This window comes from Sphaerisporangium perillae (assembly GCF_023276435.1).
In the GTDB taxonomy this organism is placed as follows: Bacteria; Actinomycetota; Actinomycetes; order Streptosporangiales; family Streptosporangiaceae; genus Sphaerisporangium; species Sphaerisporangium perillae.
The window spans coordinates 1-44,931 of record NZ_JALLPO010000060.1; the positions used below are offsets into that span (position 1 = coordinate 1).

Genomic DNA, 44,931 nt, shown 5'->3' on the forward strand with positions numbered 1-44,931 from the left:
CAATCCTGATGGTCCAGAGGAGTATGACCGCTATGTCGTCCTTGACCTGGATGTACCCGATGAGTTCGTAGTACTCAGCTCATATGGGCGATGGAACGACTTCCTGGAAGCGATCTTCATGAGCGACAGTTCGCCGCGCATGGACTGGTCGATCGACCAGGACGAGCTCGATGAACAGACCGATGGGCGCGTCCAGGCATGCCTTCCGCGCGTGGCAGGCCCATGGGTCCTGAGCATCCGCCCATTGAAGCCGTCGTCGTTGGATGAGCCCGAAGAAACCCCGTGCACGGTTGAAACTGGTGAATAGGTGATGCTCCGTCGTCATGCGACTGGGTCGCGGAGCTCTTGGCGTATGCGGTGGCGGAACTGGCGCACGCTGGTTTCTGTGTCCCGGGGGTCAGCGCGTGGAGGAGGTCGTTGACGTAGGTGAGCGACCGGGTGGAGGCGACGTGGGAGAGGATGTCCACGGCGCGGTGTCCGTGTTCCAGTCCTTCGTCGAGACAGCCGCTGCGCGATCCTGTCCTTTTGGCCGATCTTTCGAAGGATGCGCGGACGGCTGAGGAGATGCACCCGGCGTGGGGCGAGGTCGTCGACGTTCCTACCCCTCGTCGCCAAGGGATGATCACAGCGGAACTGCGGGGAAGTCTCGTAGCCGCTCACTCAGCCTGTCACCTCGCGGGCGAAGCTCGGTTCCGCCGCCTCCAGTCGCGGTACCGCGACCCCCAACCGGCGTGCTTCCGCCAGGGTGTCTCGGCAGATCTCACGCGGCTCCTCGGCCTCGGGGTCGGAGTGCGCCTCAAAATTCACGCGCGCCGGCGCGAAATGAGCGAGCAGCCAGGCGAGCGCGGGGGCCGTCAGCCAGGTGGGCGCACGGAACGGTAGCACACCGCCCCGGTGACGTCGCAGGTCAACGCCGCGCGCCTCGAGGAGCGGCAGCAGCTCACGGCTGGCCAGCAGCGCCTCGCGCAGGTCGCCCGTTGCCCCGGCCAGCTTGGACAAGGAACCCAGCCGCAGGCCCTGCGAGAACAGGCCGGCATCCGACACGAAATGGCCCCACAGCCAGCCGCGGAAGTCAGGCTGCTCCTTAAGCCGGAGCCCGGCCTCGCGAAACGCCTGGCGCACGGCCCGCTCACGTTCGGTCGGCGGCTGGCCGAAGGTGCCGAAGATGACCGACGGCAGCAGCGCCCCACGGAGCACGCCGTCCGCGCCGAAACCGCCACCGGCCTGGGGAAAGCCCCAGGCGATCTGGTCGACAGGGAGTGCGCCGATCGCGGCCAGCGGCTCGGTCCAGATGTTGCCGAAGACCAGCACCGTGGCCTGGCCGACACGCGGGGACAGGAAGGCCGTCGCCTCCGCGAGGCGGTGGTGCGGCACGCTCAGCACGATCAGGTCGAAGTCGTGGTCTGGCTCCAGTTCCTCGCGGTAGCGCACCGGCCACTTCTGGACGACGCGCTGCCCCCACACCCGCCGCCGCGCATCGAGCAGATCGAGGTCTATCGCTTCCCCGTACGCCGCCGTGCGGCCCGGCCGGACGTAGAACTCGACGTCATGCCCGGCCCGTTCCAGGGCCCAGCCGTACATGGTGGCGATCACGCCTCGGCCGAACATCAGGATCTTCAAGCTGCACCTCGTGGGATACAATCGAATTGGAGGTCATCTCCACTTCCCAAAAATATGGAGGTAGTTTCCGTTTGTCAACGCGAGGTAGCGCATGAACTCCGCCAAGCCGCTGCGTGCCGACGCCCAGCGCAACCGCGAGGCCTTGCTCGCCAAGGCCCGGGAGGTCTTCGACGCCGGAGGCTTCTTCGACCTGCGCTTCGATGATTTCGCCCGCCTGGCCGGTGTGGGCACCGGCACGCTGTACCGCCACTTCCCCACACGGGAGGCGCTGGCCGAGGCGGTCTATCACGAGGAGGTCGCCACGCTGTGCGACCGCGCCCGCCAGTTGCAGGCCACGCTCCCCCCGGAGGAGGCCTTGGCGACCTTCCTGCGTGGCATGGTCGGCTACATGGATGCCCACCAGGGCCTCGCCCGGACGCTGGCCACGCTCATGGCCACCGGCTCGGGTGCGCTCGCCGAGGGTAGTCGGGCGCTGGAGCAGGCTGTCACCGACCTGGTGGCCGCCGCCGTGAAGGACGGCGCCGTCCGCGACGACGTGGGTGCCGGTGCCGTCATGATGGCACTGCATGGCATCGGTGCGGCCCATGACCGCCCCGGTTGGCGGGCCGAGGCCGACGGTGTCATCACCCTCGTGCTGGACGGGCTGCGCCGGTCGCACTCAGGCGACAGTGGGACGAGCACGAGCGCCGGGTACGGCTGATCGACTGGGAAGACTTCGGCCGCAGCGACCGGGCGTTCGAGCTCGGCGAGGTCTGCGAGCATATCTCCCGCCTCGACGGCGTCCTGGACGCCGAGCAACTCCTGACGCACCTCGATCTGACCCGGCAGAAGCCAAGCGGGTGCGCGATTTCCGCCGCCTGATCGCGTTGGGCTGGTTCCTCCAACTCGGCCCCGACGGGCCGGCGACACCGCACAACCCAGCCGGCACCCTGGAGCGGCAAGCCGAGAAAATTCTGCACCTGCTCGGTCGACCAGCAGCACAACTGCCCGCCGCACTCCTCGAAATCGCCGCCGGTCCCCGAGAGGAGGATCTAGGCGGCGGCTCAGACGCCATCCTCATCCACAGGGGTGGCGGGCCGGTCCTCGGAGAGAGGCAGCGGCACAAGCGGCCGCAGGCCCTTGTCCGGGGCCGAGGAGGCGATCGCATAACGGCCCAGGCAGTTGAGGTGGGCGTGGCCCAGCGGAGACAGGCGCGCCACGTCCTCGTCTGCCTGCTCCGCGCCCACGCCGCCCCGCTCCGCCGTCCCGTCGGCCACGCCGACCGGCCCCGCCACCCTGCCCGCGCCCACCGGCGCCCATCCGGTCGGCACCACCGCCCTGCATATGAAGGACACCTCCCGTTCCGATCCCTGGAACCTCGACGTCGATGCCAGGGAGCTCAAGGTCACCCTGTGGTATCCGACCAAGCAGCGCGACGGGCAGAAGGCGCCGTACATGTCGCCGAAGGAGTCGGAGCTCGTCCTGAGGGGGTGGGGGATCGGCGGCGTGCCGGACGACACGCTGAGCAAGACGCGGACGAACGTCGTCAAAGACGCGAAACCCGCGGGGCGCAAGCTGCCGCTGGTGGTGCTCTCTCCCGGCTTCACCAGGCCGATGAGCATGCTCACGTCCCTGGCCGAGGAGCTGGCCAGCCGCGGGTACGTGGTGGCCGGGATCGACCACACCTATGAAAGCTACGCCACGACCCTGGCTGACGGGCAGGTCGCCGAGTGCCTCGCTTGCGACAGCGACACCGACACGGGTTTCGGCACCGGGGTGGTGACGGGCCGGGCGGCCGACGTCTCCTTCGTGCTCGACCAGTTGACGACGGAGTGGGAGGGTTCCGGCCTGATCGACCGCTCCAAAATCGCGATGGCGGGCCAGTCGATCGGCGGGGCCAGCACCCTGGCGGCCATGATCAAGGACACCCGGATCCGCGCCGGGATCGACATGGACGGCACCACCTACGCCCGGATCCCCAAGAGCGGGTTCTCCCGGCCGTTCATGTTCCTGGGTTCTGCACAGCACGTCCCGGGGAGCCGCGCCCCCACGTGGGACCGCGACTGGAAGTTGTTGACCGGGTGGAAGCGCTGGATCGTGCTGACGGGTGCCGAACACCAGTCCTTCACCGATGGCCCGCTGCTGGCGGAGGCCCTCGGCAGCAAGCCCTCTACGTGGTCCTGTCGGCGGCGCGCGCCATCGAGCTCACCTCATCCGGTACGAACCCCAGCCACGGCAACGTACAGAGCTGAACGGCAAGACCAAGACGGTCGGTCGGGCCACGACCACGACCCGGGTCCACGAAGGCCACGTCCGCCTGCGTCAACGTGAAGTACCGGATCAAATCGTCCCCGCCGATGTCAGGGAACGAACGAAGCTGCTCCAACTGCTCCTCGGAGAACATCCGTGCCGCCACCGCGACCACCCCCACCACGTACGGGCGAAACCGTACGAACGGTAGCGGCGGCGATCAACGCCCGGAGATCATCCGGCTCCGCGAAGCCGCCGCCGCCGCCCCGAACCACCGCCATCGGGACATGCAGTTGGTACCGCATACCCGACAGGGTGCTCGCTCTCGCATGCTGAAAGTAGACCTCACCAGCGATCAGACCGGATCCTCGTCAGTCAGCGAATGCATCGCGCGTGGACGCAGGACCATGAGCGAGCCTTCCAAGGTCGCCACCATGGCAAAGGGAAACCGGTCGACCTCAAGACAGAGCGCAACGTCATCAGGATGGACTCCTTGACGCACACCCTCCGCCAGTTCGGCGGCGGCGCGCGACTCGGCAGCGCGGCGGAGGAACTCAGCAGGATCCGCCTCAGCCTCAGTGGCTCTCCGGGCGATGTATTGAGCGCACGCCAGATCTTCATCGGCCTGTCCATCTTCGCCAGTGACCACGAACGTGACACTGTCACTCTTGCGTGTCCGCAAGAGCCGAGCCGTTGCCTCCGCCACCACGAAGCTGGCGCACAGCACCAGCGGCGCCTCCTTGACCGCAAGGGCGCCGACTGTCCCTGCCGTGGTTTTCTGCACAACGGTCCGTCCGCCAAGGTCAATAGACCGCAGCAGGCCCGGCGAGTTGACGGTGTCGAACCCGGGCGCGGGCGGACCGTCTTTGAGCGCCACCCAATCCGGGTGGCGAGCCTTGAGCGCCAGGGCTTCGTCCAGCGACTCAGCAAGAACGATCTTTTCCGCCCCCTGGGCAAAGGCCCAGGCAGCCACGGTGAAAGCACGCATGACGTCGACTACGACCGCCACGGACGGGGCTTCGACCAGATCGGCGATACCAAGGTAACGAGTGTCCATTCCGGTCATGATCGCGCATGCCCGACCCGAGGCACCAGGCCGAGATGACCTTCACCGAACCGTAGCGACCCCAGGCAGACCAAGGGAACGGGGCTCGCGCCACCAAGATCGTTCTCAGTGCCAACCGCTGTACCGATGTTCCTCAGCCCCGTACTTGGCGCGGTAGACGACATCCAGCCGGTCGTTGAGGACGTCGTCGCCGTCGGCGTCGATGAGGGTGACGTCCCTGGCGACGCCGCCGGCCTCGATCCGGCCTTCGTGGCGGGTGCGGGTGCCTTTGAACCAGTCGGAACCACGCCCGTTGACGGAACGGACGTAGAGGTCGTCACCCTGGCGGACGACCCAGATCGTTCTGGGCCTGCGCAGCGTGCCGTCTGACCGGCGCGAGGCGATCCCCGGTTCCTCCGCGTCGCCGATCCTGGCCAGTTCATCGCTGGTCCATGCGGCCATCAGTGTGTGTCCTTCGTGGCAGGGGCGGTGCGGCGGGCCGGGACGATCAGCACGAGGGCGAGCATGAGCGCGAGGACGAGGGGCCGCGCCCGAGCTCTGGCAGACCGCGCTGTGCCTGGGAACAGCGTTCAGGGGTGCGACAAGGCCCCCATCGGCCCAGCCGTCCAGGCCTGTCTCGTACTTTGGGAGGGTCCGGAGCGGCACGTGCTCTCGTACCATGAGCTGGTGCAAGGCCTCCTTCGTTCCGTGTGGAACGAGCCACCTCCCTCCGCCCCGCCGCCGCGGCTGTGGCGAGATTGGGCGCTCGTGGGAGTGCTCGTGCCGGCCGCGGTGCTCGAAGGGGTTCTGCGGCCGGACCTTCCGTGGCGAGTCTTCTCGGTGATCCTCGCCGCCGGGCTGGTGCCGACGTTGCTGTGGCGCCGGTCCAGACCGCTGCTGATGGTCGCGATCGCCTTCGGCGCCACGAGCCTGGCCCCATTTTTGCTGGGCGGCGACTCGCCGGACATGCACACGATGGCGTACATGCTGCTCTTGCCGTACTCGTTGTTCCGGTGGGGGTCCGGACGCGAGGCCGTGATCGGGCTGCCGATCCTGCTCCTAGCGCTCGCTCCCTCGGTGGCCTCCGACCACACCGTCTTCACCGACGTGGTCGGCGCGTTCGCCATCATCTCCGCGACCGTCGCCCTGGGCGGGGCGTTCCGGTACCGGGCCAGAGCCAGAATGCGCGAGCTCGACCAGGTCAAGCTGCTCGAACGTGAACAACTGGCCCGCGACCTGCACGACACCGTCGCTCATCACGTCTCGGCGATGGCGATCCGCGCGCAGGCGGGCATCGCGACTTCGGCGTCGCGGCCGGCCGCCGCGACCGAGGCACTCCACGTGATCGAGGCCGAGGCGTCGCGTGCCCTCGCCGAGATGCTCGCCATGGTCCGCGTCCTGCGCCGGAACGAGCCGATGGACCTGGCGCCCGGCCGGCACATCTCCGATCTGGAACAGCTCGCGAGCCGGGGCCGGTCCAGTCCGTTCGTCGAGGTGGAGATCTCGGGCGATCTCGACGACCTCCCCCCATCGGTCGGGGCCGCGATCTACCGCATCGCCCAGGAGTCGGTCACCAACGCCCGGCGGCATGCTCGTCACGCCACCCGCATCGAGGTCCGGGTCGCCGCCGACGACACGTCGGTGCACCTGCGCGTGAGCGACGACGGCGACGGCGGCCTCATGCGCCTGACCACGTCGCCGGGATACGGGCTCATCGGCATGATCGAACGCGCCGACCTGCTCGGCGGCACCTGCGTGGCCGGCCCGAATCCCGACGGAGGCTGGACAGTGACCGCCGTGCTGCCTCGAACCGGGTCGGCGGCATGAGCATCCGGGTGATCGTCGCCGACGACCAGGAGATCGTCCGCACCGGGCTCGCGATGATCCTCGACGCCCAGCCGGACATCGACGTCATCGGCGAGGCCGCCGACGGGCGGCGGGCCATCGAGCTCGCGCGGCGCCTACGCCCCGACGTGTGCCTGTTCGACATCCGCATGCCCGGCGTCGACGGCATCGAGGCCACCCGCTCCCTCGCCGGGCCGACCGTCGAGGACCCCCTCGCCGTCGTCGTCATCACCACTTTCGACCTCGACGAGTACGTCTACGCCGCCCTCAGAGCCGGCGCCCGGGGTTTCCTGCTCAAGAACGCCGGCGCCGCCCTGCTCTCCCAGGCCGTCCACGCCGCCGCCAACGGCGACGCGCTCATCGCCCCGAGCATCACTGCGCGGCTGCTCGAGGCCTTCGCCCGCACCGGGCCCGCCTCACCGCCGGTGAAACCCATCGAAGCGCTCACGGACCGGGAAGAACAGATCCTGGCCACGGTGGCACGTGGTCGGACCAACAGCGAGATCGCCGACGAGTTCTACATCTCGCTCAGCACCGTCAAATCCCACATCGCCAGCCTGATGGCCAAGCTCGGCGCCCGCAACCGCGTCGAGATCGCCATGTGGGCCTATGAGACCAACCGCGTCAGGCCCTGAGCCGGGTGCGGTGGCGCTGCCGAGCGGTTACGTCAGCGGCGCCCGGCGAATGTGCGGATCGGTCCGGCCGGCCGCCTGCGGATGAACCATTCGGCCACGGCGAGATTGACCATCCACCCGGCGCCCACGAGCAGCGCTCTGGGCAACTCGCCGGGTGCGCCGACGAGCAGGATCCAGGGCAGCTGGGTCAGCGCCTGCGTGCCCGCGCCCTGCCCGATCGCGTAGCCGCGGATCATCCAGGCGCGGTGCCGGGCGATGTCCCGCCGCCGGATCGCGGCGAGGCCGAGGACGATGGACAGGATCATGGCCGTGCCGAACACGAGCCGGAAGCCGGCGAGGAGATCACCGTCACCCTCAGGGCGGGGATAGAACAGGGTCATCCACAGACCCGTGAGCGCGGCGAGGAGTCCACATGGGATCAGCAGCCGCCCGGCGGCGCGGTGCCAGGCGGGCCTCCGGCGGCGGAACCGGGGAGCGAACTGGAAGGCCCCGAGGGTGGTGTACAGGCTGACGCTGATGATGTGCAGCACCACGGGCAGGGGCGCCGCGAAGAAGCGCGCGTTCTGCGGTGTGATCGCCGCGCCGCCGGCCAGCTCGGTCAGGCGGATGGCGCCGACGATGATCGGAATGGCGCTGAGCATGATCAGCGCGGTGGGTAGCAGCCACCCTGCCCTCACGGAGGAGGCCGGGGCGACGCTCCCTGCTCTGTCCTGCTCATCCGTCGTCCGGCCGCCTCGCGGCGACTGCCGGGCCGGGGGGCGTCCCGTCGTGCTCTGGTCGGTCATGACCCGATCATGACGACTGGGGCGGTGGCGGTTCATCGGCGGAACGGCCGGATCCGAGCCGGCCGATCATCCATCGATCAGGCGTACTTTCGGCTGATGAGCGCTTCGCGCGGCTCTTCTACGCTGACCCTGCGTGGCTCGAGACACGCTCGTCGCCATCCGGCCGGGGACGCGCATGGAGGTGTCGGGACGGGTGCTTGCGCAGCCCGGCTTCGATGTACCCGGCCAGGGGTGCTCGTCTTCGACCAAGAGCACGCGCATCCAGGCAGTATCGCAACGCCCGCATATGGAACGGATATGGTCCGCCGATCGGCCACCAATCGGTGCCGGCCGGTAGATGTGATCACCTTCGAAGTCCCGCCAGGAAAGGGTGATCGACCATGACGAGCACGCACCAAAGAGAGCGGATCTCAGCGGTGAGGCGTGGGAGAACGGCCGGCTTGGCCGTCGGGGTGGCATGCGCGGTGCCGGCGTTGAGCGTCCAAGGACCCGCAGCCGCCGCCGACCAGGTCAAGCTGGGAGACGTCCAGCAGGCCATGGCGAACCTGGCGAGGACCGACGGAGTGGTGGGCGCCATCGGACAGGTGTACGTCGACGGCAAGCGGGCGGGCCAGGGGACGGCGGGTTCACGCCTGCTCACCGGCAAGGGCGGCCGCATCCCCCCCGGATTCCCGCTACCGGATCGGGTCCCAGACCAAGCAGATGACGGCCACCGTGCTGCCGCAACTTGTCACGTCAGCGCCTTCCGGCGCGCCTTTGTGCAAGGCAAGCTGCTGCCCTCCTCGTTGCAACAGGAAGTCGTCCCTCCGCCCTCCGGCGGTGGTTGTGCGGGAGCGAGCCGGCAGTATGGGCATCCGCGGGCAATGGTCCCGGCTTCCTGGCCGTGACCCTACACATCGGATGACGGCCGCCGTCATCGCCGTGTCCACCACACTGAAGATCACAAACGAGCAGGCCATGGCCGTGGGTGAGGCCATCGATCAGGCGGCCAAAGCGGTGCTCTGCCAGGAGAAGTAGCTTTGGCCGGTGTTCTTGGAAACACCGCCTGCCCTGAGGTTCCCGCTGGAAGTTCTGCAGTGGGACCTCGATTGCTGTCATGGTGTGCTGCTTGCGTCGGCATCGCCTTCATGAGTCGGCCAGTTGCGGAGCGCGACGTCGAGTGTGTCGAGCACCCGGCCCCAGGATTCGTCCGCGCCGCGTGGATGATGGTGGAAGCCGCCTGCCTGTTCCAGGCTCACGAACCCGTGAAAGGTGCTGCCCAGCAGCCGGACCGCGTCGGTCTGGTCGGGCTCCGCCAGTGAGTAGCCACGCAGAATGGCCCGCATCATGTCCGAGTGCCGGCGCGCCGCGCTCGCCTTCGCGGTCTCCGGGTCGAGCTCGACCTGCATCGCCGTGTACCTGCCCGGATGTTCCTTGGCGTAGCCGCGATAGGCGTTGGCGAAGGCGACCAGTGCGTCCTTGCCCGCCCGGCCGGCCAGCGCCGCCGCGCCCCGATCGGCGAGCTCGGCCAGCGCCAGCACGGCCACCCGAACCCGTAGCTGGTGCGCGTTTCTGATGTGCGAGTACAGGCTCGCGTCCTTCACGCCGAATCTGCGCGCGAGCTCCGAGACGGTCACCTTCTCCAATCCCACCTCGTCGGCCAGTTCCGCCGCCGCCTCGGCCAGCCGTTCGACGGTCACTCCGGCACGTGCCATGGGCCATCCGCCTTTCCTAGGACTCCTAGGAATATACATAATGATTTGCTGTCACAGCACGCGGGGGATAGCTTTTCAGCTATGAGACCGATTTCCGAGGGCGAGATCCGCGCCTCGTTCGTCAACTGCACCAAGGGCGAGGTCAAACGTCTTGCCATACCCAGGGACCTTGACGCCCGGCCATGGGACGACCTGGACTTCCTCGGCTGGCCAGACCTCTCATCCCCCGGCCGCGCCTACCTGGTCGCCGAGCACGGTGACCGGCTGGTCGGGGTGGCGCTGCGACGGGCCACCCCGCATGCCGGGCACGCACGGCGCAGCATGTGCTCGCTCTGCCTGACCACGCACACCGGCGATGGCGTGTCGCTGATGACCGCCCGCCGTACCGGCGGCGACGGCAACTCCGTGGGCGCCTACATGTGCACCGACCTGGCCTGTTCCCTCTACCTGCGCGGCAAGAAGGACGTCGGGCCCGGCGGGCGGATGCCCGAGTCGCTCACGCTCGAAGAAAAGATCGACAGGACTGCGGTCAACGTGATCGAGTTCCTCCAGAAGGTGACCCAGTGATTGACATCCCCATCACGTCCGGCCTCGTGCGCGGCGCGCTGGAGCTGGAACGCACCGGCCACGGCCTGCTGCCACACCGGTTGCCGGCCCGCGCCCGTGCCCAGTTCCCCGACGCCTACCTGGCCACCGTGGAAGCCCAGCCGTCGGGGGTACGGCTGGCCTTCCGCACCCGGGCCACCGCCGTCGAGCTGGACGTGCTACCGACCAAGGTCGTCCATCCCGGCTTCCCCGAGCCGGAGGACGGCATCTACGACCTGCTCGTCGACGGCCACCTGACCGGCCAGGGCACTGCCACCATCACCGGTCGGCCCATCCGCGAGATGACGGCCCGGTTCACCGGCCTGCCCACTCCCGAGAAGACGGTCCGGTTCACCGGCCTGCCCGATCACGAGAAGGACGTGGAGATCTGGCTGCCACTGCGCGAGATCACCGAACTGGTCGCGCTACGCGCCGACGCCCGGCTCGTGGCCACATCCGGCAGTGGCCGCCGGGTGTGGCTGCACCACGGCAGCTCCATCAGCCACGGCTCGGCCGCCGACAGCCCCAGCACCACCTGGCCGGCGCTGGCCGCCGCCCGAGCCGGGGTAGAGCTGATCAACCTGGGCCTGGGCGGCAACGCCCTGCTCGACCCGTTCACCGCCCGCGCCATGCGCGAAACCCCCGCCGACCTGATCAGCGTCAAGATCGGCATCAACCTGGTCAATCACGACCTGATGCGCCTGCGCGCCTTCGGTCCCGCGGTGCACGGCTTCCTCGACACCATCCGCGAAGGTCACCCCAGCACGCCCCTGCTGGTCGTCTCGCCGATCCTGTGCCCCTTCCTCGAGGACACCCCCGGCCCCATCACGCCGCGCTTCGACGGCGGGCGGCTGACGTTCCGCTCCGTGGCCACCCCGCAGGAAACCAAGGACGGACGCCTCACGCTCACCGTCATCCGCGACGAGCTGACCTGTATCGTCGCGAACCGGAACGACCCGAACCTGCATTACCTGGATGGTCGCACCCTGTACGGCGAAGCCGACTACGCCGAGCTGCCACTGCCCGATGAACTCCACCCGGACTCCGCCGGCCACCGCAGAATCGGCGAGCGCTTCGCCGCCCAGGCCTTCGGGAGCCACGGCCCGTTGAGCCGGCGTTCCGCGAATCGGTGAATGGTTCCGCACAGCGCACGCCAGGGGTCGGGGTCGTCCAGGTCGGCGCATCTCCGCCCCGCAGACGGCTACCTGCTCGGCGAGCACGGCGCCGGTCGGCCGGGGCGAAAATGTGGTGCGAGGCGATCAGGGGCTGTCGTAGGGGGCGGGGTGGGTCTGTGCCGCGACGAGGGCGGCGACGACGATGCGGCGAGCTGCGCGCCCTACTGGAGCCGCTCGGCGACACCACCGGCTGACGCGCCGGCCCCGGCCCCAGCCCTGCTCACGGCCGCCTCGACGCCGTCCAGCAGGACGGCAAGGCCCGCCTGGAAGGTCTGCCTCGCCTCCCGTTCCAGGTAGGGCGTGCTCTGGTCCTCCGGCGGGGAGGCCGGGCCGCTTTCGAGCCAGGCCACCATGGGGAACCGCTCGGCGAAGCCCGGCGCGACCTCCGCCAGCAGGGCCGAACGGGCGAACCACCACTCCTCGTCCGGTACGCCGGTCGCCGCCGCGGCCTGCCGCGACTCCGCGGCCGTCCGCGCCATGCCGCGCATGAAGTGGATGAGCGCCCCGACCAGCCGCCGAAGCGGGCCGGCCTCAAGGCCGGTCCGGCGCAGGATGCCCACCACCGTGTCCAGCATGGCGTACTCGTTGGGCCCGAGCACCGGCCGGGCCTGCGACACCTGCAGCACCCACGGATGGCGAAGGTAGAACGCCCAGATCTCCTCGGCCCAGGCGGTGGCGGCCTCCCGCCAGCCGGCCTCCCGCTCGTGGCCGGCGGGCAGCTCGGCCAGCACGTGGTCGTACATCAGGTCGACCAGCTCGGCCTTGCTGGGCACGTAGGTGTACAGGGCCATGGCGGTACGGCCGAGCCGCTCGCCGACCGCGCGCATGGACAGCGCGGCCATTCCCTCGGCGTCGGCGACGGCGATCGCCGCGTCGACGATCATGTCCACGCTCAGCGCGGGCTTGGGCCCGGGGCCGGTGCGCGTGTCCTGCGCGCCAGGGGTGCGCCACAGCAGCGCCATCGAACGGCGCGCGTCGCCCTGGCCGGCGAAGACGACCACCCGCGACTCCTTACGGCAGGGATCGACGGCACGGCGCCGAGCGGTGCCGCCGAGCCATCTCTATACACCATAAGGATATCAGGGCAGGTGGTACGGATGATCCCCGTTCGCGCCGGCGTAGGGTCGGCCGCCGGAGAGGGCCGCGGGGGCCGGTCCGCCCTCCAGTTCGGCGGTGACCAGGTCGGCGAACTCGGTGGCGAGCGGGCTGAGGGTGTGCCACTGGCGGGTGGCCCAGCCGACGGTGATCGGGGTCAGGAAGGGGATCGGGATGGCGCGGGCGGGGCTGCCGGGCGCGTCCAGGAGCCGGGGGAGCGCGGGCAGCACCGCGTGGCCGATGTCCAGCTCGGCGAGGAGCACCGCGGTGTCCCAGTCGGCCACTCCCACCGGAGCGGGGAAGGTCATGCCATGGCGGGCGCAGTCGTCCTCCAGTCGCTGGCGCGAGGCCGAGTTGTCCGGCTGGGCGATATAGCGGATCGCCGCCAGGTCGGCCGGCAGGATCGCCTCCCGCGCGGCAAGCGGATCGGACGCATGGACGACCAGGACCCAGGGCAGGTCGATGACCGCCCGCAGCTGGACACCGGGCAGCGGCCTGCCGAGCGTGATCCAGGCCAGGTCCACCTGGCCGCCGCGGAGCAGGTCGATGCAACGGCGGGCCGAGTGCGCCGAGTGGAACTCCAGGGTCACCCGCGGGTGCCGCCGCCGGAAGGCGGTGATCGCGTCGGCCATGAAATGGCGCACTGTCACACCGCCCGTCGTGATCTTCACGGTGCCGCCGTGGCCGTCGCGAAGCTCGCCGAGCCCGCGCAGGGCCGCGTCCAGCGAGGCGATGCCGCCCAGCGCCGCCTGGTACAGGGTCCGCCCGGCGGCGGTCGGCACGACGCCGCGGGGGCGGCGCTCGATCAGCGCGATGCCGGTCTCGCGTTCCAGCCGCCTGACGTGCTGGCTCACAGCGGACTGGGTGCAGGACAGGGAACGGGCGACGGCGCTGAGATTGCCCGCCTCGCACACCGCGATGAACACGCGCAGATCGTCCAAGGTCACCGGCCCAAGGTATCCCTTGGATCTTTGCAAGGAAATCCAAGAGTTGACTGGGGTCAGTGCTCGATCCCAGGATGAGGTCCAGGAGAACGGAGACAAGCGATCTCCTGCGTAGGCGGCAACCCGTCCGTGGTTCGGCCGGCGGCGCCGACGGCCCGGGCCGTACGGCATCGACGCCGGTGAGCAAGGCGGACGGGTGCCGACCACCGGCCCCGCGCACGCCGGGACCGGAAGGATACCGGCCACCGGCTCCGCGTACGCGGGCGGTGGGCGGTGGGCGGAACGGACGGGGTACCGGCGGCCGGCCCGCGCGCACGCCGGGAGCGGAAGGGCGGGTGCCGATGGCGGCCGGGCAGCGGGAACCAGAGACGACCTTCTCCCCGGTGGGGTGGGCGGCGGAGACCGCCGTGATCGAACTGCTCACCCGCCAGGGCGCGGGGGAGATCCCCCATCCCGGCGGCACGCTGCTGGCCCACCTGCGACGGGTCCACGCGCTGCTCGTGCGGTGGCGGGCGCGGCCCGCGGTACGGCTGGCCGGGATGGGCCACGCCTTCTACGGCACCGACGGCTTCCCCACCGCGCTCGGCGACCTCGCCCGCCGCGACGAGCTCGCCGAGGTCGCCGGCGAGGAGGCCGAGCGGCTCGTGTACTTCTACGCCAGCTGCGACCGGGGCTTCTCCTACCCCGGCCTGGCGACGGACGGCGCCGGGTTCAGGGACCGGTTCACCGGCACCGTGCTGCGTCCTGACCGGCGATCACGCCAGGACTTCGCCGAGATCACCGTGGCCAACGAGCTGGACGTCCTGCACGCCAACGCAGGCCTTCGCGCCCGGTACGGCGGTGAACTGCTCGAGCTGTTCACCTCGTGGGACGAGCTGCTCAGCGACGCCGCCCGCCTGGCGGTACGGGCGATGCTGCCCTGAAGCCCCGCCAAGCCTCCACGACCCTACGGACCCTCCGGCGCCAGCCGGTCCGCACGGCCGTCGAGGTAGGGGTGCCGGTAAGGCTCATGCCAGGAAGTACAAACGGCGGAGTTCCCGCAGGTCAGCGCGCCCAGAATCATCGGGAGTCGTATGAGGGCGGACGAGGCGCTAAATGGACCCTCCGGTAAGGCTGTTACCACCAGCCGCCACATCTGTGAGCTCCGTCTTGGTGCGGTGCGGTCAGTGGCGGTCGTTGGGGTCCTATTCGGGATGAACAGACCCGGGGCGAGGTGGCCTCGAGTAACTTTTTGACTGCTTCGTGGGCGCGCTGCTCGCGGTGGGCCAGTCAGGATCGGCTGCACCGCGGTGGTGTCCGATTGGCCGGGGTGCCCGGCGCGGCGGCGGGCTATCTGGATCCCGATGACGGCCTGCTCTGCGGGATGCGCGTCATTGACCTTCGTCGGCTGATCGCATCATGCCCCGGCGGGGTGGGTCAGCGCCCGCGAGGGCCATCATGCGGCGACCCCAAGCAGCCGAACAGCGTCAGCACAGCGACGGCTGCGTAGCCGATACGCCTTCGCCAGGCACGCGAGCAATGCGGGTGCCCATCTCATCGACCGTCTGCGGTTGCTAGGCTGCTACGTTAGAGTAATAATGTGCTAGGTAACTAGATGTATGGAGGCAGGCATGGTGATCGAGTTTCACCTGGATGTCGGCTCGGGTGTCTCGCCGTATCTGCAGCTGGTCCGCCAGGTGCGACACGCGCTGCGGCTGGGCCTGCTGGGTGAGGGGGACCAGCTGCCGACGGTTAAGGAGGTGGTGGCGCGGTTGGCGATCAATCCCAACACGGTGCTCAAGGCCTACCGGGAACTCGAGCACGAGGGCCTGGCGGCCGCCCGGCCGGGGGTGGGGACGTTCGTGACGGCGACGCTGACCGACGCCTCGCTGGCCGCGCACGGCCCGCTGCGTCAGGAGCTGCGGCGCTGGCTGGCCAAGGCCCGCCGGGCCGGCCTCGACGATGAGAGCATCGAGGCCCTGTTCATGACGACCTTTCGGACCGCCGCTCAGCAGGACATAGCATGACCGCCGTCCTGCAGGCCCAGGGACTGGGCAAAAGGTACGGGCGGCACTGGGCGTTGTCGGACTGCACCCTTGACATCCCGGCCGGGCATGTCGTGGGACTGGTCGGCCCCAACGGAGCGGGGAAGACCACGCTGCTGAACCTGGCCAGCGGCCAGACGGCACCGAGTTCGGGCAGCATCACCGTGCTCGGCGGCCTGCCCGGGGCCAGCCCCGCACAACTGGCCAAGGTCGGGTTCGTTGCCCAGGACACCCCCACCTACGCCGGGCTGAGCATCGCCGACCATCTGCGGTTGGGCGCCCGGCTCAACCCCGGGTGGGACGATGCGCTGGCACGGGAACGGCTCGGACGGCTCGGTCTCGATCCCGCCCACCGGGCGGGAAAGCTGTCAGGCGGGCAGCGTGCCCAGCTCGCCCTCACCCTGGGCCTGGCCAAGCGGCCCGAGCTGCTGATCCTGGACGAGCCGGTCGCCTCGCTCGACCCGCTGGCCCGCCGCGAGTTCCTGCAGGGCCTGATGGAGGCCGTCGTCGAGCACGAGTTCAGCGTGGTGCTCTCCTCCCACCTGGTGGCCGACCTGGAACGGGTCTGCGACTACCTGATCGTGATCGTCGACTCGCGCGTCCAGGTGGCGGGAGAGGTCGAGGAACTGCTGGCCAGCCATCACCGGCTCACCGGCCCGCGCCGCGACCCTGCCCGGCTCCCCGCCGACCAGCACGTCATCTCCGCCAGCCACACCGACCGGCAGACCACCCTCATCATCCGCACCGGCGCCCCGATTCACGACCCCGCCTGGTCCGTCAGCCAGATCAGCCTGGAAGACCTTGTCCTGGCCTACATGAGCAAGCCCGCCCACATCGACTACCGACCGGCCCTGGAGGTCCAGCGATGATCTGGCTGACCTGGCGTCAGTTCCGCGCCGCGGCCGCGATGATGTCCGCCGCCCTGGCCGCGCTCGTCGCCTTCCTGGGCCTCACCGGCCCTCGCCTGGCCGAGGACTACTCCACCGGGATCGCCGACTGCGCCGCCGCCGGGGGCGGCTGCTCGGAGTTCCTCCAGCAGTTCTTCAACGACTACCAGGACCCCTTCCTCGCTGTCACCGCCGTCGTGCTGGTCCTGCCCGCCCTTATCGGGCTCTTCTGGGGAGCACCGCTGATCACCCGTGAACTGGAGGCCGGCACGCACCGGCTGGTGTGGAACCAGAGCGTCACCCGCGGCCGCTGGCTGGCGGTCAAGCTCGGGCTCACCGGCCTGACCGCCATGACCGCCGCGGGACTGGGCAGCCTCGCGGTGACCTGGTGGGCCAGCCCGATCGACGAAGCCGCTGCCAATGAATTCCCGCGGATGGGGCCCCTGCTGTTCGGCGCACGCGGCATCGTCCCCATCGGCTACGCGGCCTTCGCCTTCGCCCTCGGCGTGACCGTCGGGATGCTGGTCCGCCGCACCCTGGCCGCGATGGCCATCACCCTGGCCGTCTTCGTCGCCGTCCAGATCGCCATGCCGCTGCTGGTCCGGCCCCACCTCCTCCCGCTCACCCGTTCGACCACCGAAATCACCGCCTCGAACGTGGATGGCGTTACCGCGCCTGCCAACGGCACCACCATTGTGAGGGTCACAGCGGCCGACAACACGGGTGGCTGGCTCCTGTCCAGCCACACCGTCGACGCGTCCGGACACGCAGTCGCCGACACCATCCCCGTGTCCACGCCCTCATGCGTACTAGGTGCGCCGGAGCCCGGCGCCGCCTGGTCGCGGGGGCTCTCGGCGTGCTTGGCCGAGATAAAGCGGCTCGGCTACCGGCAACAGGTGACCTACCACCCCTCCAGCCGCTTCTGGCCCTTCCAGTGGTACGAGACCGGGATCTACACCGCCCTGGCCCTTGGCCTTTCAGGGTTCTGCTTCTGGTGGATCCGCCGACGCCTGTCCTGACAAAACCTCTGGCCCGGCCGCACGACGACACACACGGACGAGTCTGGTGCGGCCGGGTCGGCTTCCGCCCGTGCTGTATGCCGCACGGACCAGGAAGAGAACATGAATATGAAGATCATCGAGCTGCTCCGGTGTTTCGGCAGGATCCAGGCCGGGCCGAAACGGCAGGGCCTCGCTGTTGCGGATGGGGTCGACCACAGCCAGGCCCTCACCGCCACTGGACACCCCGCCGGCCAGCCCACGACTTGACCGTCCCGGTCTTTCGTCGGACCCGAGCCGAGACCGACAAGATCAATCTCAGCGGCAAACTGTTCCTGGGTCTTTCAACCGTGCCATCAGGTCGCCCACGGGAGTTCCCCGTGCAGGTGGCCGTCCCCACCGGAAGGACGGACATTCCATGGGTCATGTGATCGAGCCGGACAGCGCGGCAAAACGGTACGACAGCGTCACCGTCGGGCAAGGCCAGGCCGTCGCCGTGACGCGGCCTTCCGGCAGCGGAAAGCCGACGCCGCGGAGCCCACTCCGCCGTGGCGGCTTGACCGCCGTCGCCGGACTGCTCGCCTTGGTGGCGTCCGCCTGCTCCGCGCCTGCCCCTTCCGCGTCCGCTTCCGCCGCGTCGGCACCTGCTTCCGCCGCCGCTTCGGCCTTGCCGAGTAGCACGCCGTATCTGCCCAAGCCGACCGGTCCCCATCCGGTCGGCACCACGTCGCTGTATCTGAAAGATGTCTCTCGCCCCGACCCCTGGAGCCCTACGGCGAAAGCGCGGGAGCTCATGGTCTCCTTGTGGTATCCGGCCAAGTCGCCGGGCCGTCGGCGGGCCCAGTACATGACGCCCAAGGAGTCGGAGCTCCACCTGAAAGGCGGGGAGATAACCGGCGTGCCGTTCGACGTGCTGAGCAGGACGCGGACCAACGCCTTCAGCGACGCCAAACCGGCAGGGCGTAAGCGCGGCCTGCCCCTTGTGGTGCTCTCCCCCGGCTTCACCAAGCCCCGCAGCACGCTCACGGCCCTGGCCGAGGATCTGGCGAGCAGAGGCTATGTGGTGGCCGGAATCGATCACACATATGAGAATTACGCCACGACCTTCCCCGACGGGCGGATCACCACGTGTGTCGCGTGCGACGCCGAAAGCGACCGGGACTTCGGTGAGAAGGTGGTCGAGGGTCGGGCGGCTGACGTCTCCTTCGTGCTTGACGAGCTGACCGGGTCACGCCCGAAGTGGAAGGGCTCTTCCCTGATCGACCCGTCCCGGATCGCGATGGCGGGCCAGTCGATAGGAGGCGCCAGCGCCCTGGCCGCCATGCTGAAGGACTCCCGGGTGCGCGCCGGGATCAACATGGACGGCACCACGTACGCCTCGATCCCCGCGGGCGGGCTGTCGCGGCCGTTCCTGTTCCTGGGCGCGCAGGAAAACCACAGCCCGGGAGGCCGCGACACCACATGGGAGCGCGACTGGAAACAGCTGACCGGATGGAAGCGCTGGCTGGTGGTGGCCGGGGCGCATCATGTGTCCTTCACCGACATTCCGCTGCTGCTGGCGGATCAGCTCGGCATCGCCCCCCCTCCAGGCCTCGACCTGTCCGGGGCGCGCTCCGTGGAGATCACCCGCAGGTACGTCCAAGCCTTCTTCGACCTGCACCTGCGTAACAAGCCACAACCCCTGCTGGACAAGCCGTCGGCGCGCTACCCCGAGGTCAAGCTCTGCTCGGTGGAGGCGAAGACCTGCCAGTAGCAGATCGCCGGTACGGCAGGCAGGTGTGCTCGACGCCTGGGGGGCAGTCAGGCCCACGAGTACAAGCACAAGGGCAGCACCTACCGGCAGCACCGCCAACGGGTGTTCAAAGCGTCCTACACCAACCACTACCGGACCGGCCTCATCAAGACCTTGCTCTACACCGGCGTCCGCGTCGCCGAGCTCGTAGCGACCCGCATCGCCGACGTTGACCTGGACGCCTGCCGTATCCGCATCACCCGGGGCAAAGGCGGCAAGGACCGCTCCGTGTCCTTCCCCGCCGCGTTCAAGGAGACCCTCGCCCTGCACATCGCCGCCGCACGATCAAAGGGCGCGACGTTTCTGTTCGAGTCCTCCTGGAAGAAGCCGTACTCCATCCGCGGCGTCCGCGCCATGCTCGCCCGCTACGCCGCCAAGGCGCCGGCCTGGACCACAACATGCCACCCCACCGGCTGCGGCGCTTCCTGTTCACCTGGCTCAAGACTCAAGGCATCGACGATGCCCTCATCCAGCAGCGCGCTCCCTGCTGTCGCAAATCCGCCCGCATCGCCGGGCACGCGGCGGGGTCGCGGACCGCCCCTGGCCGGACGCCTCTAGCGCCAGCCGGACTCGTCCACGCCTCCGGGGACGGGCGCGGCGGGGTCGTAGGGCTCGCGGGTGAAGATGAAGGTGTTGAGATCGAGGTGGCTGATCGAGCCGTCGGGCCGCCGCACCAGGCGCATGGTCTCTCCGGCGTAGTAGCCGTCCAGGCCGAGCCAGGTGCCGTCGTCCTGCGCGGTGAACCGGGAGGTCCGGCCGGGCCCGCTCACCGGGCTGAGCGACAGGTCGCGCCCGGACCGCAGGCGCAGCAGGTAGGCCGCCGGCCCCCAGTACCAGGGCCCGGTGAGCTCCAGCAGACCGGGGTCCACGGTCGCCGGGGCCCACTCGCGGGGGAGGGCCGGCTCGTGGGCGTCCAGGATGTCCAGCAGGTCGGTGGCGACCGAGGCGCGCAGCCCGGAGGTGGCGTTGGCCATGCACACCACGCCGCTGCGGTCGGCCGGGTCTCCCCAGACCACCGCGAGGAACCCGGGCATCGAGCCGCCGTGCCCGGCCAGGCGCCGCCCGCGGTGGCGCATCAGCTGGATGCCCAGGCCGAAGCCGCCGCTCCAGGCGTCGGCGTCGTCCACGCTCGCCGGTTCGCGCATCTCGGCCAGCGTGGCGGGGTCGAGGACCCCCTCGTCGCCGCCGGCCAGGAACGCCGCCCATCGGGCCAGGTCGTCGGAGGTGGACCACAGCTGCCCCGCCGGGGACATGGCCACCGCGTCGTGCTCGGGCTCGGGCAGCAGCACGTCGGCCCATGGGTGGACGGCGTACCCCCGGGCGTGCGGCTCGCGCGGCCGGGTCGTGGTGTCGCGCATGCCCAGCGGCTGGAGGATCTCCGAGCGGGCCACCTCGACCCAGTCGGCCTTGCGGTGGCGGGAGACCAGCTCGCCGAGCAGGGCGAAGCCGAGGTTGGAGTAGTGGAGACGCCGGCCCGGCCGGTGACGGGAGGTCTGGGTGCCGAGCGCCCCGGTCAGGGCGTCGATCTCCATGCCAGGGACGCGTTCCCACCACGGGCCGGGCGGCTCGGCGGTCAGCCCGGCGGTGTGCGACAGCAACTGGGCGATCGTGACGTCGCCGACCGGGGTGGCGGGCATGTGCTTGGCGAGCGGGTCGTTCAGCTCCAGCAGGCCCTCGTCGCGCAGCCGCATCACCAGCACGGCGACCAGGGTCTTGGTGATCGAGCCGATGCGATATTGGGTGTCGGCGGTGGGGGCGGCGCCCTCGGCGGTGCCGCGGGCGCCGAACCAGACCGGTCGCCCTTCGCGCAGGACCGTGGCGACCAGCGAGGGCATGCGCGCCTCGGCCTGCTCGATCGCCACGCGGCGCAGCAGCGCGCGAGCCGTACCCTCCAGAACCGCCGGCATCGGCCGCCTCCCGCCTCGGTATACCGCTAGGAACAGTGCCACATTAGCGGGGATCTAGGAGGCCGCCGGCTGTACGTGCCTGTAACCTCCTACAGTGGTTACGTGACCCACGGCCTGACGCTGCGCTCCCCCGAGGGGACCACCTACCGGTTCGACCCTGGGGCGCTGTGCCTGGAGTTCCTCCTCACGGGCGGCCCGGGTCCGCCGGCCCGCCACCACACGCTGCACGCGCCCGCCGACCTCGCGGCCTTCGCCGCCGTGTCGCGCCTGGGGCTGGACGCCGAGCAGGTACGCGTCACGCCGGAGGAGCTGGCGGACGCCGTACGGCTGCGCGACGATCTGTGGCGGCTGGCACGCGACCGCGTGCACGGCCGGCCGCTCGAGGATCCCGCCATCCTCAACGCCGCCGCGGCCGTCCCCCCTCTGGCGCCACGCGCCCAGGACGGGGTGCGCCGGTGGGCCGTGCCGGTGTCCGGCGCGCAGCTGCTGTCCCAGATCGCCAGGGACGCCGTCGAGCTGTTCACCGGACCGCTGCGCGAGCGCGTGCGCGAATGCGCCACCGGCGACTGCTTCCTGATCTTCATGGACGCCTCCCGGCCGGGGACGCGCCGCTGGTGCTCGATGGAACGCTGCGGCAACCGCCACAAGGTACGCAGCCACCGCGCCCGCGGCACCGCCTGACGCCACGCCGGGGTGCGAGCTGCGGGACAATACCGGCCATGACCACCTCGGCCGAAGAACGTCCCCCCGGCGCGGTGCTGAACGCCGTCCTCGAGCGCATCACCTACGCCAACGAGGAGACCGGCTACACCATCGCCAGGGTGGCGGTCGAGCGGGGTGGCGCCGATCTGGTGACGGCGGTGGGGCCGCTGCTCGGGGCGCAGGTCGGTGAGAGCCTGCGGCTCACCGGCCGCTGGAGCTCCCATCCCAAGTACGGCAAGCAGTTCGAGGTGTGGTCCTACACCACGGTCCTTCCGGCCACCGTGCAGGGCATCCAGCGCTACCTGGGCTCCGGGCTGGTCAAGGGCATCGGCCCGAAGATGGCCGAACGCATCGTCGGCCACTTCGGGGTGGCGACGCTCGAGGTGATCGAGACCTCGCCCGAGCGGCTGGTGGAGGTCCCCGGGCTCGGCCCGAAGCGGACCAAGATGATCGCCGTGGCCTGGGAGGAGCAGAAGATCATCAAAGAGGTGATGATCTTCCTGCAGGGCGTCGGGGTGTCCACCTCCATCGCCGTGCGCATCTTCAAGCAGTACGGCGACACCTCCATCGAGGTGGTCAAGACCGAGCCCTACCGGCTGGCCGACGACGTGTGGGGCATCGGGTTCAAGACGGCCGACACCATCGCCCAGGCCGTCGGCATCCCGCACGACAGTCCCGAGCGGGTCAAGGCAGGCCTGCGCTACACCCTGTCCCAGGCGGCCGACGCCGGCCACTGCTACCTGCCCGCGCCGAACCTGGCCGGGGACGCGGTGAAGATCCTTGAGGTCCCGGCGGAGCTCGTGACGCGCTGCCTGGACGAGCTGGTCGCCGCCGAGGGCGTGGTCCGCGAGGAGGTCCCCGCCGGAGACCGCGTGGTGCCCGCGGTCTACCTGGTGCCCTTCCACCGCGCCGAGCTGGCGCTGGCCGGCGGCGTGCGGCGCCTGCTGGACTCCGGGCACGACCGGCTGGCCGCCTTCACCGGCGTCGACTGGAGCGCCGCCCTGGCCTGGCTGCGCAAGGAGACCGGCGCCGACCTCGCCCCCGAGCAGGCCGAGGCGGTGCGGCTGGCGCTCACCTCCAAGGTGGCCGTGCTGACCGGCGGGCCCGGCTGCGGCAAGAGCTTCACCGTGCGCTCGATCGTGGCCCTCGCGCGCGCCAAGAAGGCCAAGGTCATCCTCGCCGCTCCCACCGGGCGGGCCGCCAAGCGCCTGGCCGAGCTGACCGGCCACGAGGCCACCACCGTCCACCGCCTGCTGCAGCTGCGGCCGGGGGGCGAGGCGACCTTCGACCGCGACAATCCGCTGGACGCCGACCTGCTGGTGGTCGACGAGGCCTCCATGCTCGACCTGCTGCTGGCCAACAAGCTGGTCAAGGCGGTGGCGAGCGGGGCCCACCTGCTGTTCGTGGGCGACGTCGACCAGCTGCCCTCGGTGGGGGCGGGAGAGGTGCTGCGCGACCTGCTCGCGGCCGACGGCGTCCCCCGGGTGCGGCTGACTCAGATCTTCCGGCAGGCCCAGCAGTCCGGGGTCGTGGTCAACGCCCACCGCATCAACACCGGGCTGCATCCCGCGCTGTCGGGCATGAACGACTTCTTCCTGTTCCCCTGCGAGGAGCCCGAGGAGATCGCCGCGCTGACCGTCGATGTGGTCGCCCGGCGCATCCCGCGCAAGTTCGGGCTCAACCCCCGCCGTGACGTGCAGGTGCTGGCTCCGATGCACCGCGGCGCGGCCGGGGCGGGCAACCTCAACAGCGTGCTGCAGGAGGCGCTGACCCCTTCCCGGGAGGGCATGCCGGAGCGGCGGTTCGGCGGCCGGGTCTTCCGTATCGGCGACAAGGTGACCCAGCTGCGCAACAACTATGACAAAGGCGTGGCCGGGGTGTTCAACGGCACCGTCGGCGTGGTGACCGACCTGCGTCCCGAGGAGAGCAAACTGACCGTCCTCACCGACGAGGACGAGAGCGTTGAATACGCCTTCGACGAACTGGACGAGTTGGCGCACGCCTATGCCGTCTCCATCCACCGTTCACAGGGCAGCGAATATCCCGCCGTGGTGATCCCTCTCGCGACCAGTGCGTGGATGATGTTGCAACGCAATCTTCTGTACACCGCCGTCACGCGTGCGAAGAAACTCGTGGTGCTCGTCGGCTCCCGGCGCGCGCTGGCCCAGGCCGTGCGGACGCGCGGTGCCGGGCGGCGGCACACCAGCCTCACCCACCGGCTACGCCAGGACTGAGCCCTGCGAGGGCCGCCGCGCGGCCCCCGTGGCGGGCCCCGGCGGACGGCTCGGTTTCCCCGCCGGACAGTGGCACGGCGGATCATCAGGATGCCTTTGACCGGCCCCAATCCTGACAATCTCCTGTGACTTCTTGACGGCCCGTAGTGGCTTTCGAGGCCCCATCCCCCCCACAAGGTGACCGAAACGTGATCTAACGCACCCAAAAGGTGTACGTTCAGGTGCCGATCCCTATTAGGGTTTTTTATGAGTACTTTGCCGTCTTGGGGGAGAGGTCGTGCCGGACTTTCGTCAGCGTCTGAGGGCTCCGATCGCCGGGCTAGCCGTCGTGACGGCCGCCCTGCTGGCGGTGTCGTGCTCGAGCGGCACGGGGACCTCCCCGTCCGGTCCCGGCGGTGACAGCGGCACCAGCGCGCCCGCCACGCCCGCGTCCGCGCCCGCGATCAAGATCAGTCCGGCGGAGGGCTCCGGGAAGGTCCGCCCCGACAAGAGCGTCGTGGTCACCGCCAGCAACGGGGAGCTGGACGAGGTCACCGTCCAGGCCGGCGGCAAGACCCTGGAGGGCGATTTCGACGACAGCCACACCAAGTGGGTGTCCAAGGGCCCGCTGAAGCCCTCCGCCACCTACAGCGTGTCCGCCAAGGCGAGCGGTGACGGCGGCCCGTCGACGCTCAACAGCTCCTTCACCACGCTCAAGCCCGAACGGGAACTGCGCGTCGCCGACATCACGCCGAACATCAAGGGCGAGACCGTGGGCGTGGGCATGCCGATCACGGTGAGGTTCAACCAGGCGGTCGGCGACAAGAAGGCCGTGGAGGCGTCGCTAAGGGTCACCGCCGAAAAGCCGGTCGCCGGCGCCTGGCGGTGGATCGACGACAGCCTGGTCATCTACCGGCCCGCCAAGTACTGGCCCGCCCATCAGAAGGTCAGGTTCACCGCCCACCTGGAGGGCGTGCGCGCCGGCAAGAACATGTACGGCGTCAAGAACTACGCCACCACCATGAAGATCGGCGCCGCGTGGATCAGCAGCGTCGACACCCGCAGCCACCAGATGATCGTGCGGCGGGACGGCAAGGTGGTCCAGAAAATGGCGATCAGCGCCGGCAAGGCCACCAGCCGTGAGTACACGACCACCAACGGCATCCACCTGACGATGGAACGGGGCAACCCGGTCACCATGATCTCCCCCGGGAAGAAGAAGGGCGACCCCGGCTACTACAAGGAGATCGTCGACCATGCCGTGCGGATCTCCAACAGCGGCGAGTACGTCCACAGCGCGCCCTGGTCGGTAGGCTCCCAGGGCCGTGCCAACGTCAGCCACGGCTGCGTCAACGCCCGCCCCGACCAGGCCAAGTGGTTCTACAACAACTTCCACCGCGGCGACATCGTCAAGATCGTCGGAACCAGCCGGGCGCTGGAGTGGAACAACGGCTGGGGATACTGGCAGCTGCCCTTCAAGCAGTGGAAGAAGGGCAGCGCGCTCGCCGGATAGCCGGCCCCGCCCTCACCCTCCGGAGGCCGGCCCACCCCACGGCGGGCCGCCGGCTCCAGTGGCGAGTACGCCCCCCGTGCGCGAGCCGTGGCGGTTGGCGCTAGAGCAGGGCGAGCTGACTGTCGGCCGTGCGCCGGGGCTGCCATGGCGGGCGCCTGACCCCGATGCCGTACAGGCGGGCCAGCTCGGCCACCCGCCCCTCGACGCGGTGGCGGTAGTCCTCGGCGGCCAGCGGCCCGGCGCCGTACAGCTCCTGGTAGCGCGGCACCAGCCGGGGATGCTCCTCGGCCAGCCACCGCAGATACCACTCGCGGGAGCCGGACGGCAGGCGTAACACCATCGGGGTGAGGCTGACGGCGCCGGCCTCGGCGACCCGGCGGACCACCGCCCGCAGCTGGTCCTCCGAATCGGTCAGGCAGGGCAGGATGGGGCCCATCAGGACCCCGCAGGGCACCCCCCGCTCGACCAGCTCGGCGCACAGCTCCAGGCGCTTCTGCGCGCTGGGCGCCCCCGGCTCGACGGCGCGGCGCAGCCGGTCGTCGACGAAGCCCACCGACACGCGGGCCTCGACCTCGGCCACCTCGGCGGCTTCCGCGAGCAGCTCGGCGTCGCGCAGGATCAGCGCGCTCTTGGTCATCACCCGGAACGGGTTGCCGGCGTCGCGCAGGGCCGCCAGGATGCCGGGCATCAGCCGGTAGACCCGCTCGGCGTCCTGGTAGCAGTCGCCGCTCAGGCCGATGCCGACCGGCTCCCCGGCCCACCGGGGCGAGGCGAGCTCGGCCCGCAGCCGCCTGGCGGCGTCGGTCTTGACCACGATGGCCGTGCCGAAGTCGCGCTCGCCGTCCAGCCCGAGGTAGCGGTGGGTGCGGCGGGCCCCGCAGTACAGGCAGGAGTGCGCGCACCCGCGGTAGGGGCTGACCGCCCACGCCAGGCCGAGCCCCGCGGACTCCGGCACCCGGTCGATGATCGTGCGCGCCGGCACCTCGTAGAAGGTCGTGTCACCCTCGGCCCGGCGAACGGCTCGCCGCTCTATGCGCGGCCGGGCGTCGGGGGTGTTCTCGACAAGGGGAAGGGCGTCGAAACGCATGACCCACAGTGGAACACGTATTCGATACCTCTGGCAAGCCGTCCGGCGATCGGCGGATGGTGTCCAACGCAGCCGCTAGGGCTCACCCGCTGCATCGCGCCGCCGCGTCGATCTGGAGGAAGTCCTGGTGGGGATGCTTGCGGCCGCCCTGCGGCGGCACGCTGGCGGTGGTGCCCTCCAGGATCTTCAGCAGCGCCTGCTGGACGCCCTCAAAGGTGCCGGCCGCGGCGGAAGCCGTGCTCGGCGAACTTCCGCCCGACGCAGTGCGGACAGCCGTCCATGCGCTCGGGCCTCGGAACGCGTCGTACATCCGACGCTTGGCTGCTTCCCATCCCGACATTGATCCATCATCGGCGATATGGGGCCCTCGGGACGTGGCCTGGTGGCTCCTCGAGATCAACCCGTCGCGATGGAAGTGGTCAGGTAACTGGGGAGGGGTTCGGCGTTCCGCGACTGTGTGAGGCGCGCCACCGCCGCCATGACCCGCATGAGCGGCAGCCGGACGAGGGCGTCGCGCATCCATCGTGCGGCGCGGGTCTTGGGCACCATGAGGTGGACGTTGGGGCCGATCTGCTGCTTCTTGTTCACCAGTTCGCGGTTGCTCCGCTCGTACCTCTGGAAGGCGGTCTCATGGGCGCCGGCGGCGACCGCAAGCTCTCCGGCGAGTCGATAGGCGCCGATCAGAGCGAGCTCCGCCCCGGCGCCCGACGCCGGTGAGGCGCAGTAGGCGGCGTCGCCCACCAGCGCCACCCGGCCCGACGACCACGACGCCATCCGCACCTGGCTCAGCGCGTCGAAGTAGAAGTCGGGGTCGGCGAGCGCTCCAGCCAGCAGGTCGCGTATCCGCCACGACGTCTCGCCCGCGAAAGCCTCGCCGATCAGGCGCTTCTGCTCCTCGATGTCCCGGTGGTCGTACGAGATCCGCCGCTCGCTGCGGAACATGAAGTACGCCTTGGCCTGGGCGTGGTTACCCGAGCGGTAGATCCCGGCCATCTTGCCGGGCAGGTTGTACATCGTCACCCAGCGGTCCTCGCCCAGCGACGCGTCCGCGTTGGCGAAGGCGAAGTAGTGGTCCTGGTGCTCCAGGAACTGCGATTCCGGGCCGAAGGCGAGGTTGCGGACCGTGGAGTGCAGGCCGTCGGCGCCGATGACCAGATCGAACCGGCGGGCGGGGCCGTGCTCGAAGGTGACCGTGACGCCGTCGCCGGTCTGCTCCAGCTTCCGGATGGAATCACTGAAGATGTAGTCGACGTCGTCTCCGGCCGCCTGGTGCAGGATCGCCACCAGGTCGCCCCGCATGATCTCCACCCCGCCGTCGCCTTGGGTCTCGATGCGTGCCACGGTGTGATGCGCGGCGTTCACGAATCTCATTCCCTGAACGTCGGTCGCGGCGGCCAGGACCTGCTCCATGATGCCCATCCGCTCGGCCACCTCGATGGCCTGATCCCGCAGGTCCACTCCGTTGCCGCCGGCACGCAGCCCAGGTGCGCGCTCGATCACGGTGGGCTGGAAGCCGTGCCGGGCCAGCCAGTACGCCAAGGTCAGCCCGGCGATGCTCGCTCCAGAGATCAGGATCTGCTTGTTCGTGGGCATGCTTCCCCTTACACTTAAGTGAAATGCTCGTTCCAGTTGCACCATATGGAAGGCCCATTCCAGATGTCAACCACCAAAGTGGGGCTCCGGGCGGACGCCGTCCGCAACCGGCAGCGCACGCTGGAGGCGACCAAGGCGCTTCTGGCCGACCCGGATGCCACCATCACCGTCGAAGCCATCGCCGCGCAGGCGGGAGTGGGAGCGGCGACCGTGGTCCGTGCCTTCGGCGGCAAGGAAGCGCTCATCGACGCCGCCGTGTCCAGCCTCCTGGCGCCGCTCGTCCAGCGAGCCCGCGACCTGCTCTCCGGCATGGGGCCCGAAGAGGCGCTGCGGACCTTCCTCGTGGAACTGATCGCGTTCCAAGCAGCCCATCACGCCATGAACGCCCAGCTTGGTGAGCTGAACCTGCCGGCCACCGAGGCCGAAGAGGCCGGATTGCGCCAGGTCATCCTCGACATGGTCACCCAGGCGCGCGAGACCGGCACGATCCGCACCGACCTCGACCCGACTGTCACCGTGACGCTGATCGGCGAGTGCACCTACGCGATCGCGAGGTCACGAACGACCTCACCCGAACTACCAGGGAGTTACGTCTCGGTGCTCATGGACGGCCTCCGCCCGCAACCGCGGCGGTCCGGATAGGGAAGATCGCCGCGCTGTCGGCCCGTCTAGACCGAACGCGTCCTATCCGCCGGTGACCAGCAGCAACAGGCCGGAGGCGACCAGGCCCGCTTCGATCAGGGCGACGAAGACCTGCACAGGGAGGCGGTCGACGATCTTTTTGCCCGCCCACGCGCCGGCGGCCGAAGCCGGGGCCAGGGCAAGTCCGGTCAGCGCACTGGTGGCGGTCAGCACGGCGGCGGCCCCGAAGACGACGAGCTTGACCAGGTGCATCACCACCGCGGCGGCGGCCTCGGTGCCGATGTAGGCGCCACGCACCAGGCCGCGGGCGAGGAAGAACGGCGCGACCATCGGGCCGACGGAGCCGACCAGGGCCGAACCGAACCCGGAGGCCGCCCCAACTGCGGCGAAGGCGGGATCGTGCAGCCGTGCCGCACGTGGACGCCGGCGCCGCCAGATGACCATGACCAGCAGGAAGACCCCGATCAGGCGGGTGAGCGCGGGCAGCGGCGCGGTCGCGAACAGCACGGCTCCCGCTGCGGCGGCGGGCACCGCGCCGAGGGCGTAGATGCCGACCAGGCGGCGCCGTACACCAGTGAAATACAGCAACAGCGCTCACAGGTGATCAAGGGGTGCTTCGCCGCTGGCGGCCATGCTCGGGTCGGAACCCGAACACGGCATGACAAGCTAGCGCTGGCCACTCATGAGTTTCTGAATTCCCCCCGAACGATAGAGGCTTCCCGTGTCCTACCTGCAGTTTCCTCCTCGCGCTGCGATCTTCCTCGTTGCCGCCGTACTCGTCCTTGTGGGAACCACAGGCGTTGCCTCGGCCCATGCGAGCTTGAAGTCCAGCAACCCCGCGGACAATGCCAAACTCGACAAGGCCCCCGACCAGGTGAAGCTGGTTTTCAGTGAATCGATCAACGCGGACTTCGTGAAGGTTGTGGTGTCGGGCCCTGACGGCGCAAAAGTGAACGACGGTTCGCCGCGCGTCAAGGGCGCCACGCTCACCCAGCCGCTGACCGGCAAGCTGGCAGGCGGACGCTATTCCATCGCCTTTCGGGTTGTCTCCTCTGACGGCCATCCCATCAGCCAACAGCTCCACTTCACGGTGAAAGCGGCCCCGTCCCCCGCCCCGACTCCTGATCCGACTGAGCAGACCAGTCCGCCGGTGTCAGCGAGCCCGTCGGCGGCTTCCGTCGCTCCCTCGACGCCGGGCGCGGCGGTCGCACAGAAGCAGTCAGGCAGTGGGGTGGGATCGTTGATCGGTGTCGGTGTCGCCTTCCTGGTGATCGCGGCAGGTGCAGTGGTATTCGCGGTGACCAGGCGCAGGGCCGCCTCCCCCAGGTAACGGCAGGCTCGGCCAATGAGCGTCCTGGTCAGCACTACCGCGACACCGTATGCGAGACCCATGACGGTGACTTCCAGGTTGGCCCCGCGACGAACGCAGGCACCCAGGGACCCGGGATCTCCCTGACCTTCGCGTTCGAGGAGCCCTTCTGCGGAATCGACTTCAAACAGGGTGAAAATCGATGACCTCCTCTTCGCTACTCAGGCGGCGAAGAGGAGGAGCAGGCCCACCACCGTGTAGACCACCATCAGCACCAGTAGGGGGATCTGCCCGATCACGGCGGTTCGCCGGGGGAACAGTGCCAGCGCCCGGTCGTGGGCGAGCACGGTGCCGAGCACGTGGCCGATGACGATGACCGTGACCTGGAGCATGGCGATTCCGGCGGGCGTGTTGCCGGCGGTGCTGATGGTCCAGTCAGCCGTGCCGAGCCAGTTGGCGCCGGTGTCCAGCGGGTCGGACAGCAGAGCCAGGGTGTGCTGTCCCTCCAGGAGCAAGAGCGTGTAGTAATGGGCGATCACGTACCCGACGGCGATCGGCACGATGGAGTGGGCCAGCTCACCCGCCGTCGTACCCGGCTCCGTCCCGCCCCATCGGCCGGCCAGCGAGGTCGTACCGAGGTAAGCAGCGAGCACCAAGCCGATGACGGCGACCAGACCCGCGGTCCCCATGACCGGCGCAGGCACTGAGCTTTCCTGGATGAAGCGCACCCAGATCGGGGCGTTAGAGAAGCTGTCGTACATGGTGGACCCAAGGAGCACCACCACGAGCACCGTCAGCCCGGGCGCCCGTTCCAGCCCGGCCATCCCGTCCAGCGAGTTACGCCAGGCAAGGAGGCCGTCGCGACGTCTCACCACCGGGGCGAGCCCTCCCACGAGGATGCTGTAGGACTCGAACGCATCCCCCCGGTCGAACCATCGCGACCCGAAGACGACCGCACCCGCGAGCATGATGACGGCGTACGCCGCGAGCCAGATACCGATGACGCGCAGGGTGGCCCGGTCGGGGGCGACCAGTTCCAGCCACACGAAGGCGAAGATGCCGGCCGCGGCGGGCCAGTAGCCAAGGCCTGCTGGCAGTCGCCGGAGCCCCTGCTCGGGGTCACGTCGGAGAGCCATGCAGGCCAGCAGGTGCAGGGTCCGCAACGGGTTGAGGTTGCGCCACACCGGGCCGAACAGCAGCGACAGCGGCACGAGGCCCACCCAGAACAGGACGTAGAACGCCCCCGCCGTGGGATTCTCCGCCCGGTCGGGGCCGAAGAGCAGGCCGACACACAAGTACGCCGCGATGACAAGCCCCAGGAGCCGCCAGATCCACAGCCACGCCGGCGCGGACACCGCCCCCTGGATCAGTGCCGACAACGGGCGGGTGCGCCCGAGCGCACCGCCCAGCCGAGGCTCGGTCCACAGCGCGCCGAGCACCACGAACGACACCAGCAGCGCGAGGATCGCACCGGTCAGCGCGGCCGAGAACGGGATCGGCAGATCCTGGCGACCGCCGACGCCGTGAGCCAGTAGCACCTAGCGAACCATCAGCTGGCAGAGCTGCAGGTTCGACTCATGGGTCTCCACCTCGAACAGCCCGCTCTGGTCCGCGACGAACTCTATCGTCGCAGGGGTGTTGGGCCGCAGGTTCGCCGCCTTGTCGTAGCCGTGCACGTGCGCCACGTCGGCCACGTCACTGGTCACCGTGATCCGCACCTTCTGCCCCTCGGTGACCTCGACCCGTCCCGGTGGTGGTGTCACCTCGTGACCGGCGATGGTCACCGCGATCTCCTTGACCGCCGTGGTGACGGGGGTCGCCGCGCTCGACGATCCGCAGGCCGACGTGGCCGTCAGCAGGCCCATGCCGAGCATGAGGGCGGCGAGCAACGGGCGGTAGCGGGCAAGGGGGGACGTCATGGCATGTTCTCCCGGGGCGGTGGATCAACGTCGTTTGGTGGCTTTATTGGGCTTACGTGCTGTGGCCGCTCGTGCCGGCGCCCTCCTCGGCCGAGCACCGGTGGCAGGCCGACCGGTCACGCCGCCTGCAGGCGACGGCCGCCGTGCCGCCCGGACCACCATGAAGCCCGCCCCGAGGACGAGGACGGCGGGCAGCAGCCACACCAGCACCCCCGTACCGGAGTCGGCTTGAGGCGCGCCCTGGGCCGCGCCGGTCTTGGACGCCGAAGCAGGGGTACAGCCGGTCTCGGGCACGGTCACCGGGGTGCAGCCGGCCTTCGGCGTAGTAGCGCCCGCCTGGGGGAAAGCGGCCGGGGGACTGGTGGCGTTACCCGTCGCGGCCAGCAGAGCGGCGTCGGGCCCGTTGGTCGGGGACTGCCACCCTGTCGGCCGCGCCGAGGTCTTGCCCTTGTACGTGAACCGGAGCTCTCCTCGAACCTCCTCCCCATCCGAGGCGACCGTCCGGTAGCCGACGGTGTACACACCTTGCTCCGGCCAGTAGGCCACCGGGATCTTCGCCGGGTACCCGACGTGGAACAGGCGTGGCTCCCAGACGCCGTCGATGAGATGGAATTCTTGGATCGGCTCGTCGAGACGCTTGGACTCACCGGGCGACCAGGGCTTGTCGACCCTGAAACCGCTGGGCGCGGTGAGTGTGAAGTACGCGTACGCGACGGGTTGCTCAGTGAAGTAGAGCGCGACCGATTCCATCGGTACGGTGACCGTACTGTCCTTGGCAGGCGTGGACATCGCGAGCTGCCCATGGGCGGACGCGGGCGACGCAATCGCGGTCATCACGGTGCCACTGACGACAGCCAGCAACAACACCCGACCGACCGCTCTCCATACGGTGAGGACCGCCGGCCAGGGAAACCGAGGGAGCTTCAGCCCGGTGACCAAGCTGTTCGTGACGGCTTGATGGCGGCGAATGCCAGCCGCGGCTGCGGTCAGCGCAGCACAGAACCGTGTGCGTCGGAACAAGCGCAGGGCCGATCCTTTCGGGTACCGAACACGTGCGCCGACCACGTCGTATCGGGAAAACCATCAATCACGTTCGCCAGCGTGCAAACCGGCGTTACACAAGAGATCGTGCGCCACATTGTCGCCAGCAAGCCGCTCCAACGTCAACCCTCCACCAAGTTACAACCGAGGGCTCGCGCGGTCCTTGGTCTCGATGAGAAAGCCTTCGTAGATGTCCGTAGGGCCGCCTCCGAACTTGCTAACGCCGGTGCTAACAGCATGCGCGGACGCCTATAGACGCTGATAGAAGACGATCAAGGCAGTGTGCGCTCTGAGCACGCGCTACCGGCGTGGTTAGACGTCGGTAGACAATCCTCGGCCGACTTTTAATTCGTAGGTTCAGGGGTCGCGTCCCCATGCGCGCATCAGGTTGGTTTGGTCATACTCGTCGTGAAAGGGAGGGGCGCCACGCAGCCTGACGGGGCTGCTCTCTTCGAAAGTCGGCTCGACGGCGTTCGCGAGAACGAGAGAAGCAGTCACGAGTTGTCCAGCGGCGGGCGCTGGATTCCGCGGTGCTGGATGATGCGGTGGCCACGCAGGACAGCACGGGATACCATGCCCGACTCGCACCTGGCGCGGCTCACCGCCGAGGTGGGGCGTCGACTGGCGGCGCTACCATGCGAACTCGTCTGGGCCACAACCTGGGAAGACGAAGCGAACGCCGAGATAGCACCCCGGATCGGGCTGCCACAACTGCCAGTCGTGAACTGGCCGGAGTCATCCGACGAGGACGAACGCCAAGACCAATGGTTCGGACTCCACTGGAAGACCCGGACCCTGGTGACCTGGGCGGCCGGACGCCCATTCGCCTGGGTCGACGACGAGATCACCGACGCCGATCGCGACTGGGTCACCGCGCACCGCGCACCGCGCACCATAGCAGCCGAGCTCTCCTCCACCACGTGGAGTCATTCCGAGGACTCGCCGACGAAGACTTCGCAGTCCTCGACCAATGGCTTCGAGCTCTGTAAATCACGCAATCCACAGGATTTGACAATTGCTCGCCCCTGCGGCCTCGCCACGGCTACGCCGTAGTCCTTCGCCGTGGCCTCCCAGTCCAGACTGTCAATACCCGACCGGGAGTTCCCCGCCCGTCATGAGGGGCGGGTGCGCACCGCTGACCAGCCCATATCCACCGGGTTGGAGCTGGCAAGAATTCAAGAGGCGTAAGACGCCGGTTCCTCGCGTATACCTTCCCGTCTCGCTCACCAGGCCCGGCCCATCCGGTAGTGCTGGACCGACCCGACTTTGTCGAGGCTGCTCCCACCCTCCCCGGTGATCCCCGGATCAGGCTGCCTCCTGCTTCACCCCACCGCTACGACGGCAGAGCGACGGTGGCCTTTCACCTCCGTTGTAAGCGGCCACGAGGTGATGATGACGGCCGTCCGCGAAGGCGATTGGTGGACCGCAGGCCACCAGCCCCGCGGCGCAGCAGGCCGATGCCGGCGTCGTCGTTCCGATGGCCAGGCCGGCACGCCCGGCCGTCGCCGGGCCCTTGGAGTCCATCAGCGCGTGTGCTTGCGGCGCGAACCGTCCTCTCAGAGGGCGTTTGATTTGAGTACCTTGCGAACCGTTGGTGGAGCCGGCTGTCCGGGTACGACCTCGCCGCGCCGTGTCCGTCCACCCAGTATTCGGCGGCGCCGGACCGTGAGGCCCGGCGCCGCCGCGGGTGGCCAGGTCAGTAGCGCGCGGAGCCGCCCGTGGCCGATGTGTTCAGCTGCGCGCTCGTCCGGCCGGTGAGCTCCTCGAGGGAGACGCTGTGCCGCGACCCGTCCTGGAGGATTGCCGTGACGCTCTTGACGCCGCCACGAGGTGAGGTGTTCTCGCGCTGCTCCGTCGTCGGCGCGTCCGGCCACCAGGCCGCGAAGTAGCCGCCGGTGACGGTCGCGGTCACGCTGCCTTTCGCCTCCGTGGAGAGCTCCAGACCCACCACGCCGGCACCGACCCTGCCGGTCACGATACGCACGCTCTCCTCACTCGTGCTCATGACCGCGCCGAGGGCGGCCCGCGCCGACCCCGCGGGAACCGGCGGAAGCGGTTGTGCGTCGGGCCCCGGCGTGCTGCCCTGCGAGCCGACGAGGTCGCCATCGCGGAGCAGGCAGGTGATCTCGGCCAGGTGGCTGCTGTCGTCGTTGACGTAGACGAGCGTCCATGGCCCCCGGCCCTCGGTCACCACGGGCCGGAAGCCGAGCTCGCGCCCGGTTGTGCTCTTGGCGGTGTCCTGGGCGCTGTCGAGGCACTTCTCCTGGGCGTCGGCGGCCCGGTCACCGCTCACCGTGTGCGGCGTCGCGGTCCACGCTGCCATCGCCGAGCCGCCGCCGAACACGCCGGGCAGCAGCAGCGCTGCCGCGATGCCGGCGGCCACCCCTGCGCTGACAGCGGTGAGGCGCCTGGTGGTGAGCAGGCGAGGGCTGCTGGTCGTCGGTGCGGGTGCCTCCATCGGGTCGGTGGCCACCACCCGGGACAGCAGGGCCCGAGCCTTGGGGTCGGTGCTGGTGTCCAGGTCGGCGGGGGTGACGGCCGGGTCGAGGTCGCGCAGGGCGTGGTCGAGGGTGTCGTTCATCGCATGCTCCGGGAGTCCACGGTGGCGGTCGCCACGGGCTGGGTTGTAGTGGCGGGGGCCGCGTCGGCGTGGTGGCGCAGGGCACGCCGGGCCCGGGTGAGCCGAAGCCGGAACGCGACGGGGGAAATGCCGAGCACCCGCGCGGCCTGTGGGGCTGTGAGGCCGTCCCACACGGCCAAGGCGAGCGTCTCCTGGTGGCGCGGGCTGAGCCGCCGCCACGCCTGGACGAGGTCGAGCCGGCGTGCCACCAGCTCGGGGTCCAGCCCGGCCGCCGCGGCGCCGGTCAGCTGGCTGTCGGCGATGCGGACGGTGAGCGCCTGCCGCCGCTGGTCGGCCCGCAGCCCGTTGCGGAGAGTGCGGTGCGCCACGCCGAACAGCCAGGCCCGCGCCTCGTCCGCCGCCAGCGGCACGTCGTCCAGGCGCCGCCAGGCGACGAGGAACACGTCGGCGACCACGTCCTCGGCGTGGGAGGGGTGGACGCGACGCTCGACGAACCGCAGCAACGCGGCATACGTCTGCTCGTAGAGGTGGGCGAAGCGCTGGGTGCGCGGCGGCCCGGTGTCGGTGACGTTCATGCCTAGGTCATGTCCGGCAGGCCCACAGGTGTGTCGCGAACCGCCACGACGAGGCGTCGGCCACGGCCTCCTCCGTGCTCTCGCCGGTGACATCGTGCGCCGCCCCGGCCAGCAGCGTCGACCACATCCGGATCGCCATGACGTTCGCAGACGGCCCGCAACGCCGCGTCGTACCGCCCCACGACCGCGTGCCCGTCAGGGACCCCCGGCAGAGGTCACCGTGCATCCAGGCCGCGAGACACTCGCGGTGGCCGCGCACCGTCTCCTCGTCGCTGCGCATCTCCAGCGCGCCGGCGAGATCTCCTGGCACCCCGCCACCACCGGCACGTCCAGCCCGAGCGGCGCCGCGGTGAGCTGGGTGCGGACCAGGCGAGAAGGCGTAGACACCACCGATCCGCTTCTCCCCCCGCTCTGCCGTGACGGGGCGCGCCTGGGCCTGGCCCAGGACGGTGAGTCCGGCACCGGGGAAGGCGGCGTCGAGCTCGCCCGCGACGTAGGACGGGGTCTGGCCATGGCGGATCAACAGCAAGCGCACCCCCGCAGCCTACGCGGGAGGAGCCGCCGTTCTTGGGCGCCGCCCCACTGCGGACGGACTCCTGAACCGCCATGACCAGCGAGTCGCTCTTTCCTGCTTGAGCCCCTGCTCGAGCAGGAAAGCAAGCCCATCCAGTACGTCTGGGGCGAGGTCAACCGACACATTGCCTGGCGCCGCCTCACCGATCGACAAGACCATCGAGATCGAACCCCTTCCAGCCCGTCACCGCGTGAGCAAGGTGGAGTGCTACGCCGCCTCGGACAGGGGGGTGAAGTCGATCTCGGGCAGGTCGGGGTCGAAGTCATCAGGCCGCAGTCGCAGCACGTCGGTGGCATACAGGCCGAACCGGCTGATGTGCGCCGTCAGGTAGGGCGACAGCTGCGCGACGTCCTCAGCGCTGATCTCCCAGCCCTCGGCAAGGAGCCGGCGCATCACCTCCATCATGTCCAGCGCCGTATGGAAGATCACACAGTTCGCCAGCAGGGAGTTAAATTTGATCAATCTTCTCCTGCTCGGCCGGGTCGTTGTCGGTGATGACGCCGTCGTTGCCGAACCGCAGCCAGCCCGAGAACCCGTTAAACCCCTCGACCTTGTTGGTGACCGCGGTGATGCGCCGCCGCAGCGCGGGGGTCGGCCAGGAAACGCAGCAGCGCCACGGTGCGCACGCTGCGCCCAACCTCCCGGAACGCCTTGTAGATCTCGTTCTTGCGCGAATGGGAGCCGAGCCGGCGCAACAAGGTGACCGAGTTGAGCCTGCCCTCACGGATGGAGATCGTCACCCGCATGAGGTCGGGCCACATCTTCTCCACCAACTCCCAGTCGATCACATTGCGGGCACCGCTCTCAGCGCGGAACAAGGGCTTATGTGGGCTGACCCCCGACTACGGCTACCTATCCAGCAAAGCACTTCCGAGATCGCTGAAGCCGTCGCCGAAGAATAGCCACGACCGGTGGAGCAACGGGTGCACTGATGTTCGGGATAGCAGCGGCCCGCGACAAGCTCGGCCCGCTGGTCTCCCGCGCCGTACATGCGCACCGGCCCACCCTCATCAAGCGCTCCGACGATGAGCACGCCGTCCTCGTCTCCGCGGCCGACTACGAGGAACTACTGCGCGCACGCGACGAGGTGTCCTCGACCTCACCGAGGAGCCCGAACCGCTGGGCGCCCGCCCTTATGGGGGCATGCCGGGCGCCTTCCAGCTGCGCACCGACATTTTCCGGGTTATCTACACCCACGGAGCCGACCGTCTGTCGGTGTGGGTCCTCCAGATCAACACCTGAGCAACGAATCGCGCGGAGAGCCTCCAGGAGTTGCCGTCCGTTAAGTTCCCATCACCTTCGACAGTTCAAGTCCTTTCTCGATGACGCTCACCGGCTGGGGTTGCTGCGCCGCCTCGGCGGGATGCTGGTCGAACTCCACGTGGCCGCCGGCGGGCAGCCACTCCTCCAAACGGTGCCACAGCGCGACTTGCACCTCGCCGTCGACGCGGTCGCCTCTTTGATCATCGGTGATCTTCCTCCGGCAACCTCGCAATAGCCATCACCTTGGCACACGACGCACAGCCGCGGTCCGCGTAACACCGAGGTCCCCTGCCTGCCGCGCATCGGCCCTCGGGCTTCGCGCGTTTGCCGCATTCGGTAGATGTTGACTGCCACGCTGTCGGTGGACTACCCCCCGTGAGGAGAGACGACCGATGAGCGCCCTATCCGCGCAGTCCGCCACCGCCGAGCGGCTGAAGATTCTGGATCGGGCACTGGCCCGGTTCTCCAGCGACTCGCTGCTGAGGCTGCTGGGCGCCGCGCTCGACTCGCCCGGCTGCGCGCGTTTCCACGACCACCTGCTGCTGGCATGGACCCGCGTGCTGCGCCGCCCGCGCCGCCCGGGGCCGGCCACCGCGGCCGGTGACCTGTCCGCCCTGCTGGCCGCCGCGCGGCGCGCGGCGCCCGGCCGCGGGGTGATGACCGAGCGGGAGCCGAACGATGCGCGCGCCAGAGTCCGCGTCGGCCTGGAGGGGGAGTGGTGGCTGGTGCATCCGGGTGAGCTCAACCATCCGCTGGTGTTCCTGCGGGCTGTGCAGGCCACCGAGCGCGCCGTCGACGATGAACAGGCGGGTTTCACTCTCACCGACGTCCTGGAACTGGTGCTACGTCACACCCACCACACCGTCGCCGCTCTCGCGCCCGCCTGGCCCGTCTCCACCGGCGACCAGTCCGAGGACGAGATCACGTGCACGCTGACCGACGCCGAGGTCACCGCAGCCGGCGCGCTCGGTCTCGACCACCTCACTCCAACCGGCCCGCATCGCGAACGTGCCGCCAAGGCCCTGGCTTACCTCACAGCCGACGCCTGCGCGCTGCCGCTGCGCTACACCCCGGGCACGCCACTGCTCGGGCCGGTCCTGGTCGTGGCCGCGCACGGAGGGCGCGTGCCGGTACCGGCGTCGGTGGCGCTGGACAGCCTCGCGGCCGCCGCCGCCGATCTGCTGGCCGCCGTAGTGACCGACCCGGACGCCGAGATGCGCCTTCAGCTGCACACCATCGAGCGCGTCGCGCACCTCCTGGATCTCACCCAGGCGCCAGAGCGACCCGAGCCCGTGTGCCGGATCCAGTCGATCTCGCACCGCCTGGAGTTCGCCGTCGTTGCCGCATTCACCCACGACGGCCTGTCCGCCCTCCTCGAGCAGGCGCGCGCCGACCTCGCCGAGAACGCCGCGCCCGGAGCCGGACGGCTGGTCATCTACGGCGGTCCGCGGGTCCTGGGACCCGAGGTGGTCACCGACACGCTGTGCCTGCACGTTGAGGAGTTCGCCGAGATCCTCGCCGACGCCGACGGTGACCTGGCCACCGTGGCCTGGTGGGTCCTGGAGATGACCGAGCATCCCGAAGTCGAGGCGGTCGCCTACTACGACGTGTTCGACGCCTGGGCGGCCTGGCACCGGGAGGGGATGCTGCTGCCGCCCGGCCCACCGGCCGAGGGCGTCGCCCTGGTCTCCCCGTATGGGCGCGACGTGTCCTGGGACCGGGCCACCGCCTGGGCCCGCATCGACGACGTGCTCGCCGACGCCGGGCTGCCGCCGTCCCTGGGCTGGCGAACCGCCCGCCTGCAAGTGCGCAGAAGGGCGCCGGGCAGTGGGCGGAGGTGTTCCTGCCCGGCGACGCCGCCGGCCCGCTGCTCGCCTGCCTCAGCACCGTCCCTCCACTGGTCATCTTGACCACCGCCCTGTCTGATGACCGGGCGCTGCTGGACGCGGCGACGCTCGCCGCGCTCGCTGACGGCATCCGCGCCACCCTGGCCGGTCACCCGGCGCTGGTCGCGCACTTCACCCTCCGCGACCGCGCGGCCTGGCTAGTGCACCTGACCGAGACCTTGGAACCATGCCAGCCCCCGCCGGCCGCCGACGGCGGCGCATCGGAGGAGGTGCTGCCACTGTTCGTCAGCATGGACCCCGACCATGCCCGAATCAGCATTCAGCTGGACCAGGCGTTCCTGGCCCGGTTCACCGGCGACGGCCACCTGAGGCAGCGTTAGGTGGTGCGGTTCCAGCGGGCGCCGAGTTCGGCCTGGGTGGGGGGGCGGCCAGTCAGCTCGCCGTACGAGATCGCCACGGCCCGCAGGCCGGCGAGGTGCACGTCGAGGTAGCGCCGGCGCAGCTCACGGATGTGCTCGGCGTCGCTGTGACGGATCGCGGCGAGCTGCTCGTAGATCATCGGCAGGTCGGTGCTTTCGATGTCGGCGCGGACGGCGCCGACCTGTTGGCCGCGGCGCAGGATCCCGTCCGCGAGTGCACCCGCCTGCATCGCGAGGGCGCGGTGCTCCGGCGTGGGCGTGAACCGACCGGCGAGACAGACGGTGAGGGAGTGGACGTCGGCGTCGACGATGCCGCGCAGGAATTCGACGAAGCCCTCCCACGGGTCGGTCACCTCGCGCGCCGTCTGGGCGATCGCCACGAACTGGCGTAGCCCGTCGAGACAGAGCGTTGCCAGCAGGGCTTCCTTGCTGGGGTAGCGCCGGTACAGCGCGCTGATCCCGACGCCCGCCGCCCGCGCGACCGCGCCGATGGGGGCATCCGGCTCCGCGACGAAGACCTTCCGGGCGGCGGCGAGGATCGCGCCGTCGTTCCGGGCGGCCTGTGCCCGCCGGCCGTTGAGGACGTCCCGTACGTCCTGCTCTGTCATGGTCGCCCTCCGTCTGGTCAGTAGCTTCGGCAACACCACTAGGCTAGCACTTGTGCGGAACGGAACGTTCCGCTACTGTCTGACATAGCGGAACGGCTCATTCCGTTCTGGAGTTTGAGAGTAAGATCCCGCCTGCTCCAGTGCGGCCTTATCTAGGAGGAAACAATGACCGCGACCACCACGTGGACGATCCTGGACAGCGCCCACGCGGCCCTGCGCGACGCGACCGACGCGCTGACCGCCGCAGACCTCGGCCGTCCGACCCCCTGCTCGAAGTGGAACGTCGCCCAAGTCCTCCAGCACTCGGCCGGGGACCAGCTCGCCTTCGCCTCGTCGATCACGGGGGCGGGCGGGCCGATGGAGAACCCGTTCACCCCATCGGGCATCCTGGCCGGCAGCCCGGCCGAGCTGGTGGAGCCGACCCTCACCGCGTCGGCCGCCGCCTTCGCCACGGTCGACCCGGCCGGTACGACGCCGACCCCGCTGCCGCACGGTGCCCTGCCCGCCGCCACGGCGGCCGGTGCCGCCGCCCTCGACGCCGGCGTCCACGCCTGGGACATCGCGGTCGCTACCGGTCAGCCGTCGCCGCTCGACGACGACCTCGCCGCGCAGCTCCTGCCCGTGGCCCGGACGATCGTCGAGCCGCTGCGCCAGTACGGCGCCTACGCGCCCGCGCTGGAGCCCCGCGAGAACGACAGCGCCTCGGCGGAACTGCTCCGCTACCTCGGCCGTGACCCGCACTGGACCCCGGCGAGCTGACGGCGCCCCGGTCGACCCGGACCGGTCTCGCCTTCCCCGGCTGACGGGCTATTGCCCCCGTCAGCGGCGAGCACCGACCGCAAGGTCGGTCTCAGGTTGGCTCGCGTCCGCTGCGTTTCCTCTATGAGCGCGTCCTGCTGGTGATCAAGCAGATTGTTCGACGGCTTGCAGGGCGCCCCCTGAACATCCTGTCATCGGCCTAAGCGCGCGGTCAGCGGCATGAGCGTGCGTTGTTCGGCACGCGTTGATGACAGGTGCAGGTCAGCGGTTCTCGTGGTGTGACCCGCGGCGCCACACGCCTGTGATGTTGAGGGTGTCGGAGATGGTGACAGTCGGGTCTCCGTAGACCAGGACAAGGTCTGCACGGAGGCCTTCTGCGATACGTCCTCGATCGTTGAGTCCGAATCGTCGTGCCGGAACCGATGTCGCTGCGCGAAGTGCATCCACCGGTGTCAGGCCTGCCCGGACGAGGAGTTGCAGTTCGTGGTGGATGCTCGCGCCGTGCGCCATGCCGCCGAGGAACGGAACGGGCACGGCCACGTCGGTCCCTGCAAGGAGGTCCACGCCGGCTTCGTGGAGGGCTTTGACCGAGGCGAGTACATCCTCGAGGTTGCCCTGCGGGTATCTGTTGTAGCTGCTGCGGAGTGTCGCGAGCCAGGCGGGATCGAGTTTGGAGCTGACACGGGGGTCTGCGGCGAATGCCTCTCCGGTGATGCCCATCATGGAGGAGTTCAAGACGACGCACGGTGCTACGAATGCTCCGGATCTGGCGATCAGGTCGATGATCGCGGGGGTGTGGGGTCGGTCCATGAAAAGGTGGACGAGGCCGTCGATGCCAGCCTCGATCGCGGTTCGTGTGGCATCGACGGTGAGCGCGTGCGCGACGGTGAGCATGCCGCGGCGGTGAGCCTCAGTCACTCCTGCAGCGACAGTGGCTGCGTCAAGCGTCGGAAGGCCAGGGGAACCTTCGATGGAACCGTCATCGATCATGAACTTGATGTAGTCCGAACCCGCCGCAATCAGTGCAGGGATGTAGCGGACGGCCTCTTCGGGTGTCGTGGAGAACGGCATGACGATCTCGCCGGACCCGTGCTCGTCGTCGTCATCGTCGACGACGCCGCCATCGTGTCCGGGCCGACGTCCCGGCGGAAACAGCTCGCTGGGATGCCCGCCCGGAGGGGTGATGCCGAAGCCAGCCGATCGCACATCGGCAACGTTGTCGTTGTCGGTTATCTCGCCGCGGTTGCTCCTGGTCAGGGTGCCCTGCATTTCGAGTTCGGTGGTGACTCCGAACCGTAGGGCAAGAGCCAGCCCTGCTACGGAGGTGTGCACGTGGGAGTCGATGAGTCCTGGCAACAGTGTCGCCCCGGTCGCGTCGATGACCTTGGCGCCGTGGGGGATCGCCCCACCGACAGCGGCGATCGTCGTTCCACGGACGACGACCGTGTGGTCTTCGAGAACTCGTTCACCGTCAAAGACGCGAGCGTGCGTGATCGCCGTCATGGTCATGGTCATGGTTCTTCTTCCGTCGTTCGGGGCCAGCGGACCGCTGGCGGCACCACCGTACGCGTAGTGACTACGTATTTGCAACCACTACATATTCGTCATCGATAGGAACCTCCGCTAAGCTGGGCGGGTGGTTACCGAAGCAGGCCTGCGAGGGCGGAAGAAGGAGCGGACGCGTCAGTCGCTCCACGACGCGGCGTTGCGCCTGTTCCTGGAGCGGGGATTCGACCGTGTCACTGTGGCGGAGATCGCCGAAGAGGCCGAGGCGGCTGTGACCACCCTGTTCAAGTACTTCCCCGGCGGCAAGGTCGCGCTCGTCTTCAGCCATGAGGAGGATCGCGCTGCTGCGTTGGCGGATGCGGTGCGCAACCGATCCGCCGACACCGATCCACTGACGGCGATCGAGGATTTCATCGGCACGCGTCTACCGTTCGACCCTCATATGGACGCTGCCTCGCCGCTCCTGCGGCTCATCTTCGAAACACCCGAATTGCGCGCCTACGCACGACAGAAGTGGACCGACTGCGAAGACGCGCTCATGGCCGTGCTCGTGGAGCAGTGCGGTTACCCCGACGACGCGCCGCTGCGCGCGCTGGCCCGCCTCATCCTGCAGTCGCCCGACATCGTCGCCCGGCACAGCACCCCGCGTGCGGCACTGGCGATGATCTTTGCGAACCTGCGACGCGGATGGCAACTCGACACATAAGCCGGCAGTCGAGTTGATCCGGGTACACCACCGTCATCTGCTCCTAACCCACGACGTACTGACAGGTGGCCTGAGCGGTCGCCAACCGAATGCCGCCGACGTCCGCTCTTGGGCAGAGTCGAGCACCTGTGCATGCTCCCGCCCGATCAGCGGCAGAAGCGGATGCGTCCGTGGCCTGATGCCGAACCACGCCAGCGCAGGGCCAAGGCTTGATGGCTTGCGATCTATGGGTTGAACTACCGTGGCCTCGTGGATCTTCTCGTGGTCGGCGGCAGCGGCTTTCTCGGGCTGGAGATCACGCGTCAAGCCCAACTCGCAGGCCACAGCGTCATGGCTACCTTCCACACGCGCGTTCCGCCCATCCCCGGCGTGGGCTGGCGCATGGTCGACATCCGGCACCGCGACGACGTCACGGCACTGGCTCTGCAAACCCGACCCGACGTGGTCATCAATGCCGCATACCGGCAGTCCGACTGGGCAACCACCGCCGACGGCGGCATGCACGTCGCCCTTGCAGCGGCCGCGATAGACGCTCGGCTCGTGCACGTGTCCAGCGACGCGGTCTTCTCCGGTACTGCGGCCAGCTACGACGAGACGTACTTGTCAATCCCCTCAAACCGTGGAGACGGTCCTATGCCACAGCGGCCCTCAGCAGGGCCGTTGATGCTGTCCTCTTCTCGATCACCTGACGCTCGAATGTGACAGGCGGCAGCCCGTCGTTGGCACTGTGCCTGCGCTTGACGTTGTAGAAGTCCGCGATCCAGGTCGCGATCTTCAGCCGAGCCTCCGCCCGGGTACGAAAACGGTGGCGGTG

Annotated in this window: 46 protein-coding genes and 4 pseudogenes; 25 read left to right on the forward strand and 25 right to left on the reverse strand. The window is 69.5% G+C overall.

Going from position 1 to position 44,931, the window contains the following annotated elements:
• Window positions 1-307: hypothetical protein (locus MYF83_RS38035; protein ID WP_443729308.1), on the forward strand; the 307-nt coding region annotated here is incomplete at its 5' end.
• 353 nt (window positions 308-660) lie between these two features.
• Here the strand turns inward: MYF83_RS38035 and MYF83_RS38040 are convergent.
• Entirely contained in the window at window positions 661-1,608 is a 948-nt protein-coding gene (locus tag MYF83_RS38040; protein ID WP_279340628.1) for a ketopantoate reductase family protein, read from the reverse strand.
• 103 nt (window positions 1,609-1,711) lie between these two features.
• On the opposite strand from MYF83_RS38040, the gene MYF83_RS38045 reads away from it, so the two are divergent.
• The gene (locus MYF83_RS38045) at window positions 1,712-2,320 is read left to right on the forward strand and encodes a TetR/AcrR family transcriptional regulator (RefSeq protein WP_248965667.1); all 609 of its coding nucleotides are present in this window, start codon (window positions 1,712-1,714) and stop codon (window positions 2,318-2,320) included.
• A gap of 343 nt (window positions 2,321-2,663) precedes the next feature.
• Here the strand turns inward: MYF83_RS38045 and MYF83_RS38050 are convergent, their stop codons facing one another.
• Complete coding sequence (locus MYF83_RS38050; RefSeq protein WP_248965668.1) at window positions 2,664-2,954, reverse strand: transposase; 291 nt, start codon at window positions 2,952-2,954, stop codon at window positions 2,664-2,666.
• Between MYF83_RS38050 and MYF83_RS38055 the strand changes: the two genes are divergently transcribed.
• Entirely contained in the window at window positions 2,944-3,930 is a 987-nt protein-coding gene (locus MYF83_RS38055) for an alpha/beta hydrolase family protein (protein WP_248965669.1), read from the forward strand. The two genes, MYF83_RS38050 and MYF83_RS38055, sit on opposite strands and share 11 nt — an antisense overlap.
• Here MYF83_RS38055 and MYF83_RS38060 read toward each other — a convergent pair.
• The 3 genes and pseudogenes from MYF83_RS38060 to MYF83_RS38070 form a co-directional block, all read right to left on the reverse strand.
• Window positions 3,863-4,003 (reverse strand): annotated as a pseudogene (locus tag MYF83_RS38060) (DUF4158 domain-containing protein); the annotation flags it as partial. The gene MYF83_RS38055 and the pseudogene MYF83_RS38060 sit on opposite strands and share 68 nt — an antisense overlap.
• A gap of 201 nt (window positions 4,004-4,204) precedes the next feature.
• Window positions 4,205-4,915, reverse strand: a complete 711-nt coding sequence (locus MYF83_RS38065; RefSeq protein ID WP_248965670.1) for a 2-phosphosulfolactate phosphatase — start codon at window positions 4,913-4,915, stop codon at window positions 4,205-4,207.
• A gap of 105 nt (window positions 4,916-5,020) precedes the next feature.
• Complete coding sequence (locus MYF83_RS38070; RefSeq protein ID WP_248965671.1) at window positions 5,021-5,356, reverse strand: DUF2255 family protein; 336 nt, start codon at window positions 5,354-5,356, stop codon at window positions 5,021-5,023.
• Window positions 5,357-5,662: 306 nt separating this feature from the next.
• On the opposite strand from MYF83_RS38070, the gene MYF83_RS38075 reads away from it, so the two are divergent.
• Both MYF83_RS38075 and MYF83_RS38080 read left to right on the forward strand, forming a co-directional pair.
• Window positions 5,663-6,721 (forward strand): sensor histidine kinase, encoded by a 1,059-nt coding sequence (locus MYF83_RS38075; RefSeq protein WP_248965672.1) that lies wholly within the window; start codon window positions 5,663-5,665, stop codon window positions 6,719-6,721.
• Entirely contained in the window at window positions 6,718-7,374 is a 657-nt protein-coding gene (locus MYF83_RS38080; RefSeq protein ID WP_248965673.1) for a response regulator, read from the forward strand. Before MYF83_RS38075 ends, MYF83_RS38080 begins: the two co-directional genes overlap by 4 nt.
• Before the next feature lie 32 nt (window positions 7,375-7,406).
• Here MYF83_RS38080 and MYF83_RS38085 read toward each other — a convergent pair whose 3' ends face one another.
• Window positions 7,407-8,159 (reverse strand): DUF2306 domain-containing protein, encoded by a 753-nt coding sequence (locus MYF83_RS38085; protein ID WP_248965674.1) that lies wholly within the window; start codon window positions 8,157-8,159, stop codon window positions 7,407-7,409.
• A gap of 1,094 nt (window positions 8,160-9,253) precedes the next feature.
• Window positions 9,254-9,853, reverse strand: coding sequence for a TetR-like C-terminal domain-containing protein (locus tag MYF83_RS38090; protein WP_248965675.1), 600 nt, complete (start codon window positions 9,851-9,853; stop codon window positions 9,254-9,256).
• Between the two features lie 81 nt (window positions 9,854-9,934).
• Here MYF83_RS38090 and MYF83_RS38095 point away from each other — a divergent pair, with 81 nt between their 5' ends.
• Together MYF83_RS38095 and MYF83_RS38100 are read left to right on the forward strand one after the other, a co-directional pair.
• Entirely contained in the window at window positions 9,935-10,420 is a 486-nt protein-coding gene (locus tag MYF83_RS38095) for an FBP domain-containing protein (RefSeq protein ID WP_248965676.1), read from the forward strand.
• Window positions 10,417-11,571, forward strand: a complete 1,155-nt coding sequence (locus MYF83_RS38100) for a GDSL-type esterase/lipase family protein (protein WP_248965677.1) — start codon at window positions 10,417-10,419, stop codon at window positions 11,569-11,571. Before MYF83_RS38095 ends, MYF83_RS38100 begins: the two co-directional genes overlap by 4 nt.
• 203 nt (window positions 11,572-11,774) lie before the next feature.
• On the opposite strand, the gene MYF83_RS38105 is transcribed toward MYF83_RS38100, so the two are convergent.
• Window positions 11,775-12,614, reverse strand: coding sequence for a TetR/AcrR family transcriptional regulator C-terminal domain-containing protein (locus MYF83_RS38105; protein WP_248965678.1), 840 nt, complete (start codon window positions 12,612-12,614; stop codon window positions 11,775-11,777).
• 78 nt (window positions 12,615-12,692) lie between these two features.
• On the reverse strand, window positions 12,693-13,655 hold the full coding sequence (locus MYF83_RS38110) for a LysR family transcriptional regulator (protein WP_248965679.1): 963 nt from the start codon (window positions 13,653-13,655) through the stop codon (window positions 12,693-12,695).
• Between the two features lie 338 nt (window positions 13,656-13,993).
• Between MYF83_RS38110 and MYF83_RS38115 the strand changes: the two genes are divergently transcribed.
• The 4 genes from MYF83_RS38115 (at window position 13,994) to MYF83_RS38130 (ending at window position 17,582) form a co-directional block, all read left to right on the forward strand.
• Window positions 13,994-14,575 carry a DUF6817 domain-containing protein gene (locus MYF83_RS38115; protein ID WP_248965680.1) on the forward strand — a complete coding sequence of 194 codons (582 nt, stop codon included), beginning with the start codon at window positions 13,994-13,996 and terminating at the stop codon, window positions 14,573-14,575.
• A 690-nt stretch (window positions 14,576-15,265) separates the two neighbouring features.
• Complete coding sequence (locus MYF83_RS38120) at window positions 15,266-15,658, forward strand: GntR family transcriptional regulator (protein WP_248965708.1); 393 nt, start codon at window positions 15,266-15,268, stop codon at window positions 15,656-15,658.
• Window positions 15,655-16,545, forward strand: a complete 891-nt coding sequence (locus tag MYF83_RS38125; RefSeq protein WP_248965681.1) for an ABC transporter ATP-binding protein — start codon at window positions 15,655-15,657, stop codon at window positions 16,543-16,545. Before MYF83_RS38120 ends, MYF83_RS38125 begins: the two co-directional genes overlap by 4 nt.
• The gene (locus MYF83_RS38130; protein WP_248965682.1) at window positions 16,542-17,582 is read left to right on the forward strand and encodes an ABC-2 membrane transporter-related protein; all 1,041 of its coding nucleotides are present in this window, start codon (window positions 16,542-16,544) and stop codon (window positions 17,580-17,582) included. The genes MYF83_RS38125 and MYF83_RS38130 overlap by 4 nt, the downstream gene beginning before the upstream one ends.
• Before the next feature lie 402 nt (window positions 17,583-17,984).
• Here the strand turns inward: MYF83_RS38130 and MYF83_RS38135 are convergent, their stop codons facing one another.
• Complete coding sequence (locus MYF83_RS38135; RefSeq protein WP_248965710.1) at window positions 17,985-18,242, reverse strand: hypothetical protein; 258 nt, start codon at window positions 18,240-18,242, stop codon at window positions 17,985-17,987.
• On the opposite strand from MYF83_RS38135, the gene MYF83_RS38140 reads away from it, so the two are divergent.
• Together MYF83_RS38140 and MYF83_RS38145 are read left to right on the forward strand one after the other, a co-directional pair.
• Window positions 18,148-19,314 (forward strand): alpha/beta hydrolase family protein, encoded by a 1,167-nt coding sequence (locus MYF83_RS38140; RefSeq protein ID WP_248965709.1) that lies wholly within the window; start codon window positions 18,148-18,150, stop codon window positions 19,312-19,314. The two genes, MYF83_RS38135 and MYF83_RS38140, sit on opposite strands and share 95 nt — an antisense overlap.
• Before the next feature lie 54 nt (window positions 19,315-19,368).
• Window positions 19,369-19,911 (forward strand): annotated as a pseudogene (locus MYF83_RS38145) (tyrosine-type recombinase/integrase); the annotation flags it as partial.
• Here the strand turns inward: MYF83_RS38145 and MYF83_RS38150 are convergent.
• Window positions 19,908-21,260: a serine hydrolase domain-containing protein gene (locus MYF83_RS38150; RefSeq protein ID WP_248965684.1), complete on the reverse strand. Its 1,353-nt coding sequence runs from the start codon at window positions 21,258-21,260 to the stop codon at window positions 19,908-19,910. The pseudogene MYF83_RS38145 and the gene MYF83_RS38150 overlap by 4 nt on opposite strands.
• Window positions 21,261-21,362: 102 nt before the next feature.
• Here MYF83_RS38150 and MYF83_RS38155 point away from each other — a divergent pair, with 102 nt between their 5' ends.
• From MYF83_RS38155 to MYF83_RS38165, 3 genes are all read left to right on the forward strand, one after another.
• Entirely contained in the window at window positions 21,363-21,941 is a 579-nt protein-coding gene (locus tag MYF83_RS38155; protein WP_248965685.1) for a CGNR zinc finger domain-containing protein, read from the forward strand.
• Between the two features lie 38 nt (window positions 21,942-21,979).
• Window positions 21,980-24,196, forward strand: a complete 2,217-nt coding sequence (gene recD2, locus MYF83_RS38160) for an SF1B family DNA helicase RecD2 (protein WP_248965686.1) — start codon at window positions 21,980-21,982, stop codon at window positions 24,194-24,196.
• Between the two features lie 277 nt (window positions 24,197-24,473).
• Window positions 24,474-25,688: a L,D-transpeptidase gene (locus tag MYF83_RS38165; protein ID WP_248965687.1), complete on the forward strand. Its 1,215-nt coding sequence runs from the start codon at window positions 24,474-24,476 to the stop codon at window positions 25,686-25,688.
• Between the two features lie 100 nt (window positions 25,689-25,788).
• Here MYF83_RS38165 and MYF83_RS38170 read toward each other — a convergent pair whose 3' ends face one another.
• The 3 genes from MYF83_RS38170 to MYF83_RS38180 all read right to left on the reverse strand — a co-directional run bounded on the left by MYF83_RS38170 (window position 25,789) and on the right by MYF83_RS38180 (window position 28,368).
• Complete coding sequence (locus MYF83_RS38170; RefSeq protein ID WP_248965688.1) at window positions 25,789-26,775, reverse strand: radical SAM protein; 987 nt, start codon at window positions 26,773-26,775, stop codon at window positions 25,789-25,791.
• An 82-nt stretch (window positions 26,776-26,857) separates the two neighbouring features.
• Window positions 26,858-27,085, reverse strand: coding sequence for a hypothetical protein (locus tag MYF83_RS38175; protein WP_248965711.1), 228 nt, complete (start codon window positions 27,083-27,085; stop codon window positions 26,858-26,860).
• A gap of 86 nt (window positions 27,086-27,171) precedes the next feature.
• Window positions 27,172-28,368 (reverse strand): FAD-dependent monooxygenase, encoded by a 1,197-nt coding sequence (locus MYF83_RS38180; RefSeq protein WP_248965689.1) that lies wholly within the window; start codon window positions 28,366-28,368, stop codon window positions 27,172-27,174.
• A 63-nt stretch (window positions 28,369-28,431) separates the two neighbouring features.
• Between MYF83_RS38180 and MYF83_RS38185 the strand changes: the two genes are divergently transcribed.
• Window positions 28,432-29,010: a TetR/AcrR family transcriptional regulator gene (locus MYF83_RS38185; protein WP_248965690.1), complete on the forward strand. Its 579-nt coding sequence runs from the start codon at window positions 28,432-28,434 to the stop codon at window positions 29,008-29,010.
• Between the two features lie 42 nt (window positions 29,011-29,052).
• Here MYF83_RS38185 and MYF83_RS38190 read toward each other — a convergent pair whose 3' ends face one another.
• Window positions 29,053-29,598: a TSUP family transporter gene (locus MYF83_RS38190; RefSeq protein ID WP_248965691.1), complete on the reverse strand. Its 546-nt coding sequence runs from the start codon at window positions 29,596-29,598 to the stop codon at window positions 29,053-29,055.
• 133 nt (window positions 29,599-29,731) lie between these two features.
• Here MYF83_RS38190 and MYF83_RS38195 point away from each other — a divergent pair, with 133 nt between their 5' ends.
• The gene (locus MYF83_RS38195; protein ID WP_248965692.1) at window positions 29,732-30,340 is read left to right on the forward strand and encodes a copper resistance CopC family protein; all 609 of its coding nucleotides are present in this window, start codon (window positions 29,732-29,734) and stop codon (window positions 30,338-30,340) included.
• Window positions 30,341-30,540: 200 nt separating this feature from the next.
• On the opposite strand, the gene MYF83_RS38200 is transcribed toward MYF83_RS38195, so the two are convergent.
• The 3 genes from MYF83_RS38200 to MYF83_RS38210 are packed head-to-tail and all read right to left on the reverse strand — an operon-like array spanning window position 30,541 to window position 33,258.
• A complete protein-coding gene (locus tag MYF83_RS38200) occupies window positions 30,541-31,857 on the reverse strand; it encodes a hypothetical protein (RefSeq protein WP_248965693.1) in 1,317 nt (438 codons plus the stop codon).
• Window positions 31,858-32,238, reverse strand: coding sequence for a cupredoxin domain-containing protein (locus MYF83_RS38205; protein ID WP_248965694.1), 381 nt, complete (start codon window positions 32,236-32,238; stop codon window positions 31,858-31,860). It lies immediately after the preceding gene.
• A gap of 24 nt (window positions 32,239-32,262) precedes the next feature.
• Window positions 32,263-33,258, reverse strand: coding sequence for a copper resistance CopC family protein (locus MYF83_RS38210; protein ID WP_248965695.1), 996 nt, complete (start codon window positions 33,256-33,258; stop codon window positions 32,263-32,265).
• Between the two features lie 594 nt (window positions 33,259-33,852).
• On the opposite strand from MYF83_RS38210, the gene MYF83_RS38215 reads away from it, so the two are divergent.
• Window positions 33,853-34,332, forward strand: coding sequence for a hypothetical protein (locus MYF83_RS38215; RefSeq protein WP_248965696.1), 480 nt, complete (start codon window positions 33,853-33,855; stop codon window positions 34,330-34,332).
• A gap of 643 nt (window positions 34,333-34,975) precedes the next feature.
• Here the strand turns inward: MYF83_RS38215 and MYF83_RS38220 are convergent.
• The 4 genes and pseudogenes from MYF83_RS38220 to MYF83_RS44835 form a co-directional block, all read right to left on the reverse strand.
• The gene (locus MYF83_RS38220; RefSeq protein ID WP_248965697.1) at window positions 34,976-35,860 is read right to left on the reverse strand and encodes a hypothetical protein; all 885 of its coding nucleotides are present in this window, start codon (window positions 35,858-35,860) and stop codon (window positions 34,976-34,978) included.
• Window positions 35,857-36,435, reverse strand: coding sequence for an RNA polymerase sigma factor (locus MYF83_RS38225; RefSeq protein ID WP_248965698.1), 579 nt, complete (start codon window positions 36,433-36,435; stop codon window positions 35,857-35,859). The genes MYF83_RS38220 and MYF83_RS38225 overlap by 4 nt, the downstream gene beginning before the upstream one ends.
• A gap of 7 nt (window positions 36,436-36,442) precedes the next feature.
• Window positions 36,443-36,970, reverse strand: coding sequence for a hypothetical protein (locus tag MYF83_RS38230; protein WP_248965699.1), 528 nt, complete (start codon window positions 36,968-36,970; stop codon window positions 36,443-36,445).
• A gap of 246 nt (window positions 36,971-37,216) precedes the next feature.
• Window positions 37,217-37,803, reverse strand: a pseudogene (locus MYF83_RS44835) (Tn3 family transposase); the annotation flags it as partial.
• A gap of 137 nt (window positions 37,804-37,940) precedes the next feature.
• On the opposite strand from MYF83_RS44835, the pseudogene MYF83_RS44640 reads away from it, so the two are divergent.
• Window positions 37,941-38,081, forward strand: a pseudogene (locus tag MYF83_RS44640) (type II toxin-antitoxin system prevent-host-death family antitoxin); the annotation flags it as partial.
• 210 nt (window positions 38,082-38,291) lie between these two features.
• On the opposite strand, the gene MYF83_RS38240 reads toward MYF83_RS44640, so the two are convergent.
• Window positions 38,292-38,504 (reverse strand): hypothetical protein, encoded by a 213-nt coding sequence (locus MYF83_RS38240; protein WP_248965700.1) that lies wholly within the window; start codon window positions 38,502-38,504, stop codon window positions 38,292-38,294.
• Window positions 38,505-38,664: 160 nt separating this feature from the next.
• Here MYF83_RS38240 and MYF83_RS38245 point away from each other — a divergent pair, with 160 nt between their 5' ends.
• Both MYF83_RS38245 and MYF83_RS38250 read left to right on the forward strand, forming a co-directional pair.
• The gene (locus tag MYF83_RS38245; RefSeq protein WP_248965701.1) at window positions 38,665-40,182 is read left to right on the forward strand and encodes a hypothetical protein; all 1,518 of its coding nucleotides are present in this window, start codon (window positions 38,665-38,667) and stop codon (window positions 40,180-40,182) included.
• Window positions 40,179-40,499: a hypothetical protein gene (locus MYF83_RS38250; protein WP_248965702.1), complete on the forward strand. Its 321-nt coding sequence runs from the start codon at window positions 40,179-40,181 to the stop codon at window positions 40,497-40,499. Before MYF83_RS38245 ends, MYF83_RS38250 begins: the two co-directional genes overlap by 4 nt.
• Here the strand turns inward: MYF83_RS38250 and MYF83_RS38255 are convergent.
• Entirely contained in the window at window positions 40,496-41,146 is a 651-nt protein-coding gene (locus MYF83_RS38255) for a TetR/AcrR family transcriptional regulator (protein WP_248965703.1), read from the reverse strand. The two genes, MYF83_RS38250 and MYF83_RS38255, sit on opposite strands and share 4 nt — an antisense overlap.
• 165 nt (window positions 41,147-41,311) lie before the next feature.
• On the opposite strand from MYF83_RS38255, the gene MYF83_RS38260 reads away from it, so the two are divergent.
• Window positions 41,312-41,905 (forward strand): TIGR03086 family metal-binding protein, encoded by a 594-nt coding sequence (locus MYF83_RS38260; protein ID WP_248965704.1) that lies wholly within the window; start codon window positions 41,312-41,314, stop codon window positions 41,903-41,905.
• A gap of 261 nt (window positions 41,906-42,166) precedes the next feature.
• Here the strand turns inward: MYF83_RS38260 and MYF83_RS38265 are convergent, their stop codons facing one another.
• On the reverse strand, window positions 42,167-43,420 hold the full coding sequence (locus MYF83_RS38265) for an amidohydrolase family protein (RefSeq protein WP_248965705.1): 1,254 nt from the start codon (window positions 43,418-43,420) through the stop codon (window positions 42,167-42,169).
• Window positions 43,421-43,541: 121 nt separating this feature from the next.
• On the opposite strand from MYF83_RS38265, the gene MYF83_RS38270 reads away from it, so the two are divergent.
• Window positions 43,542-44,117: a TetR/AcrR family transcriptional regulator gene (locus MYF83_RS38270; protein ID WP_248965706.1), complete on the forward strand. Its 576-nt coding sequence runs from the start codon at window positions 43,542-43,544 to the stop codon at window positions 44,115-44,117.
• Window positions 44,118-44,366: 249 nt separating this feature from the next.
• Window positions 44,367-44,819: a sugar nucleotide-binding protein gene (locus MYF83_RS38275; RefSeq protein WP_248965707.1), complete on the forward strand. Its 453-nt coding sequence runs from the start codon at window positions 44,367-44,369 to the stop codon at window positions 44,817-44,819.
• The last annotated feature ends 112 nt before the right edge of the window (window positions 44,820-44,931 follow it).

What these genes read in the sequence shown, in the direction of transcription:
- MYF83_RS38255 (WP_248965703.1), bottom strand. Translation starts at nt 41,146, where the DNA reads ATGACAGAGCAGGACGTACGGGACGTCCTCAACGGCCGGCGGGCACAG.
- MYF83_RS38245 (WP_248965701.1), top strand. Translation starts at nt 38,665, where the DNA reads ATGAGCGCCCTATCCGCGCAGTCCGCCACCGCCGAGCGGCTGAAGATT.
- MYF83_RS38090 (WP_248965675.1), bottom strand. Translation starts at nt 9,853, where the DNA reads ATGGCACGTGCCGGAGTGACCGTCGAACGGCTGGCCGAGGCGGCGGCG.
- MYF83_RS38065 (WP_248965670.1), bottom strand. Translation starts at nt 4,915, where the DNA reads ATGACCGGAATGGACACTCGTTACCTTGGTATCGCCGATCTGGTCGAA.
- MYF83_RS38085 (WP_248965674.1), bottom strand. Translation starts at nt 8,159, where the DNA reads ATGACCGACCAGAGCACGACGGGACGCCCCCCGGCCCGGCAGTCGCCG.
- MYF83_RS38150 (WP_248965684.1), bottom strand. Translation starts at nt 21,260, where the DNA reads ATGCCGGCGGTTCTGGAGGGTACGGCTCGCGCGCTGCTGCGCCGCGTG.
- MYF83_RS38045 (WP_248965667.1), top strand. Translation starts at nt 1,712, where the DNA reads ATGAACTCCGCCAAGCCGCTGCGTGCCGACGCCCAGCGCAACCGCGAG.
- MYF83_RS38095 (WP_248965676.1), top strand. Translation starts at nt 9,935, where the DNA reads ATGAGACCGATTTCCGAGGGCGAGATCCGCGCCTCGTTCGTCAACTGC.
- MYF83_RS38080 (WP_248965673.1), top strand. Translation starts at nt 6,718, where the DNA reads ATGAGCATCCGGGTGATCGTCGCCGACGACCAGGAGATCGTCCGCACC.
- MYF83_RS38215 (WP_248965696.1), top strand. Translation starts at nt 33,853, where the DNA reads ATGCCCGACTCGCACCTGGCGCGGCTCACCGCCGAGGTGGGGCGTCGA.
- MYF83_RS38180 (WP_248965689.1), bottom strand. Translation starts at nt 28,368, where the DNA reads ATGCCCACGAACAAGCAGATCCTGATCTCTGGAGCGAGCATCGCCGGG.
- MYF83_RS38185 (WP_248965690.1), top strand. Translation starts at nt 28,432, where the DNA reads ATGTCAACCACCAAAGTGGGGCTCCGGGCGGACGCCGTCCGCAACCGG.
- MYF83_RS38070 (WP_248965671.1), bottom strand. Translation starts at nt 5,356, where the DNA reads ATGGCCGCATGGACCAGCGATGAACTGGCCAGGATCGGCGACGCGGAG.
- MYF83_RS38125 (WP_248965681.1), top strand. Translation starts at nt 15,655, where the DNA reads ATGACCGCCGTCCTGCAGGCCCAGGGACTGGGCAAAAGGTACGGGCGG.
- MYF83_RS38205 (WP_248965694.1), bottom strand. Translation starts at nt 32,238, where the DNA reads ATGACGTCCCCCCTTGCCCGCTACCGCCCGTTGCTCGCCGCCCTCATG.
- MYF83_RS38040 (WP_279340628.1), bottom strand. Translation starts at nt 1,608, where the DNA reads ATGTTCGGCCGAGGCGTGATCGCCACCATGTACGGCTGGGCCCTGGAA.
- MYF83_RS38130 (WP_248965682.1), top strand. Translation starts at nt 16,542, where the DNA reads ATGATCTGGCTGACCTGGCGTCAGTTCCGCGCCGCGGCCGCGATGATG.
- MYF83_RS38115 (WP_248965680.1), top strand. Translation starts at nt 13,994, where the DNA reads ATGGCGGCCGGGCAGCGGGAACCAGAGACGACCTTCTCCCCGGTGGGG.
- MYF83_RS38260 (WP_248965704.1), top strand. Translation starts at nt 41,312, where the DNA reads ATGACCGCGACCACCACGTGGACGATCCTGGACAGCGCCCACGCGGCC.
- MYF83_RS38175 (WP_248965711.1), bottom strand. Translation starts at nt 27,085, where the DNA reads ATGTACGACGCGTTCCGAGGCCCGAGCGCATGGACGGCTGTCCGCACT.
- MYF83_RS38220 (WP_248965697.1), bottom strand. Translation starts at nt 35,860, where the DNA reads ATGAACGACACCCTCGACCACGCCCTGCGCGACCTCGACCCGGCCGTC.
- recD2 (WP_248965686.1), top strand. Translation starts at nt 21,980, where the DNA reads ATGACCACCTCGGCCGAAGAACGTCCCCCCGGCGCGGTGCTGAACGCC.
- MYF83_RS38055 (WP_248965669.1), top strand. Translation starts at nt 2,944, where the DNA reads ATGAAGGACACCTCCCGTTCCGATCCCTGGAACCTCGACGTCGATGCC.
- MYF83_RS38225 (WP_248965698.1), bottom strand. Translation starts at nt 36,435, where the DNA reads ATGAACGTCACCGACACCGGGCCGCCGCGCACCCAGCGCTTCGCCCAC.
- MYF83_RS38265 (WP_248965705.1), bottom strand. Translation starts at nt 43,420, where the DNA reads ATGACCATGACCATGACGGCGATCACGCACGCTCGCGTCTTTGACGGT.
- MYF83_RS38170 (WP_248965688.1), bottom strand. Translation starts at nt 26,775, where the DNA reads ATGCGTTTCGACGCCCTTCCCCTTGTCGAGAACACCCCCGACGCCCGG.